This is a genomic window from Gilvimarinus sp. F26214L, from assembly GCF_054401055.1.
This window is the reverse complement of record NZ_JBTIYG010000014.1, coordinates 57,114-102,759: the sequence shown is the minus strand read 5'-3', so window position 1 is coordinate 102,759 and position 45,646 is coordinate 57,114. Positions and strand designations below refer to the sequence as shown.

At 60.1% G+C, this 45,646-nt stretch carries 34 protein-coding genes (1 of these 34 running past the window's edge); 8 read left to right on the top strand and 26 right to left on the bottom strand.

The features are described from left to right. Window positions 1–435 precede the first annotated feature (435 nt). A complete protein-coding gene (locus tag ACURWW_RS14550) occupies window positions 436–2,508 on the bottom strand; it encodes a TonB-dependent receptor (protein ID WP_445618151.1) in 2,073 nt (690 codons plus the stop codon). A gap of 207 nt (window positions 2,509–2,715) precedes the next feature. Between ACURWW_RS14550 and ACURWW_RS14545 the strand changes: the two genes are divergently transcribed. Then, window positions 2,716–4,017, top strand: a complete 1,302-nt coding sequence (locus ACURWW_RS14545) for a hypothetical protein (protein ID WP_445618152.1) — start codon at window positions 2,716–2,718, stop codon at window positions 4,015–4,017. A 295-nt stretch (window positions 4,018–4,312) separates the two neighbouring features. Here ACURWW_RS14545 and ACURWW_RS14540 read toward each other — a convergent pair whose 3' ends face one another. The 5 genes from ACURWW_RS14540 to ACURWW_RS14520 all read right to left on the bottom strand — a co-directional run bounded on the left by ACURWW_RS14540 (window position 4,313) and on the right by ACURWW_RS14520 (window position 15,881). Further along, complete coding sequence (locus ACURWW_RS14540; protein WP_445618153.1) at window positions 4,313–6,991, bottom strand: TonB-dependent receptor plug domain-containing protein; 2,679 nt, start codon at window positions 6,989–6,991, stop codon at window positions 4,313–4,315. Between the two features lie 646 nt (window positions 6,992–7,637). Then, the gene (locus ACURWW_RS14535; protein WP_445618154.1) at window positions 7,638–10,493 is read right to left on the bottom strand and encodes a TonB-dependent receptor; all 2,856 of its coding nucleotides are present in this window, start codon (window positions 10,491–10,493) and stop codon (window positions 7,638–7,640) included. A gap of 274 nt (window positions 10,494–10,767) precedes the next feature. After that, a complete protein-coding gene (locus ACURWW_RS14530) occupies window positions 10,768–11,769 on the bottom strand; it encodes a metal-dependent hydrolase (RefSeq protein ID WP_445618155.1) in 1,002 nt (333 codons plus the stop codon). Between the two features lie 184 nt (window positions 11,770–11,953). Continuing rightward, on the bottom strand, window positions 11,954–14,725 hold the full coding sequence (locus tag ACURWW_RS14525) for a TonB-dependent receptor (protein WP_445618156.1): 2,772 nt from the start codon (window positions 14,723–14,725) through the stop codon (window positions 11,954–11,956). A gap of 451 nt (window positions 14,726–15,176) precedes the next feature. Then, window positions 15,177–15,881 (bottom strand): TetR/AcrR family transcriptional regulator, encoded by a 705-nt coding sequence (locus ACURWW_RS14520; protein ID WP_445618157.1) that lies wholly within the window; start codon window positions 15,879–15,881, stop codon window positions 15,177–15,179. A gap of 203 nt (window positions 15,882–16,084) precedes the next feature. Between ACURWW_RS14520 and ACURWW_RS14515 the strand changes: the two genes are divergently transcribed. The 4 genes from ACURWW_RS14515 (at window position 16,085) to ACURWW_RS14500 (ending at window position 24,403) form a co-directional block, all read left to right on the top strand. Beyond that, entirely contained in the window at window positions 16,085–17,506 is a 1,422-nt protein-coding gene (locus tag ACURWW_RS14515) for a rhomboid family intramembrane serine protease (RefSeq protein WP_445618158.1), read from the top strand. A gap of 37 nt (window positions 17,507–17,543) precedes the next feature. After that, window positions 17,544–19,034, top strand: a complete 1,491-nt coding sequence (locus ACURWW_RS14510; RefSeq protein ID WP_445618159.1) for a hypothetical protein — start codon at window positions 17,544–17,546, stop codon at window positions 19,032–19,034. Window positions 19,035–19,307: 273 nt separating this feature from the next. Next, complete coding sequence (locus ACURWW_RS14505) at window positions 19,308–22,379, top strand: hypothetical protein (protein WP_445618160.1); 3,072 nt, start codon at window positions 19,308–19,310, stop codon at window positions 22,377–22,379. Between the two features lie 197 nt (window positions 22,380–22,576). After that, window positions 22,577–24,403: a DEAD/DEAH box helicase gene (locus tag ACURWW_RS14500; RefSeq protein ID WP_445618161.1), complete on the top strand. Its 1,827-nt coding sequence runs from the start codon at window positions 22,577–22,579 to the stop codon at window positions 24,401–24,403. A gap of 59 nt (window positions 24,404–24,462) precedes the next feature. On the opposite strand, the gene ACURWW_RS14495 is transcribed toward ACURWW_RS14500, so the two are convergent. The 8 genes from ACURWW_RS14495 to ACURWW_RS14460 all read right to left on the bottom strand — a co-directional run bounded on the left by ACURWW_RS14495 (window position 24,463) and on the right by ACURWW_RS14460 (window position 32,039). Beyond that, entirely contained in the window at window positions 24,463–25,287 is an 825-nt protein-coding gene (locus ACURWW_RS14495; RefSeq protein ID WP_445618162.1) for a M90 family metallopeptidase, read from the bottom strand. Between the two features lie 66 nt (window positions 25,288–25,353). Further along, window positions 25,354–26,319 carry a tRNA dihydrouridine synthase gene (locus ACURWW_RS14490; RefSeq protein ID WP_445618163.1) on the bottom strand — a complete coding sequence of 322 codons (966 nt, stop codon included), beginning with the start codon at window positions 26,317–26,319 and terminating at the stop codon, window positions 25,354–25,356. 132 nt (window positions 26,320–26,451) lie between these two features. After that, complete coding sequence (locus ACURWW_RS14485; protein WP_445618164.1) at window positions 26,452–27,030, bottom strand: EF-hand domain-containing protein; 579 nt, start codon at window positions 27,028–27,030, stop codon at window positions 26,452–26,454. Between the two features lie 11 nt (window positions 27,031–27,041). Then, window positions 27,042–27,902, bottom strand: a complete 861-nt coding sequence (locus ACURWW_RS14480) for an SDR family oxidoreductase (RefSeq protein ID WP_445618165.1) — start codon at window positions 27,900–27,902, stop codon at window positions 27,042–27,044. A gap of 70 nt (window positions 27,903–27,972) precedes the next feature. Further along, window positions 27,973–29,499 (bottom strand): dihydrolipoyl dehydrogenase family protein, encoded by a 1,527-nt coding sequence (locus ACURWW_RS14475; RefSeq protein WP_445618166.1) that lies wholly within the window; start codon window positions 29,497–29,499, stop codon window positions 27,973–27,975. 65 nt (window positions 29,500–29,564) lie between these two features. Then, window positions 29,565–30,251, bottom strand: a complete 687-nt coding sequence (locus tag ACURWW_RS14470) for a TVP38/TMEM64 family protein (protein WP_445618167.1) — start codon at window positions 30,249–30,251, stop codon at window positions 29,565–29,567. A gap of 121 nt (window positions 30,252–30,372) precedes the next feature. Next, a complete protein-coding gene (locus ACURWW_RS14465) occupies window positions 30,373–31,236 on the bottom strand; it encodes a DUF3014 domain-containing protein (RefSeq protein WP_445618168.1) in 864 nt (287 codons plus the stop codon). Window positions 31,237–31,406: 170 nt separating this feature from the next. After that, entirely contained in the window at window positions 31,407–32,039 is a 633-nt protein-coding gene (locus tag ACURWW_RS14460) for a class I SAM-dependent methyltransferase (protein ID WP_445618169.1), read from the bottom strand. Between the two features lie 248 nt (window positions 32,040–32,287). On the opposite strand from ACURWW_RS14460, the gene ppk1 reads away from it, so the two are divergent. Together ppk1 and ACURWW_RS14450 are read left to right on the top strand one after the other, a co-directional pair. Next, window positions 32,288–34,456, top strand: coding sequence for a polyphosphate kinase 1 (ppk1, locus tag ACURWW_RS14455; protein ID WP_445618170.1), 2,169 nt, complete (start codon window positions 32,288–32,290; stop codon window positions 34,454–34,456). Between the two features lie 130 nt (window positions 34,457–34,586). Continuing rightward, a complete protein-coding gene (locus tag ACURWW_RS14450) occupies window positions 34,587–34,817 on the top strand; it encodes a peptidase S14 (RefSeq protein WP_445618171.1) in 231 nt (76 codons plus the stop codon). A 5-nt stretch (window positions 34,818–34,822) separates the two neighbouring features. Here the strand turns inward: ACURWW_RS14450 and ACURWW_RS14445 are convergent, their stop codons facing one another. The 12 genes from ACURWW_RS14445 to ACURWW_RS14390 all read right to left on the bottom strand — a co-directional run bounded on the left by ACURWW_RS14445 (window position 34,823) and on the right by ACURWW_RS14390 (window position 45,547). Further along, window positions 34,823–35,866 (bottom strand): hypothetical protein, encoded by a 1,044-nt coding sequence (locus ACURWW_RS14445; RefSeq protein WP_445618172.1) that lies wholly within the window; start codon window positions 35,864–35,866, stop codon window positions 34,823–34,825. Beyond that, window positions 35,863–36,567 (bottom strand): DnaJ domain-containing protein, encoded by a 705-nt coding sequence (locus tag ACURWW_RS14440; RefSeq protein ID WP_445618173.1) that lies wholly within the window; start codon window positions 36,565–36,567, stop codon window positions 35,863–35,865. The genes ACURWW_RS14445 and ACURWW_RS14440 overlap by 4 nt, the downstream gene beginning before the upstream one ends. 186 nt (window positions 36,568–36,753) lie before the next feature. After that, on the bottom strand, window positions 36,754–37,980 hold the full coding sequence (locus ACURWW_RS14435) for an MFS transporter (protein WP_445618174.1): 1,227 nt from the start codon (window positions 37,978–37,980) through the stop codon (window positions 36,754–36,756). An 87-nt stretch (window positions 37,981–38,067) separates the two neighbouring features. After that, window positions 38,068–38,439, bottom strand: coding sequence for a DUF6164 family protein (locus ACURWW_RS14430; protein WP_445618175.1), 372 nt, complete (start codon window positions 38,437–38,439; stop codon window positions 38,068–38,070). A 24-nt stretch (window positions 38,440–38,463) separates the two neighbouring features. Continuing rightward, window positions 38,464–39,225 (bottom strand): ABC transporter permease, encoded by a 762-nt coding sequence (locus ACURWW_RS14425; protein WP_445618176.1) that lies wholly within the window; start codon window positions 39,223–39,225, stop codon window positions 38,464–38,466. A gap of 7 nt (window positions 39,226–39,232) precedes the next feature. Continuing rightward, on the bottom strand, window positions 39,233–40,150 hold the full coding sequence (locus tag ACURWW_RS14420; protein ID WP_445618182.1) for an ABC transporter ATP-binding protein: 918 nt from the start codon (window positions 40,148–40,150) through the stop codon (window positions 39,233–39,235). A 130-nt stretch (window positions 40,151–40,280) separates the two neighbouring features. After that, window positions 40,281–41,558, bottom strand: a complete 1,278-nt coding sequence (locus tag ACURWW_RS14415) for an NAD(P)/FAD-dependent oxidoreductase (protein WP_445618177.1) — start codon at window positions 41,556–41,558, stop codon at window positions 40,281–40,283. Between the two features lie 91 nt (window positions 41,559–41,649). Next, complete coding sequence (locus ACURWW_RS14410; RefSeq protein WP_445618178.1) at window positions 41,650–41,862, bottom strand: hypothetical protein; 213 nt, start codon at window positions 41,860–41,862, stop codon at window positions 41,650–41,652. 16 nt (window positions 41,863–41,878) lie between these two features. Continuing rightward, entirely contained in the window at window positions 41,879–42,652 is a 774-nt protein-coding gene (locus ACURWW_RS14405) for an exodeoxyribonuclease III (protein WP_445618179.1), read from the bottom strand. Window positions 42,653–42,728: 76 nt separating this feature from the next. Further along, window positions 42,729–44,360, bottom strand: a complete 1,632-nt coding sequence (locus tag ACURWW_RS14400) for a sodium:solute symporter (RefSeq protein ID WP_445618180.1) — start codon at window positions 44,358–44,360, stop codon at window positions 42,729–42,731. 45 nt (window positions 44,361–44,405) lie between these two features. Beyond that, a complete protein-coding gene (locus ACURWW_RS14395) occupies window positions 44,406–45,068 on the bottom strand; it encodes an SDR family oxidoreductase (protein ID WP_445618181.1) in 663 nt (220 codons plus the stop codon). A gap of 170 nt (window positions 45,069–45,238) precedes the next feature. Beyond that, on the bottom strand, window positions 45,239–45,547 hold the full coding sequence (locus ACURWW_RS14390) for an antibiotic biosynthesis monooxygenase family protein (protein ID WP_445617974.1): 309 nt from the start codon (window positions 45,545–45,547) through the stop codon (window positions 45,239–45,241). Between the two features lie 77 nt (window positions 45,548–45,624). On the opposite strand from ACURWW_RS14390, the gene ACURWW_RS14385 reads away from it, so the two are divergent. Continuing rightward, window positions 45,625–45,646 carry the 5' portion of a hypothetical protein gene (locus tag ACURWW_RS14385; RefSeq protein ID WP_445617975.1) on the top strand. It continues 632 nt past the right edge of the window, so 22 of the gene's 654 nt are visible here — the first part of the coding sequence; it begins with the start codon at window positions 45,625–45,627; its stop codon lies off the right edge, out of view.

Sequence of the window (45,646 nt, the reverse complement as noted above, 5' to 3'; positions counted from 1 at the left end):
TTTGAAACACCAAACCGCATACGACCCGCATTGGGCAACATAGCCCGTTGCGGGAAGTTAGGGCAGATGGTATCTACATTCACGCGCGCGGCGGGGAGGACGGTGCCGCGGAACCAGTAGGTTGGGTTAGCGCAGCGTAACCCAACAGCGCCATGGCCGCCGAGCAGAGCCTGCGTCCTAGACAAGGTTGGCAATGACAATCAGCAGTATCATCAAACCAATTAACGTGCCGGCCACAATCAGGGCATTGCGCAGGGCGGCTCCTTCCTTTCGCATGGCATTCTCCACAAGCGGTTCATGCCCAATGTAAGCACTCCGACTCGAACCTGTTTGACCCAGGTCAAACAAGGCGGCCGGCGACAAGGTAAAAAAAACCCACGCAAGCGTGGGTGAGTAGAGAGATACGGCCAAAACCAACGGTAGATGAGGGCTGTATCAGAACCGGTATTCCATGGTGAGGTGGTAGGCCCGGGGCTCGAAGATGTGGAAGTGGTAATCCTCCACGGGCGCGGGCTCGCCGGGAAGGCGGGATTCGTAGTAGTACTGAATGTCCCGATCGTCCGAATCCAGCAAATTCAGCACATCAAAGCTGAGGGCCAGGTTTTCCGTCAGGTCATAACCCAGCCGCAGGTTGACGATGGTGCTCGCGTCGGCGGTCATGCCGCCGTCGAGCGGGTACTCGCCAAAGTGGCGCACACGCAGATTGCTGTAGAAATCGGGCGTCCAGCGGGTGTTCACTCCCGCACTGAGCACGTGCTCCAACGCCCCGGGCACTTCGTCGTGGCCGTCCACTTTGTGTTCAAAGCGGGCATGGGACCAGGCGTATTCCAGATCGAAGGTCCAGGCGTCATTGAGATAGTAGTAAGCGGTCGCTTCGATTCCGTAGCGCTCACTGCCAACCCCGGTGTCCTCGGTGCCACCGGCATCGCCCACGAAGATCAGCTCTGAATCGATATCAAGCGCCCAAAGGGCGATGGAGGCATTCAGTGAATCCCAGTAGCCCCGCAGACCCAGTTCGTAACCGAGGGTGTCCACCAGTGGGTCCACCTGGGCCATGGGATCTCCGGAAACCGGATCCATCCGGATGGTGGTGCCCCGGGCATCGTTGCTGTGGAAGCCCTGGCCGACACTGGCATAGGTCTCCAGGCTGTCGCTGAGGGTGTAAATGAAACTGGTGGAGGCAGTCACGATATCGGCGTCACTGTTGCCACCGTTCACGTCCAGAGATGGTGAATGGCTGGCCTCCAGAGGCTTCACGCGGAAGTCGTAGTAGTCGTACCGCAGGCCGGACACGGTACGGAAGCGCTCACTCCAGCTGATTTCGTTTTCCCAGTAAAGGCCCACGCTCCACTCGTCCACCGCGTCGCTGCGAATCGCTCCGCCAATCTCTCGGGCGCGGCTGCCGTAAAGACCCACCTCGGCGATGTCGTCGTAGCGCATCTGGCTGCCGAAGGTGTTGCGCACGTCGAGGCCGCCCCATTCGTCGTTCTGGCTCCAGGCCAGCTCCCAACCGTAAATTCGCCGGTCGTCCAGCTGGGCAAACTGATCGCCGCCCGGCTCCAGAAAGTAGGTAAAGTTGCTGAACAGCTCCATCTCGTAGTCGATGACATAGGCGGTGCTGTGCCACTGGCCTGCCGCGGTGTCCCGGTCCCAGCTCGCCGACAGGCTGTAGCGGCTGGACTCGCCCCCGGTGGTGGTGTCCACGGACCCGAACTCCGTGATCAGCCCCTGGTCCACCGCCCGCTGGGGAATCTGATCGGCGGAGTTCCAGCTATTGTCGTAGCCCATGAAGGTGAGCGCGAAGCGGTCTCCTCCGGTGCCCCATTGCTGCCTGAGCCACAGGTTCTTACGGTCCACATCAGTGTCCACGTCGTCCCAGTGGCCGTCGGTGGTTTCCCACTCCACGCCATACAATAGCGAGCTGTTCGCACTGGTCGGCGTCTGCCCCGTAGCCAGCACACGGCGCCAGTTCTCGCGGCCAAAGTCGCTGCCCACCTTGAGGGTATGGCCGTCGAGCCGATCCAGAACACCCATACGTGCCGTGCCGGTCCCGGAGAAGTCACCCACGGCGGGATAATAGGAGCCCTTCTGGTAGGCAATCTGCCCCACCAGCTCGGGAATGATGAAGTTCAGGTCCGTGTAGCCCTGCCCGTGCCCATGGGTTCGCATGTTCACGGGCATGTCGTCGATGATCGTCGAAAAGTCGGTGCCGTGGTCGAGATTGAATCCGCGCAGGTAGAACTGGTTCGCCTTGCCGGGTCCGCTGTGCTGGGTGGCCACCAGGCCGGGCACCGTTTCCAGCACTTCGCCGGTGCGCAGGAGGGGGCGGATGGCGATCTCCTCCTGGGAAACAACGCCTTCGGAAGCGGATGATGCCTCGCCCACCAGGTTGATTTTATGACCGCGAACCACCACTTCGTCCATGGTCGCGTTGTCTTGACCCAGGGCAAAGGCGGGAACTATGCTGGCCGCCGCTGCCGTCGATATCGCTAACTGCCTGATCTTCAAATCCGCTTCCCCCTGCTGCCGATCCCCGCCGCTACCCCGAGGCTCCGCCGTGCGTGTGTCGTTTGAAGTATTATCGACAGCGAGGGCCTTCAACGCAGCTAACCCTCTGTTTTGTAACTGTTTGTTTAACGTTAACGGTTACGTTAATATTTGCCGTATTGTTTATTTTTTAGCCGCTTCGCCTTCTCAACCGTTGATGACCCGCCTATGACCAGCACCCCCTATGACGCCCCCGAGGCTTTGCAAGCAACAGTTGAAGAGATTATTGCCAGCGGTGTGCTGGGCAGGTCGAAGGTGTACGGAAAGCTACTGCGCTACCTGGCTGATTCCGCTGCCCGTGGCAGTGCCCCCAAGGAGATCGAGATCGCCATCGATGTGCTGGGTCGGGACACGGATTTTGACGTGGCCAAGGACTCAGCCGTTCGTGTCTACATTCACCAACTACGCAAGAAGATCGACAACTATTATGAGGTGCACGCGCCGGATGCCCCTCACCGCCTGACAGTCCCCAAGGGCGAGTACACCGTGGCGCTGGTACCCACAAAAGGCTCGATTCCGGACCCGGCCACGGACAGGGCGAGCCCGCTGCCAGGCAGCGCGGATGATCGCCCTCGCGGAGGCGCAGTACGTTTGTGGGGGCTGGCCATCGGCCTGCTGCTGGCGGCCAACCTGGCAGTTTTGTTGACCGGTGGCTGGGAGCGCAAGAGCGGCAGTGAGTCAGCGGCGGCCGGGCATTCACTCTGGCGCGGCATTCTCGAGGACGAGACGCCGATTCTCGTGGTGACGGGGGACTACTACATCTTCGGTGAGTTGGACGAGGCCGGCAACGTCAAACGCATGGTCCGGGATTTTGGTATCAACTCGCGGCAGGATCTGGACAACCTCTTTGCCGAGAAGCCCGAACTGGGCTGGCAGTATTACGACCTCAACCTCAGCTACCTGCCGGAGGGCACGGCGTTCGCGCTCAACAGCGTGCTGCCACTGCTGCACAGCAGCGGAAAGAGGGTCACGATCAAGATGATGTCCGAACTGACGACCCGCGACCTGCAAAGCGCCCACGTGGTCTATGTAGGCTATGTGAGCGCCCTCGACCGCATTCGCAACATGGTCTTTACCGCTTCCAATCTGCGGATTGGCGAGAACTACGATCAATTAATCAACACTCAAAGCGGCGTGGCCTACACCAGCGACGCCGGTTTGCCTTCCTTCGACGAGCCATTCAATGATTACGGCTGGGTTGCAACCCTGCCCTCCACGGGCAAAACGCGCGTGGTTGTGATTGCGGGAATGCGCGATGCCGGGCTGATTCATGCGGCGCAGGCGGTGAGTGACCGGGACGCCCTGGCGCGCATCGACGAGCGGCTGCCTGCCACCGAGGGGCCGCCGACCGGGGCATTGGAAGCGATTTACCGGGTTCGCGGGCTGGACAGGATGAATTTCAACGCGAAACTCGAATATGCCGGCTACCTCTCTGGTGGGCTTTGGGATGATCGGGCGCCGGGGTTTTGATTTCGATCGAAGAAGAGATGCTAACTGGCTTTACAGCGTCGACAACGAAACATTGTGTACAGATTTCGCGCCTGCCTGGCCGGCCCGGGGCTCCACAACCCGTGAGTTGTGTTGCTCTATTCGCTTCAACCTGTGAGTATTCGGCGCGTGATGACCTTGCCCCGTCCCCAGGACGTTTCTAAGGCTCGGAGCACTCAGTTCCCACCCGTCATAGACTGAGCCACTGAGATTATCGGGCATAAAAAAAAGGGGATGCCAATGGCATCCCCTTTTGCGTCTACCTCAGGTCGACAACTTAGAACTGGTAAGTAGCACCAGCCCAGTAGTAGCGACCCTTGAAGTCGTAGAAGCTGTTCCAGCTGGAGAGACCCATGTCCTGCGGTTCCTCATCGCCGACGTTGTCCAAACCGGCAGTCAGACGGAAGGCATCGTTGACATCCCAGCCACCACGCAGGTTCAGGTAGGTCTTGCTGTCGGCTTCGACGTAGGGCGTTTCACCGCTGTCGAAGTACTCGGTTTCCAAACCAACTTCCCAGTTGCTGCCGAACCACATGGCACTGGCCAGACCACGCCACTCGACGAACATCTCGCTGTTCGTACCGACGTATCCGAGATAGTCGGACTCCTGGCCGGTCTGCTCGTTGAACTCGGTGTAGTCGAGCAGACGAGATGCTTTCAGGTTCAGAGCCAGGTTGCCGGCGTCGAAGCGCATATTCTTGGCGACAGCGAGATCCACACCGCGGGTATCCACCTGCCCGATGTTCATCTTCGCACCTTCCAGATTAGTAATCTGGCCGTTTCCGGAGGTTCCGCCCCGAGTGATTGATGAACAGGCGCTTGCGAGGCCATTGCGATAGCAATCATCCAGGATCATCTGCAGGTCCGGAGAGGTGATGGCGCTTTCAACCTCGATGTCATAGTAGTCGAGAGTCACCGACAGATCTTCAGTGAAGGCCGGAGTCCATACCAGACCGAAGGTAAAGGTATCGGCTTCCTCGGGCCCCAGATCCGGATTGCCGCCGATGTTGGTCGGAACCTGTGAACCGGCCTGCACGAAAGCTGGGCCGGTGGGACAATGGTCGCCCCGGCCTTCAGGGTTATTAACGGCGGTGGTGTCACAGGGATCAACCAGATACTCGTAGCTTTGGGCGGTTCCACTGTACAGTTCGTAGATACCGGGTGCACGGAACGAAGTGGACATGGTGGTGCGGAAGCGCAGGTCTTGCACCGGCGCGTAAACGAGACCGATCTTGCCCGTGCTTTCGCCACCGAAGGTATCGAAGTCCGAGTAGCGGAGTGCGACGTCAGCGGTCAGCTCCTCGGCAAATGCCGCTCCTGCGAAAATGGGCAGGCTGAATTCCGCAAAAGTCTCCGTCACGGAGTAGTCACCGGAGGTTGCTTCCTGCTGGTTACCGAAGGTCGCACCGCTCTGGGTTTCGGGGCTGGGATTGAACTCGCCGGATTCCTTGCGGTATTCGATACCGGCGGCAAAACCTAAGGCGCCGCCCTGCATCTGCACAGCGTCGATGTCGCCAGTCAGTGATACGCCGTAGTTCTGCAGCTCGTACTCGTTGTCTTCACGGTCCACATAACGCATGTGGTTGATGACTTCGTCGCTCCAGCCACCCGCAAATACGGGGGCAATGCCCGCGGAGCCGTCGAGAATCTCCTCCATCGCGGTTTTGCTGTAGTTGCCGTCGTTGGTGTTTTCACCTTCGTTCTTGCCATAGTTTGCAAAGGCATCCCAGCTCCAACCGTTGGCGAGATCGCCGCGGAGGCCGGCCACGAAACGGAAGGTATCGGTCTCCTGCTCGGAGGCACGAGGACCACCCGCTACCGGTCGGGTGTACAGACCCCCAGCATGGTAGCCTTCGATCCAGTCTGCTCCCGGGTAGGGGTTTTCTGAATCTTCCGGGTCACTGCCAGCGGCAACCCAGTCGTCGTAAGCGTCCTGCCAGGCGTCCTGCAGTTGCGACTGAATTTCCGGCTGAAGGTGCAATGTCGGGTCCAGTTCCAGACCATTGGCCGCATACATCGGCTGCGCCGCCAATTGCTGATTGGTGGCTTTGGTGGTGTAGGCCGCCTCACCGTAGAATTCCACGTCGTCGGTCAGAGCATAGTTGCCGGAGAATGTGAGGCTGGTTCGCTCCATGGCGCCCGAAAGCCACATATACTGACCGATGTCGTGGCTAGTGGCAGCGCCCAGTGATAGATCGTCTGGATCGACGCCAAAACTGCCGTAGTTGGTGAAAATGTTCCCCTCGGGAGTCAAGGAGCTGGTAAGACCCGCCCAATCGCGATCGTCATACTTGATTTCGTCGCGCTGGCTATGGGTGATGTTGCCGGTGAAATGGCCGCGCTCACCGCCGGTACCAAAGCTCAGGGACAGCTCGCCGTTCTCGCCACCACCCTCGGAGGTTGTGCCAGCCCGTGCGTTGATGCGGACGCCTTCGAAGGAGTCTTTCATCACCACGTTGATCACGCCGGCTACCGCGTCGGAGCCGTAGATCGCGGAGGCCCCATCGGTCAGGACTTCAATGCGCTCGATCATGTCCACCGGGATGTTGTTCATGTCCACAGCGGAGCTGACGCCAGAAGCAGAGGATACGAAACGACGGCCGTTAACCAGTACCAGGGTACGTGCCGAGCCGAGGTTGCGCAGGTCGACGAATGACAGGCCGACGCCGCCGTTGTTGTCGTTGGCGTTGATGCCGGTGGTACCCATGGACGGCAGCTGGTTCAGCAGCTCATCGATGGTGCCAACACCGGAGCGGCTGATGGCTGCCGAGTCAACGATGGTGATAGGGCCGGTAGTGGACAGCGGATCACGGGCAATACGCGAACCGGTCACAATAACTTCGTCGAGAATCTCGCTATCGGATTGCGCGAACGCAACGGGAACCCCGGTGGCGGCCAGGGCAGTAGCCAGGGTCGCCGAGCGGATCGCACTTGCTAACGGGTTGGTCTTGAACATTTCTGTTTCCCCAAATGGTTGGACAGGATGAATGGTTATCTCGATTACTTCTAATAAGTCGTAAAGACAAAACCAAACTATTACATACTCGCAAGCCGCGATTCCAAACGAATCATCCAGCTGGGCGTGTTGTAGGGAGATATCGCGCCGCCGCCAGCGGATCGTCCATCGGGAACAGCAAATACTCGCGCGCACATCGAAGTGCGAAGCTGTCCACGCTTTGCTTTTTATTAAAAGGTGGTGGCCAAGTATGCGTTAGTTGTGCTTTTTATACTGCAACTGAAGTGGCGTCAAGGATGGGCTTGTGTCCTATTTCATTTTTATTCGGAGGGCGACGCGACGGAATGTCAATTTAGCCGTATTTTGAAAGGGTTTTTCTCGATTTTGGGCGCCAATGATCCATTATTAGGATAAGCAGTTCTGACTTTTCGGTCTAAATATTTTAATCGCCATGTCCAGGGACTTTTTCCGGGCGGGGTGATTGTCGAAATTTCGAAGTCGTTCAAAATTTCCACGAAATCTTTGCGGGACTTTGCAGTTCCGAGAGGTGCTCCGCAATGGCGCAAGCGGTCCGGGGATCCGGGCCGCCTGGGCCATTCTGAAGCACCAGGCGGGACTCGCCTGGCGGACGGTTGTCGACAGGCTGCTAGAAAGAGACGTTGACCCCCACAAAGTAAGCGCGACCCAGCACGTCGTAGGTGGACGGGTAGGTATTGCCGCTGTTCTCCGCGGTGCCACCGTAGTCCGTTCCCACCACGGGTGGCTCTTCGTCGAGGACGTTGTCCACGCCGGCCCGGATGGTCCAGTTGTCGTTCAGGGCGTACCGGCCGGACAGATCGAAGTAGCTGTAGTCGTCAATGACAGGTTCCGCCCAGTCCGCGGCGGTGGAACCACCCAGCTCGATGGAGTCCTGCGTCAACTCATCCAGATAGCGCCAGGTGAGGTCGAGGCGCAGACCGCCCATCTCCCAGGTGGTGGTCTGAGTCCAGCGCCATTCCGGGTCCGGGCGCACACAGGTCGTGCCCACCAGTCCCGCGCAGTCGTATTTGACCGAACCGGGGGCGGACTGAAACTCATGTTCCGCGGTGTAGGTGGCCACCAGACCCAGGGTCAGGCTGCCCATGTCACCCAGCTCGAAGCCGTAGCGGGCATTGAGGTCCCAGCCTTTGGCTGTTTCTTCCGCGGAGTTCAGCAGAGACACATCCACCCCCACTGTGCTACCCGCGTTCAGGCCGCCGGTGGTCGGGCTGCGGACGATCCGCTGGCAAAAATCGCTGTTGGGATCAGCCGATGTGTAGCAGCCGGTCACGATTTCCTGCTCCGAGAGCTGAGTAATCACGTCCTCGATGGTGATGTCGTAGTAGTCGAGGGAAAGCTCCAGGCCGGGAAGCGCGCTCGGGGTGTACACCAGGCCCACAGTGACGGTGTCCGCCTCTTCCGGGTCCAGTTCCGGGTTGCCGCCCAGGAAGTTGCCGATCTGGCCGGAGATGATGCTGGTCACGGAACCCAGGTTGGCGGCGGGTACGCCGGTGGCCAGACACAGGGCCTCCAGCTCCGGGTTGCCGATCGGGTTATCCCCTTCACAGGGGTCCACGTCCAGGTCGCCGATACTCGGCGTGCGGGGCAGGCCGATCTCCGCGAGATTGGGGGCGCGTACGGCGCGCTGGAACATGGCACGCGCCCGCAGATCTTCGATGATCTGCCAGTCCAGTCCGACCTTGTAGCTGGTATTGGTAAAGTCGTTACTGGCTTCGGGCTCGCCGGCGAAAGTCGCGCTGTTTTCATACCACGAATAGCGCGCGCCCAGTTCGAGGGTGACGGGCTCCAGCACCGGGACCAGAGCTTCGGCGAAGATCTCTTCGATGTCGATCTCCGCTTCCACGGGCGAACTGCTGCCGAAGCCCATGGCGTCGCCGCTGGCATAGGCCGCGTCCGGCTCGGCGGTACCGTCATCCTGACGGATCTCGAAACCCAGCGCATAGGAAATGTCGGTATCGGCAGTGGGCAATGTAAAACCAGTGGCACCGCTGATCGAACCACCGAACACCAACTGCTCGGTCTCGTTGACTTCCTCCAGATCGATCCGGATGTAGGAAGCTGCTTCCGGGCTTAAATTGCCCGGCCCGAACAGGTTGGCCGGCGCGCAGGCCGGGTTGCCGCTGGAACATACGACCTCCCCGCCAGACAACTCGGCAAGCAGAGCCTCCTGGGTTCGCTCGAACGAGGCGTCATTGACAAAGTTCTGGCTGCGGTCGGTCTCGCCGTATTGTGCAAACACCTCCCACTGCATCGCCTCACTGAACTCGCCGTTGAGGCCAAACACATATTGCAGGGTCTCGTTTTCGAAGATCGAATCCCGGGTACCCAGTTCCACAAGGCGACGACCCAGGTTGATGTCCACCAAACCGTCTCCCGCTCCTTCCCCCTCTTCCGCCGCGTCAACGGCCGCGAAGCGTGCTACCGCGTCGGGACCGAGAAAGGGGTTGGTGGCGTAGTTCAACGTGAAGGGGAAAAAGAAGGTGCCCGTGGGCGCAATAATCGTGTCCACTTCGTTCTTGGCGTAGGAGATCCGGGTATAAGCCGTCACCGCGTCGGTGAAGTCGAAGTGCCCGAGAAGGGTGCCGGTGGTTTTTTTCTGGGGTGTCTGGAAGAGGTTGAAGGGATTGAAGTTGAAGGAGCTGGTGAGTGGCACCACATTGCCGTCCGCGTCGAACTGTGCCGCCCCGCCATCCGGGTCACCCTCGAAGGGCGTGTAAAGGACGCTGCCCTCGGCATTGGTTGCGCTTCCGAAGGGCGAAAGGTCTTCGGCGCTGAGCGCTTCGAAGCCGAAGTCCCGCTCCTCCTGAAATAACTCATCCTGATCGGTGTACCCGACGTTCAAAACAATGTTGCCGCGCTCGTCGGCGAAGTTTCTGCCCAACGTAACGCTGTAGTCCTGCCGTTTGGCGTCACCTTCGGAGGTTTGAAAGGCGGAGACATCCACCTCGATCCCTTCGAACTGATCATCCATGATGAAGTTGACCACCCCGGCGATGGCGTCGGTGCCGTACACGGCGGATGCGCCACCGGTGATCACCTCCACCCGGGATATCAGGCTGGGGGGAATCATGGAAAGGTCGACCGCGCCGTAATAGTCGAAGGGAGTGAATCGTTTCCCGTTGACGAGAACGAGCGTGCGTTCCTCACCCAGGTTGCGCAGATCCACGGTTGCGGCACCCGGGTTACCGTTGTTGGTGCTGGCGCCGAGGGCCTGAGTGAATTGCGGGCGTTCCCGGAGAAATTCTTCCAGGTTAGTGGTATTCGCAACGCGGATTTCGTCCTGGCCGATGATCTCGATTGGAGAGTTTGCGGTCAGATCCTCCCGTTGGATACGGGAGCCGGTGACGACTACCTCCTCGATTTCCTCGTCCTGTGCGAATGCGGGCGGCGCGCTCAAGGCGGAGAGCGCGGTGGCCCAGGTGACTACATGAATTGCATGAACCAAGGGGCGTGTGGTGAACATTTCCTTGTCCCCCATCATATTGGAAGGGTTTGGGTTACGCGTGGCGCCGGGTGTGGAGAACATGAACACGAGGCGAACGCGAGTTCGGCTTGCCCGATTAGAGTGGGAGTTTTATCGTCTGTTCGTTTCCCTGAAGAAATTGTCGCGCTGGATTGAGTACGCAAACACAAGATGAGTTCGTGCGCGTACGGAACGAATGCAAATGCAAAAGAATTGTGAAAGGGAAGGCGCGAAGTTGAGTTGTCTGCTTGCAGGAAATGAGTGCGCGCAGCGCTTAACGGACCAGCATCGACCAGAGTTTGCTGGCTGCTTCGCGGCTGTTCTCGCGCTGGGTATAGTAGTCGACGTGCTGGTTCGGCCCGGCGTCCGGATTCAGCTCGATGCCCCACAGGGCATCGATCCGGTGGGGCAGGAGTGAGTACCGAACATCGATGACCCGCAACGGGTCCTCCGGATCCAGGGCCGTGTATCCAGCGGAAAACCAATCGAAACGTTCAAGATCCCGGCGCTGCTGGGAATTCGGATCGAGCCACGGCAGGTCGCGGTCCGGGTTGAGCTTGGCAAGGCTTTCCCCTTCCCACACCTGTCCGCCGAAGATTCCCGGGCGCACTGCATCCACGTAATAGCGCCCGCCGCTTTCGTAGATTACCTTCCAGACCACGATGTTGGCGAAACTCGGTTTTGCTTCCAGGCGCACGGGTTCATGTTGTCTCGCTTTGGCAAGATCCCGGCCCATTGCCAGTGCGCGCTCGTGCTGAAAATAGCCCAGCAACAGATACAAGCCCGCCCAGGTGAGTCCGGCGAGCGCGAGATGGCGCGCCTGCCGGGAAGCGGCACCGATAACCAGTACAACCAGTGGCACAGTGAAAAGCGGGTCCACCACCGAGATCAGATCCCAGGCGAAGCGCGCGTCGCTCAGCGGCCACAACAGCTGGGTGCCGTAGCTGGTACAGCCATCCAGCAGGCCATGGGTTGCATAGCCCAAAGTGCTCCAGAGAACGGATTCGCGCAGTCGAAGCCCCCAGCGTCTGCGAAACACCCCATACGCCAGAAGGCCACAGAGCAAGCCGCCAATGGGTATGAAAAAAAGCGAATGGGTGAACTGCCGGTGGTACTCCAGAAAGAGCAGCGGGTCCTCCGCGGAGCGAATGAACACATCCAGGTCGGCCGCCATGCCCGCGAGACCGCCCAGCACCGCCGCTCCAAGCAGGCGGGCTTTTTTTGTCGCAGCCTGCGCAGCGGCAGCGCCCAATGCGGCCTGGGAAATTGGGTCCATGAGAGTCACTTCGGGTGGGTGAGAGCGGGGAGAGTCTAGCGAATGGCGCCGGGCATTGAAACTGTAAAAAAACGGCCTCATTGCGAGGCCGTGCAAAGGAGGCAGCAACCCGAAAGCGAAGGGTTGCACCCCTGAAGGTTGCCAGGCCCCATGCCGGTGAGGACCTGACAGCCTTATTACCCGATTAGAAGTGATAGCGCAGGTTGACGCCGTAAATGCGCGGGTCCAGCAGAGAGATGTTGCGCACCAGGCCCACTCCGTCGGAGCCGGTGCCGTAGTTCACGATGGTGTCGTCGTCGAAGATGTTCTTCACGAACACCTGCACATCCACCCCCAGGCCCAGATTGGAGAAGTTCAGGCTGGCGTTGGCGTTCTCCCAGGAGCGGAGCTCGTAGTTCTCGCCGTTGAACACAGAGGCATAGGAGTCATCCTTCCAGCTGTAGTCGAACAGGAAGCTGGAGTCCCAGGCGCCCATCTGCCAGCCGTATTGCAACAGCAGGGATGCGGACAGCTCCGGAGCATTGGGCAGCTCGTTGCCACCCAGGTCCTGGGCAATGCCGCTCGGCAGTGAACCCAGGTTGCCGCCGGAGCAGGGATTGAAGAACAGACTTGGCGGATAAACGTCGGCGGCCACTTGCTGAACGAGGCTTTCCACCAGAGCCACCGGCGCGATGCAGCCCGAGTCGTAATCCTTCAGCACCATGTAGTCGGGGTTGCCGGCCGTGCGATCCAGAGGATCGATGGACTCCCCGCTCTCGATTTCCGTCTTGAGCCAGCCCAGATTGGCACCCACGCGCAGACGGTCGAGGGGTTCGAAGGAGGCTTCCAGTTCCAGGCCCCAGACGGTGGCGTCGATGTTTTCGTTCCGCGCCGAAAATCCTTCGATTTTCGAGATCTGGTAATCCTGGTAGTCGTAGTAGAACAGGCTGGCGTTGACCTGGGCACGCGCAGCCGTGAACTGGTTTTTGGTCCCGATTTCATAGGCATTCACGAATTCCGGCTTGTAGGGCTGGAAGGTATCGATGCCCTCTTTTTCCGGAGAGTTGAAGCCGCCGGACTTGTAGCCCCGGGAGTAGGATGCGTAGACCAGCGTGCTTTCGCTGAAGGATGTGTCGGGCATCCAGTCCAGCACCACGCGACCGGTGTACTCCTGAAATTCCACTTCGTCGTCGCGAATTGCCGATTCCGGATACCCGCCGGTCCCGATACCACCCGCACCGAGAGGGCTTAAGAGTTGTACCGAGTACGCGGTGCGCTCCTTCTGGTCGTCCGTATAGCGCAGCCCTGCAGTCAGTTTCAGCGTATCACTCAGATCGGCGTACACTTCGCCGAACAGCGCCTGAGAGTCCAGTTGGTAGGGCGTCCAGGTGTCGAAGTACTGGTGGCCCGAGTAGTCCGGTACCGGATTGTTGTCGAAGTACACGCAACCCGGAGGCAGAGGCAAGCCGTCCACAACAGTTGCACACCAGCCTGCATCGTCCGCAGTCAGGTAAAGGCTGGTGGCGTTGGTGGAAACCCAGGTGTGCTGGTCCCGCTCCACGTCGAAGCTCAGATACCCCAGATTGAAGTTGAGCGGACCTGCAAAGTCGGACTGCAGGCGCAACTCCCAGGATTGCTGCTCCGTGTGAAAGTCGAAAATGTTCAGGGTGCGGATGCTGGTCGCGGCACCGCTCTGGGGATCCGTGAATACGCCACCGGGGGTAACCGCCGTGTCCAGAAAACCAATACTGCCTTCATAGCTTCCGTCCATGCGATAACTGCTGTCTTCCGAGGAGTGGCCGAGCAGGCTCATGGTCAGCTCTTCCGTCAGGGCAATATTCACTTCCAACTCGACGATGTCGTGCTCCACGTCGAGGCTTGGGTCCATGAATGCCGCTGTCTTGCGCAGATCGTATGGCTGGCTTTGCCCCGCGTAGAGGTCGCCGGAAAAGGGCAGCACCTGAGGAGGCGGGTTCGGGTTGCCCGGGTCCAGCGCCTTCAAGGTCAACAGTTGCGCGAAGCGGCCGCCGAAGGTGCCGACACTGTTCGGGTGAGAGTAGGCGGAGCGGTCGTAAATGGAGCCGCCGACACAGCCCTGACTCAGGAAGGCCTGTACAAAGGGCCCTGGAACCGGTGTATCGCCCACCTGAGTCGGGCCCGGGTCAGAAATACACAGGGACCGGGCGCCCGCGCTGCGCGAATCATTTTCCTCGAACTTTTCGTACAGGACCCAGCCGTCGAGCCAGTCAGTGGGTTGGAACGCGAAGGTGGCGCGGGCGGACCACAAATCCCGATCGTCGATGTCGTTGCCGGTGGTGACGTTCTCAGTGTAGCCGTCGCGGTTCAACCAGTTGGCAGCGAGCCGGAAGGCGTAATCTTCACCAAGGGGAATGTTGACCATGCCCCGCACCTTCTTGCTGTCGTAGCTTGCGAACTCCGTGGACACGGTGGCGCTCACCGTATCGAACTGGGGCTTGGCAGTGATGTAGTTGATCACCCCACCCGTGGCATTACGGCCGTAGAGCGTGCCCTGAGGCCCACGCAGAATTTCCACTCGCTCTACGTCAAAAGCTTCGGCGGCGGCAATACGGCTCTGCACCTGGGGCGCGTTGTTATGGTGGATGCCCACGCCCACATCACCGGTGGTGCCGCCCACCGCGTTGCCCACACCCCGTATCTGGAACCCTTCACCACCGGCAACCCCGGTGCCGGTGTAGTTGAGGTTGGGAACCGCGGTCTGCAGGTCCCGCGCGTCGTCGAGTCGGCGCAATTCCATGTCATCCCCGCTGAACGCGCTCACGGCAATCGGCACATCCTGAATGGATTCCGCCTTGCGTTGGGCGGTGACCACGATCTCTTCCAGGACCGCTCCCTCCTGCGCGATTGTGGGCAGGGCGGCGACGCCCATGCAGGAAAGAATGGCCATATGCAATGGGGAACGGGACACACGGGAATGGGAAGGTTGTTGGACGGACATAGGCTTGCACTCCAGTTTTGATTCTTGTGATTAATCAGGAGTCCCGGGCAGGGCTCACGGCCCGTTAAGCCCGGGGCGGGCTTGCCCGCGCTGGCGCACGAGCTCACGAATGCCTGGATTATATTCACGCCAGATTTCTACGGTCAACGCTGCCTGTCGACTTGCAACCGTTAATGGCCCCAAAATACGACGAAAGCATGGGCTTTTCTCATCAATACACTGCTTGACGGCAACACAGCTCGAACAGATGCGATCTATCTGCAATCACGCGTGCTTGCTGATTCGTACAAATAGCACAAAGGTCGGGGGTGCAGATGATGTGTAAGTCGGCGGATGTGGGACACGGCTAAGAGAGATGTGGGACCGGCTAAGATGTGGGACTGACTAAGATGTGGGATTGGCTAATGAAGAGGGTTGGTCGGCAAAGAACGGCGGGAGCTTAGGCAGGCAGTCAGGTATGCTCGTCCACGAAACGGTCGCGGTTGACCTTCAGCAGCTCGAATGCATCGTTGATATCATCTTCGTCCCACAGGTCGAGGCGAAGAATGGACAGCCCCCAGATGCTCGCCACCGTCAGGGTCGACAGCGCCATGATTGCGCGGCGGTCCTCGATTCCGGCCTTCACGCCCATGTGCACGGTTTTCTGGCGTTCCGCGTCCAGCAGCGTCTTGATCCGCCAGCCCATGCCCTCCGCCAGTTCCGGATTGCTGCGGGATGCCATGTGGATCTCGATCAGCGCCAGTGTGTCGGGAGACTCCCAGAGGGATTCCGTAAGGGCCTTGAACTGTGCCACGCCGGGTTCGATGTTCGAAAGCTGCCGGGCGGTGCGCTGCTGGTTCTTGTAGATCACGTACTCGGCAATCGCCAGCAACATCTCAGTGTGGGTGGGAAACTGGTGCAGCAGCGCCCCGCGACTGACCCCCGCCGTTTTCGCCACATGGGTGGTGGTTGCGGCGTGGTAGCCTTCCTCGTGAAGAATCCGAATCCCCGCTTCGAGCACCTTGACCCGAGTCGCCGCACGGCGTACCTGATGGCTGCCCCGGGGGGCACCGGGCCGGTCCGCCGAATCGAACCGGGCGCCCTGCTCGTCGCCGGCCGCAGGGGCGGACGTGCGGCTCTCGGATTTTTTTGCAGGACGATCGTTGGAACGGCTCAAGAAGACTCCACAGGCACTCGGAAACAGGGGGCTTTTTAACACAGAAGCGACGGGACCGACCAGCGCACTACCCTTGTGGCGTCTCTTTCCTTTGACGCGGTAATCCGCTAGAGTTTTGCCGAGGTCACCCGCCAGAGACGGGCCGCCAGGGCAATGCCCGCCACCGAGGGAAGGGCGAAGAACAACATCAGGGAGAACCCGGGATGGTTATCGTACCCACCGAGAAGCGCTTCGACTGGCAGCACAGTCCGCTGGTCCTCTTCGGCCTTGTCCTTTTAAATGTTCTTGTCTTCTTCGTCTACCAGTCCGGCGACGGCATGCGCCTGGAGCGGGCCTTTGCCGTTTACCATCAGCAGAACCTGCTGGAACTGGAATGGCCCCTATACCGGGATTATCTGACTGCCCGGGACCAACAGGCCCTGGTCAGTGATTACCAGTCCGCACTGGACGAAGGCTATGCCGTGGACGTGGCCCGGGCGCTGCTGCTGGACTTCGAGTTCAAACACTATCTGGCCCAGGAAGGGCGCGCTCTGTTCACCAACATCCGTTACGAAGACTGGGACCTCAAGCGGAGCATGGTCAATGACCACCTGGACTCCATGAGCTTTCTCAGCGGCGGGCTCATCCCCAGTGAGATGAATCTGCTTTCCCTGATCAGTTATCAGTTCCTCCACGGGGACATCATGCACCTGCTGGGGAACATGTTCTTCCTGGTGGTGTGTGGCTTTGCCGTGGAGGCCGCCATCGGCCATCTGCGCTTTTTACTGTTCTACCTGATCACAGGGGCTGTCGGAGGGGTGGCCCACGCATTCCTGGACACCACCAGCACCATGCCTCTGGTGGGCGCCTCGGGCGCAGTATCGGGAGTGATGGCCATGTACCTGGGCGTGTTCCGCCTGAAAAAGATCGAGTTCTTCTACTGGTTCTTCATTTTCGTGGGTTATTTTCGCGCGCCGGCACTGCTCATCCTGCCGGTCTATATGGGCAAGGAGGTGTTCGATTACTTCAACAGTCAGGGCTCAAACGTGGCCTTCATGGCCCACGCAGGGGGATTTGGGGCAGGCGCGCTATTGATGGGGCTGTCCCTTCTTGCCAACCCCAAACTGCTGAACAGCGATTATGTGGAGCAGGATCAGGAAAGCGACCCCTACCGGGAGGCCCTGGCAAAGGTCTACGAACACCTGGGCAGTTTTCAGTTCAGGCCGGCATTGCAGGCTGTGAACCGCATGATCAAGCAGTACGGATTGCGATCGGAGCTTGCCGTATTGCGCAGCCAGATCCTGAAGATCGACGGGGGCGAGTCGTTCAGAAAATCGCTCGCACAGGCCCTGTCGGTCAAGGACCAAAGCCCCCGCAGCCTGAACCAGCAGGCGAACCTGTGGCGCGAACACCCTGAATGCGGTGATCTGCTCAACGAACAGACGCTGGTTGGGCTCGCTTTCCGCTTCGCCACCCGCGAGCATCTCAACACCGCGGAAACCGTGCTTGCAGCCTTGCTGAAGAGGAACACCGCCAACCCCGAGGTGCCGACGCTCGCGCGCAAGCTGGCCAGGATTGCCGCCGAGGCGAAGGACTCGGGGAAGCAGCAGTACTTCCTGCGGCTGGCGCAACGCCCTGCGGGTTGACCCATCAATAGGAAATGCAAATGGACCGCCAACGCTAATGGACTATTGTAGCTACCATCCGCTGACACCGGCGACCTTTTCCTGCCTCGGCTGCCACACCCACAACTGTGATCGTTGCGTGAACGAAGGGGATCCGGGGCAGGACCCGACCTGCTTCAGCTGCGAGCAGGCGATGGAATCCCTGGGCGCGGTCAACCAGGCCACGCCCTTCTGGCGTCGCCTCGAGGAAAGTTTCCGCTACCCGCTGAACATGAACACGATGGTCCTGATCATCGGTGTGTCCTTTCTCTCAATCGTGTTTGCCAAGGTGCCATTTTCCTTCCTGTGGCTGCTCATTCTCAACGGCGCTTTTCTGAAATACTCCTTCAGCTGCCTGGAGAACACCGCTGGCGGAACGCTGGTGGCCCCCGACATCACCGAAGCCTATAGCGGCGGCCTGCGAATCATCCTGCACCTGTTCCTCATGACGGTCTTCGCCGGCGTGGTAATCGCCGGCGCGGCCCGGTTCCTGGGCATGCAGTTCGCGGGAGCTGTCGCGATTTTTCTGGTGGTGGCCACGCCGGCCATTCTTATCCTCTACGCACTGTCGGATTCCGTTGTGGAGGCCCTCAACCCCGCCAGCATCATTCGTCTTATCAGTGCAATCGGTCTGCCCTATGGCCTGCTGCTCGCTTTTATCATGATCATGACGGCCTCGGTCGGAGTGATTAACCAGCTGTTTGTTTCGTCCAGCTATTCGGCCTTGTCCACAGCCCTGCAATCCATGGTGGGCAACTACTACTCGGTGGTGATGTTCCACCTGATGGGCTACGTGATATTCCAATATCAGGGGGAACTGGGCTTTGTCGCACGGGAAGATTTTGGTGAGGACACGGAGCCCCGCTCCCAGCGCGACCGGCTGGCCGCCAAACTGGATATTCTGGTAAAAGAGGGCGATTACAACGGAGTTGTTACGCTGCTGGATACGGCCGCCAGGCACTTCCCGGACGATCGGGAGTTGAACCGCATGGCCTTCGAATTTTTCTACGCCACCCGGCGCAGAGTGGAAGCCGCCGCTTCGAGCTACCTGGACTACCTGATCCGCAGCGGACAGGATCACCAACTCGTGCTGATCTACAAACGGGTCCTGCATCTGGCGCCCGGCTACCGTCCGCCGTCTCCCGATACACGCTACCGGCTGGCGCAGGCCTGCAGGGACGGTGGCGATTCCCTCTCGGCCGCCAAACTGCTGAAGGGAATGCATCTCGAATTCCCGGACTATCCCCGCCTGGTACAAGCCTACGAGTTGCTGACCGAAGCCCTTGAAGACCTGCCTCACCAGGGCGAACAAGCCCGCAAGTGTCGTGAATTCACACGCAAACTGGCCCGTGTGACCGCACAGAAGCTGACCGCAAGCAAGGGCCGCGCGGTGTTTGGCACAGGAACATCGCATAACGGCAGCAGTTCGACGGACACTGGGGAGCCGAAAACTCCCGCAAAACAAGACAACGACAGCAAATCGGATTTGCCACCCATTGATTTCAAATAGCCCGGCGTGAATTGTCGACACTGTCGCGTGAAAATGTGACCCGCCTCTAAAACCTTCGATCGCCCCTTTCCTCGTCAACATCAGCTGACGCTCGGACCGCAATAGCGGAAACTCCGGCTATAGTGTGCGCCGCCACCCGCGTACTAAGATCCCGGTCGCCCAGAGGTGACGATTCGATAATTTCCATAACAACGAATCGGGTTCATTCACCGCAGTTTCTGATCTCTTCCCATGTCTTCTCCACCGGGACAATCCATTTACAGGAGGTTCTCCATGCTCACGAGACTGACCATATTGAAGGTTGTGCTGCTATTGATAGTCGGCGCTGCGAGCCCTCCGCTGCTCGCGCAGAGTGGCGTTGTTTTTGAAGAAGGTTTCGACAGCGGGACCGGGCTATTCACCGAGAGCGGGCGAGTCTACACCGGCTCCTACGGGGTCCGTATGCGAGGCGGCGCGGGTACCGCCACCATCACCTCCCCGGAGATCAGCACCCAGGGCTACACCGACCTGGTGCTTCGCTTCGAGCGCAGCACGTCCGGTCTCGACAGCGGCGAACAAGGCAGTGCGGCCATCTCCATCAACGGCGGGCCCTTCAGCACGGTCGAAGCGGTGAGAAATGCCTCCGGCAGCACCAGCATCGCACTCGATCCGTCTGCGGAAAACGCCAGTGTCCGGCTTCGATTCAGCCTGAGCGCCAGCTCGTTTTTCGAAACCTTTGAAGTCGATGAGGTCCGTTTGGAAGGAACTTCTGGCGGAGGCGGAGGCGGTGGCGACCTGCCTCCCGCGGGAGATTTCGCGACCTTCGAATCGGGCCAGGTGCGGCCGCTCGCCCTGTCCAGCGACGGCCAGCGGCTTTACGCCGTGAACACACCCGACAATCGAGTAGAAGTCTTCGATGTGAGCGGAGATACGCCGCAAGCCCTGGGGTCCATTCGGGTGGGACTGGAACCCGTGGCGCTTACCCTGCGCAATGACAACGAGCTCTGGGTCGTGAACCACCTGTCCGACAGCGTCAGTATCGTGGATGTGGGCACGTCCCCTGCGCGGGTGATCAATACCCTGCTGGTGGGCGACGAACCCCGGGACATTGTCTTCGGCGGCACCAACAACCAGTGGGCCTTCATTACAGCGGCCCACCGGGGCCAGAACGCGCCCTTCGATCCGCAACTCACCACCGAGGGCATCGGCCGCGCGGATGTGTGGGTGTTCTCCAGCAACAATCCCGGCTCCCGATTGGGTGGCGACCCCGCAACCATTCTGAATCTGTTTGGAGACACGCCCCGGGCCCTGGCCCGAAACGCCAGCGGCAGTCGCGTGTATGCGGCGGTGTTGCACTCGGGAAACCGGAGCACGGTACTGACCGATGACATCGGCGAAGGCGGCATCGACAAGCCACCGCCCTACGAGAGCGCCGACGGTGAGGAGCAGCCCGGGACGGGCCTCATTGTGCAGTACGACGGCGCAAACTGGATGGATAACGGCGACCCGGTTAGCGGCGTGTCTGCACGCAGCTGGGACGACCGGGTGCACTTGAGCCTGCCGGACTACGACGTGTTCACCATTGACACCACCGGCACCCTGCCCCAGGTAATTGGTGAGAGTTCAGGAGTCGGCACTACCTTGTTCAACATGGCCGTCAATCCCGCGAACGGCAAAGTCTACGTCAGCAATCAGGAAGCTTTGAATCTGACCCGGTTTGAAGGTCCCGGCAGCCGTTCCACGACGGTGCGCGGACACTTCGCGGAAAGCCGCATCACCGTCATCGACGGCGGCGCCGTGTTGCCTCGCCATCTGAACAAGCACATAGACTACAACCGCAATCTCGGCACTGCCTCCGAGCGCGAACGCGCTCTGGCCATTCCCCTGCAGATGGCCGTGAGCAGCGACGGAGATGAACTTTTTCTCGTGGCCATGGGTTCCGACAAGCTGGCCCGCTTCGACACCGGGAGCCTGGAGAACGACAGCTTCACACCGTCCGCGGCCAATCACCTGCTGCTGAGCGGGGGAGGCCCCACCGGGCTGGTGCTCGATGAGACGCGGGACAAAGCTTACGTCCTCACTCGTTTCGATAACGGTATCTCCGTTGTGAACACCAGCGGAACGCTCGCCGAAGTGTCCCATCTGAGCATGTTCAATCCGGAACCGGCTGTGGTGAAAAACGGACGGCGCTTCCTTTACGACGCCACCTACACCTCCAGCCGCGGCGATTCATCCTGTGCCGGCTGCCACATCTTCGGCGACATGGATCACCTGGCCTGGGATCTGGGCAACCCCGACGAAACCGTGGTGCGCAACCCTGGCACCTACAACGAGAACATCCCCCTGTTCGGGCGCAACCGCGACCTTCACCCCATGAAGGGCCCCATGACCACCCAGAGCCTCCGTGGCCTCAGGGGAAATGGCCCGATGCATTGGCGGGGCGACCGGACCGGCCAGAGCGCCGACACCAACGAGAGTCTGGAAGAGCAATCCTTCGAAGACTTCATTGTCGCCTTTGAAGGTTTACTCGGTCGGGCCGCGCCCCTGAGTGAGGCGGAAATGGATGCGTTCGCCCACTTCGCCCTGGAGCTCACCTATCCCCCGAACCCGATCCGCAACCTCGATAACAGCCTGACCTCGCAGCAAGCCCAGGGGCAGCAGATCTACAACACCGTCACCTCCGACACCATTACCACTTGCAACGGGTGTCACCGGCTGGATCCGGGCCAGGGGCAATTTGGCACCGACGGAACTCAGGCGATCGAAGGACCGGGCGTTGCGGAGGATATGAAAATCCCCCACTTGCGGAATCTGTATCAGAAGGTGGGCATGTTCGCCGAAAACACCCAGCTCAGCGAGCCCTTCCTGGGCCCGCAGGTTCGCGGCTTCGGTTTCGATAACGCCGGCGCCTCGGGTTCGGTATTTCGATTCCTAAGCGCGGCTGTATTCAGCCTCAACGACGCCGACACGCGGCTGGTGGAGCAGTTCGTTCTGGCTTTTCCGTCGGAGATGAATCCGATTGTCGGGCAACAGGTCACTGTAACCCCGGCCAACCGCAGCCGCAGCGACGTGAGTAATAGGCTGAACCTGCTGGTGCAGCGGGCGATGGTTACAACGCCCGTTCCGGAGTGCGACCTGGTGGCGTCCACAGTTCTGAACGGCGAGGATGTGGGCTGGGTGATGAGCGGCAGCCAATCCTTCATTCCGAGCGATTCGGCGCGCAACGCGCTTACTCTGACTCAATTGCTGGATGCTGCCGAAAGTGAACAGGTCCCAGTGACCTTTACCTGCACGCCGCCCGGCAACGGCACACGCGTCGGTGTGGATCGGGACCTCGACGGTGTCCTGGACAACAACGATGTGTGACAGGGTTTAAGCTCCTTAAGCAGGGTCAAGCCCGGGCAATCACCGGGCTTTTTTGTGTCCGGGTTGCAAACCGTTGAAGGCCATTCGGAAGGAGGCGGCGGAACAAAAAACAAGCAAGCCGCTCCCGCAGTCTGTATACTCGCCAGCCCTCTCCTGAGAGGGCCCCGATTATTCTTCCGCTTCAGGTTCCCGCCTTCATGACGATCCCCGAAACCCCGGCCCCCGCAATCGAATTTGCGGAACTGGGTCTGCCCGAATCCCTGCTCCAGACCGTAAAACAACTGGGTTATGAAACGCCCTCCCCCATCCAGGCCCAAAGTATTCCGGTGCTGCTGCAGGGCAAGGACCTGCTGGGACAGGCGCAGACGGGCACGGGCAAAACCGCCGCCTTCGCCCTGCCCCTGCTCGCCAACCTGAACCTGAAAGATCGCCGCACCCAGGCCCTGGTTCTGGCGCCCACGCGCGAGCTGGCCATTCAGGTTGCGGAGGCCTGCCAGAGCTACGCCCGCAACCTGCCTGGCTTTCATGTGGTTCCCATATATGGCGGCGCGGGCTACAGCCTGCAGCTCAAGCATTTGCGCAGTGGCGCGCAACTGGTGGTGGGTACGCCAGGCCGGGTGATGGACCACATTCGCAAAGGCACGCTCAAGCTCGACAGTTTGCAAACCCTGGTGCTGGACGAAGCTGACGAAATGCTGCGCATGGGTTTCATCGACGATGTGCAGTGGATTCTCGAGCACACGCCCGCGCAACGACAGATCGCACTGTTCTCCGCGACCATGCCCAAGGAAATTCAGCAGGTGGCCAATCGCCATCTGCGCGATCCCGAGCTCATCAAAATCGCCAGCAAGACCACCACCGCCACCGCGATTCGCCAGCGTTACTGGCCAGTGGCGGGATTGCACAAGCTGGATGCGCTGACCCGCATTCTGGAGGTGGAGGAAACCGAAGGCGCGATCATTTTCGTGCGGACCAAGGTGGCCACTGTAGAGCTGGCCGAGAAGCTGGTGGCCCGCGGGTTCGCCGCAGAGGCTTTGAACGGCGATATGGCCCAGGCCCAGCGCGAAAAGACCATCGACCGGATGCGCCAGGGAAAGCTCGACATACTGGTGGCGACTGATGTGGCCGCACGCGGAATCGACATTCCCCGCATCAGCCACGTCATCAACTACGACATCCCCTTCGATACCGAAGCCTACGTCCACCGCATTGGGCGAACCGGGCGCGCAGGCCGCAAGGGCGAAGCCATTCTCTTTGTTGCCAACCGCGAACGGCGCATGCTCAAAGCCATCGAGCGTGCAACCCGCCAGCCCATCGAGGTCATGAACCTGCCCAGCGAGAAGGACATCAACGAGCAACGCGTCCTCCGGTTCAAGCAGCAGATTCAGAGCACCCTGGAACAGAACCAGCTGGATGTGTACCGACAACTGGTGCTGGAATTACAGGAGGAGAGTGAGACGCCAGCCATCGAGATTGCGGCAGCGCTCGCGAAGCTGTTGCAGGGCGACGGCGAACTCCTGCTGCGGGAAGACAAAGTACGCCGGGAGCCGCGTCGCGAATCCGACCGCGAGCGGGCTCCGGCGGAAGACCGCTTCGCCGCACAGGGCAAACAGAAGAAAAAACGCGAAAGCCTGCAGGATCACCGGGCGAAGCCCTTGAAGGACTTCCCGGATGTGAAGATGCAGCGCTTTCGCCTCGCGGTGGGCTATGCCGACGGTGTTCGCCCCGGCCACATTGTGGGCGCGATCGCCAATGAGGCCGAGCTGGAAAGCCGCTACATCGGCCACATCGAAATTTTCGACGACTTCAGCACGGTCGATTTGCCGGCTGACATGCCCCGGGAGACCTTCCAGCACCTCAAGAAGGTCTGGGTGTGTCAGAAAATGCTGAACATCCGCCGAATGGATGATCGGGGAGAAGGTGGGGCGCGGCCCTCCCGGCCCGGGAAGCCCGCCCGCAACGAGGGGAACAAGAAGCCCGGCCCTCGTAAAAGCTTCGAGAAAAAGAAGCGCTCCAAGGCCTAACGGTTAACGAAACGTCCGGCCCCACGGGCCGGAGCCCGGCTGACGGGGCGGCTTTTTCGTCAGCCGCCCTGGGCCCAGTCCCGTGGGTCCAGTTGATAATAGTCGTTCAGTTGGTCGAACAGCTCCCGATGATGCTTGTGGAGCTTGAAAGGTTCTTCAAAAAACGTTTCCGTGGCCACGGCGAAGAATTCCGCCGGATCCGTCGCCCCGTATTCGTCGATAATGCCGCTCCCCTGCTCTTCCTGCATCCGCTCGAATTCCCGCCCCATCACATAGGCCCAGCTTTTGTAAGCCGCTCTGGTCAGAAGCAGGGGGGCGCCATTGGCCGATCCCGACTCGTGGTCCAGCTGATGGGCGAACTCGTGCAGCACAACGTTATACCCATCGCTGAAGTTACTCACCCCGTGTTCCACATTGTCCCAGGCGAGAATCACCTTGCCCGTGTTCCAGGACTCGCCCAGCAAGTCCCGCGTTTCGGTGGAAACCAGGCCAAGTTCGTCGCGCAGTTCATGAACCGCGCGGAATGCAGAAGGATAGATATAGATTGCCCGCAACTCCGGGTATTCGAAACTCGGGCGGTTGAGTATCAGCAGACAGGCCTGGGCGGCGATCAGAATCCGCATGTCGTCGGTGACCTGGAGCCCCGCACACCCCACAAACTCCTTGTTGCGAAGGAAGACTTTGATGAGATCCTTCAGTCTGTCCTGGAGGTGCGCGGGAAGGTGGGAATAGATCGAGAGGCGCTCTTGAAGTACCGCTTCCCATTGCGGGGGAAACTGCTCGCGCAAAATCCGCTGGCGGCGGTAGCGGGGCCAGAAGAACAAGTAAATGGCGCTACCCGTCACCAGCAGGAACAGGCCAAGGTAGATAAGTTCTGTGTTCATGAATCGTCCCGACGAGTGAAGCGGCGAGCTGTAACTCTATTGAGGTCAAACATTTCCCATCGCGCGCTAAGCGCATTGGCGGCGGGCGGCGTCCGTTTGCTGCTGCTGGAGCACTGCGATGATCTCCTCCGGGCAGCGCAACCGTTTGATGGCTTCGAACAGGGGCGCGGCCACCGCATACTGTCGGCGCAAATAGCCCAGCCACTGTTTAATGCGATTGCCCACGTGGCGGGGCTCGTACATCTGCTCGGTGATGCGGGCAAAGCGCACCAGCAACCCGAGGACCTCGACCCAGGCCATGGGCTGACTGCACCCGACGGAGGCTTGCGCTTTGAGCTGCCGGGCCAGGTCGGGGCAGGCCAACAGTCCGCGGCCGAGCATGACGTCGGCGCAGCCGCTTTGCCTGCGGCAGTCCTCGTAATGGGAGGGCGTCCACACTTCGCCGTTAGCGATCAGGGGAATTGGTAGATTTGCGGACACGGCGCTCAGTTCCGACCAGTAGGCGGGCGGCTTGTAACCGTCCACCTTGGTGCGAGCGTGCACGGTCAGCTCCGATGCGCCCGCATCCACCACGGCAGCCACCACATCCCGGAACAGGGAGCGATCCTCGTAGCCGAGACGAATCTTGGCGGTCACCGGGATTTGCGGGGGCACAGCCTCGCGGACTGCGCGGGTGATGGCATGAACCCGCTCCGGCTCGCGGAGAATGACCGATCCACCATCGTTGCGGTTGACCTGCTTTGCCGGGCAGCCGAAATTGATATCGATACCGGGGGCGCCCAGCTCCGCCGCCCGCTGGGCATTGAGCCCCATCACCCCGGGCCGCCCACCCAGCAACTGGAGGTACACGGGAACGCCGCTCGGAGTGCGGCCCCCCTCACGCAATTCCGGGCAGAAACGATAGAACACCCGCGGCGGTAGCCGCTGATCGGTGACCCGGACGAATTCGGTCACGCAGCGGTCGATTCCGCCGATCTGTGTCAGCAAGGCGCGCATGGTGAAGTCCACCACGCCTTCCATGGGGGCGAGCATTATTCTCACGGAACAGGACTATTCTCGAATTGCGGGAGGTTCTGGTGATTATACGGGCGCGGTCCGGGATCCGCCATGTCCGGACCCGCTGCCCGCCAAAAGCCGTTTTGACAGATTCAGGAACGGCTGAGATCAACGGCTCGCGCCGGTTTCCTCCATGAGTTCCTGAGTTGCTACCTGAGTCCCGTACTTGTACAGGTAGTTGTTGTATTCGCTGATACTGATCCGGCCATCGTTATCCGTGTCCATGTGGCTGAAGTGCTCATGGAGTTCCTCTCCATCCGATTCCTCACGGGTGATGTAGCGGTTTCCATCTTCGTCCACATCCTCGAAGGGGCTGTCGATTTTGGGCAGCAGCTCCGGATTGGTGACCACGTCGGGGTCTTGATCAAGGCGCTCGCGCAGTTCGGCCTGGGGCAACTCTTCGGTTGGGATCGGCTCGCCCAGCAACGGGTCTTCTTCGGCAATGTAGCGGACGAACTCCTCGCGGCTGAGCGCTTCGTCCTTGTCCTTGTCGATGGCGTCGAAGTGATACTCGACGTTTTCGTGCTCGGCTTCAGCCCGGGTAATGTGCCCGTCTCCATCTTTATCAAGGCTTTCAAAGTCCCGGGTGAGGGGTTGGCGAGGCGTTTGGGGCTGCGGCTCCGGCTGCTGGGCCGCAACGCCCCCGGCTGCAAGAATCGCAGTGGCTAGAATACAGTACCGTCTCATTGCAATCTCCTTCACCCGTTAACGATTGCCCCACCATTGGGGTGCAGCACCTGCCCCGAGATGTAACTGCTGTCTCTGCTGGCCAGGAACACATAGCAGGGCGCTACTTCCACGGGTTGTCCGGGGCGGTCGATGGGTTTGCTCTGGCCGAAGTTTTCCACCTGCTCGGCCGGGAAGGACGCGGGTATGAGAGGCGTCCAGATGGGCCCGGGCGCTACCGCGTTCACACGAATACCATCTGCCAGCAAGCGCATGGAAAGTGACCGCGTAAAGGACACAATGGCGCCTTTGGTGGTCGAGTAATCCAGTAGCGCGGGGTTGCCCTTGTACGCGGTAATGGACGTGGTGTTAATGATGGAGCCCCCATGCTGCATGTAGGGCACGGCGGCCTGAACCATGTAAAACATGGAGAAGATATTGGTTTTGAAAACGCGCTCGAGTGCCTGAGGGGTAATGTCGTCAAGGGAGTCGCGGATGTGCTGTTCACCGGCATTGTTGACCAGCACGTCCAACTGTCCAAATCGCTCCAGACATGCTTTCACCGACTGATGGCAGAACTTCGAATCACCCACGTCCCCTGCCAGCGGTTCGCATTCCTTCCCGTAGCCGCGCACAGCGCGCTGCGTCTCCGCAGCGTCTTCGTGTTCTTCCAGATAGGTAATGAAAACGTTGGCACCCTCCTTGGCGAACGCGACTGCCGTTGCACGGCCAATACCGCTGTCGCCGCCGGTAATGAGAGCCACCTTGCCCTCCAGCCTGCCGCATCCCTTGACGTCCGGGTCGTCATAGATGGGCCTGGGCTCCATCTCGCCTTCTTTACCGGGCTGCCTCTCCTGATGCTGGGGCGGAATATCCTTGTCGTACTCGCTCATGCCTGGGCCCTTCAGTAATTCGAGTGCTCAAGCTGGTTGGTGCAAGTTCTCTGCCAGCGCCCCCTGCAGGTCAGCGGCCCCGCTTCCAGTCATGGTAGCGCTTCAGCCACCGCAGCACGGTTTGCGGTGCATGGGCCCGCTTCCAGGCCCCCGCCACAAACTTGTTGGCCTCGGCGAAGGTGGGGTAGCTATGGATGGTTCCGAGCATCTTGTTCAACCCGATGCCGTGCTTCATGGCCAGCACGAACTCAGCCATCAGATCGCCTGCGCGCTCGCCCACGATGGTTGCTCCCAGGATCCGGTCTTTTCCCGGCACGGTAAGAACCTTGATGAATCCTTCCGTCGCGCTGTCGGTCACGGCCCGATCGAGTTCGCTGATTTCAAAGCGGGTGAGTTCATAGGCGCGCCCCTGATGTTTCGCTTCCTGTTCATTCAAACCCACCTGCGCCACTTCCGGGTCGGTAAAGGTGCAGCGGGGAATGACGGTGTAGTCCGCGCGGAATTTGTTGAATTCACCGAACAGGGCGTTGACTGCCGCATACCACGCCTGGTGGGCGGCAGTGTGGGTGAACTGAAAGGGGCCAGCCACATCGCCGGCCGCATAGATGTTCGGAAACAGCGTCTGCAGGTAGTCGTTGGTGAGGATTGTGGATTCCGTATTGACTCCGAGCTCTTCCAGCCCATAGCCACTGAGCCGCGCCTTTCGCCCCACCGCGCAGAGCAGCGCGTCGAAGGCAATCGACTCTTCGCCACGGCCGCGGTCCACAATCAGGAACCTGTCATCCCCGCGCCGCTCGCAGCGCAATACGGTGCAGCGGGTGATCAGGTCTACGCCGTCCCGTTCCATGGCGTGAGTCACCTGTTCGGCCACGTCCTCATCCTCACGGGGCAGAATGCGGGCGGACCGCTCCAACTGAATAACGCGGCTACCGAGCTGACTGAAGGCCTGGGCCAACTCGCAGCCCACAGGGCCGCCCCCGAGCACCACCAAACGTCGCGGCGCTTCCTCCAGAGCGGCGAAGGCGTCCCACACCGTGTCGGTGGTGACGTAGTCCCCTTCTTCCATGCCGGGAATTTCCGGTACCACTGGCGCCGCCCCGGCCGCCACGATGATGGCGCGGGTGGTGAGGCGCTGCTCCTCGCCGTCCGGCAATGTCACCTGGACGGTCCAGGGATCAACAATGCGCGCATGCCCCTGCAGCACGTCCACCCCCATGGCGGTGTAACGCTCCACGCTGTCATTGGGCTCGATCCGGGCGATGCTGTCACGGATGCGCGACATGACCCGCGCAAAGTCGATAGCGGGCTCCACGGGCTCCAAACCATAGCGCCGGGCGTGACGCATTTGCCGGGCGACTGTCGCAGTCTTGATCAGTGCTTTGCTGGGCACGCAACCGTAATTCAGGCAGTCGCCTCCCATTTTGTGGGCTTCCACCAGAGTAACCTTGGCCTTCACGGTGGCGGCAATGTAAGCACTCACAAGGCCGGCAGCGCCCGCGCCGATCACGATGAGATTTCGATCAAAGCGCGAGGGCCGACGCCAGGCCCCATAGACTCCGCGTTGGAAAAAAGCGTCGAAAAGTCCACCAGCGAGCATTTTTGGGTCCTTGGTTCGTTATGCGAAAGCCTGAGAAACGGCGGTAAAAAGGAACGCGCCGGCCGTCAGCCGGGTCGTATCTTGCGGCGCTCAAGATGGGCGATCACCCTCTTGCTTAACAGGGGTAACAATCCAATCAATGCAAAACTGGCAATCAGGCCCGGCGAGAGTATGTCGCCAGGGCTCTGGACCTGGGCCAACCGGGTGCCGGCATTCACGTACACCGCGGTGGCCGGCAGCATGCCCACCTGGCTGACCCAGTAGAATGTGCCGGCGCGGATCGGAGTGAGGGCCATGACCAGATTGATCAGGAAAAAGGGGAAGACCGGCACCAGGCGCAATGTGAAAAGGTAGAACGCCCCTTCTTTCTCGATGCCCCGGTTGACGGTTTGCAGCCGATCCGAAAACCGGTGCTGAACCCAATCGTGAAACAGAAAACGAGCCACCAGGAAGGCGAGCGCCGCTCCCAGACTGGAGGCGAACGACACCAGCAAGGTTCCCCACCAGAGGCCGAAAAGGGCGCCGCCAGCGAGAGTCATCACCGTGGCGCCAGGCAGAGACAAGGTGGCGATCAGCACATACAGTGCAAAGTATCCCAGGCTGACCAGCCACGGGTTGCTTTGGACCCAGCTCTCGAGCTGAGCCTGTCCCTGCTGCAAGCGCGCGAAACTGAGCCAATGGTCAAGATCAAAGACAAAGAACAGTACAAGAGCAGCCGCGACCAGCGCGACCAGGATCAGGCGTTTTTTCATTTGAACTTATGCCGTTACTACTGCCGCAGCAGCCCGCAGGTGAGAGGGTTCGCCGCAGCGGCGCGGTGAGCGCCGCTGCAGTGATCAACAGGAGGGATTATAAAGAGGAGAGGCTGAAAGGTCAGGGTAGATCTTCGGCTTCAATCGCGGCCCGCACCTCCCGGAGTACACGCTGGATCTTGCGGGTGTTTTCCGGGCCCATGCGAATCAGCAGCTTCTGACTCCCAGGCAATTCTTCCAACTCGGGATCCGCAAACTGGTAGTGCACTTTCGGCTGCACCAGAATGGGCTCGTCCTCGAGCACGGGCGCCGCCAGCATGGAATCAATTGCTCTGAGGGTAACATCCTTGAAGCTGCCGCTGGCCACCCCGTGCTGGGCATAGGCTTCCTCCAGCAAGGGATAAAAGCGCTTGTAGGTGGCCGCCAGGTTGCGCGGATCCACCGCTTCAATCACGCTGACGTACTTGTCATAGCGCGCATAATTCTCGGGAGACAGGCGGTAGCGCTGCCCCTGGTCTTCTGTGGGCGGCTCGTCCAGTTTTTCCGCCACGAAGGGAGTATCCGGCGAATCCACCGGCCGATACTCGTGCACCACGTCCCCACCCGCGAGGGCAATCAGCGCACGAACGGACTTGGGAATCACGTTATCCGGCACCATGATCTCGCGGAGTTCCGTGGACGGTGCCAGTTGTTCTGCAGCGGCAATGGCCACCTCGTCGCTTTGCGCAAGTTCCGGAAGAGGTTCCGGCTCGGGTTCCGGTTCTGGCGCAGGGCTTGGTTGCGCGGGCTCCGGCTCCGGCTGTGGCTCCGGTTCAGGCGCCACCGGCGGCGGTGTCTCGGGTTGTGACAGCGCGGGAGGCGCTTCCTCCGGCGGCTCGTCGGAGGCCATTTGCCAGAGGAGCACAATCGCCACCACCACCGCCGCTGCCAGAAGGAGGAGCTTGATCAGATAGGGACTGTTCTTGCCAGAATCTTCATTCGCCATGGGAATCTGCCCCTTTTTAATTTGAGAATTGTCCGAAGTCCGGTGGGTCCATAGCCTTCCATGAGACAGATCACTGTGACTTCACGAAAGGCACGCAGTTCACTGTGACGACAGAATAACCTTTGCTGGCTCGGCCCCGAAGCTCCTGTGCCCCGCCGGCACGGGCCCGGTCAGTTCTCGATCACCAGCAGATAGCCTTCACTGGCGCGCGGCTGGTCCACGGACCAATCCAGGAGTTTGGCACCGAACTTTTTCCGGCAGCGCTTGGCCAGTTTGAGAAAGGGGCCGCGGCCGGGGTCTGCGATGACAATGGTGGACACGCCCTCCTCGCACGCCTTGCGGATCACTTTGTACAGCGGGTCGATCAGCTCGTCCCAGAAGCAGATGTCGCCCCCGGCGATCAAGTCCTGCTTGGCGAGGGTCTTGCGCTTGATGTCTTCGAAGCGTTTCTCCCGGGTCTTGATCTTCACTTCGTTGAGCGCGGCGTGAACCTTGAGATAGGGGAACACATTCTTGTCCGCATCCACCGCGGTTACTTTTGCACCGAAGCGAGAGGCGCAGTAAATGCTCAGCAACCCCCAGCCGCAACCGATTTCCATTACCCGCGCTTTTTCGGGGAGGGGGTGCTTCTCCAGGTAGTCGATGATGAAATAACTGGAGGGCCAGACCTTGTCACCGTGAATCTCGGGACTGGGAATTCCCTTCCGCAGGCGCTTCATGATGGGATGTTTCTTTTTGAAGAGATAGACGCCGTTGGTTTCCCGAATGTGCTCCAGTGTTGTGGTCGCAGCAACTTCTGTCATGGAATCAGCCTTGGGGAATTTGTCGAAAGAAGTATTGTGATCAGAGCCAGGTGATTATCACCGGCTGACTTTTACAAATCAACCAGCGAGTTGCCGCGTTGATCACAAGATGTATTTCATCCAACAGGTTCATCATGTTTCCGGTACGGCACCAACATCCCGGGATGCTCATTGAGCCGATGATGCGGTACCATGTGCAGCGCCTCCAAGGGCCACTCCATTCGATTGCACCTGTGTGAATGAACCCCATGCTTGAAAAGAGTCCGGCTCTCGACCTTCCGCTCCCGTCTGCGAGCGCCCGCAGTGGCAATCGACCGATCACGCCGAAGGAACTCAGCTGGCTTTCCTTCAACGAGCGGGTGCTGCAGGAAGCCGCCAACCCGGAGGTGCCACTGATTCAGCGCCTGCGCTACCTGGGCATCTTTTCCAACAATCTGGACGAGTTCTTCCGCGTGCGGGTTGCGGACGTGAGCAGACTGGCGGACTTTACCCGCGAGCCTCACCGGAAGAAGTATTACCAGACACTTCTGCGCGAGATTCAGAGCGAAACCCTGCGCATCCAGCACAAGTTCGATCGTTGTTACCGAGGTGTGCTGCGGGCGTTGGCTCGGAAACATATTTACCTGATCAACGAACGGCAGCTAACCCGGGAACAGGGGCAGTTCGTTGCCGATTTCTTCACAAACCGGGTACTGCCGGAGCTCGATCCGGTGCTGCTCGATGTCCGGCGCTCGATTCCACCTCTAGCGGACGGCAGCCTGTATCTTGCGGTCAGAATCCGATCCGGCGAAGCAGTGCGTTACGGCCTGGTCGAGGTGCCGACGGATCGCGTCGAGCGCTTCATCGAGATCCCGCAACGGGAAGGTTGCGAGGGGAGAGTGTTCATCGTCCTGGAAAACGTCATTCGCCACTGCATCGGGCAGATGTTTCGCGGCGTCATTTCCATCGACCGCATCGATGCCCATGCGTTCAAACTGACCCTGGACGCCGAGCTGGAACTGGGCGAGGAGATCAACCAAAGCCTGATCAACCGGGTCGCTGCGTCGCTACGAAAGCGCGAACGCAACGCCAAGCCGGAGCGCTTCGTTTATGACCGCGACATGCCCGAGGACCTGCTCAGCTTCCTGATACGCAAACTGAAACTCGGGAAGTACGACAGCATCATGCCGGGCGGACGCTACCACAACGCCAAGGATTTCATGGACTTCCCGCGCCTGGGGCCCGCGCGTCTGGAGTACAGGGCGATGCCGCCGCTGCCGGTCCCGGAACTGAGCGGTGAGGGGGAAAACATCCTCGAGCGGATTCGCAACCGCGACATACTGCTCTACTACCCTTACCACTCCTTCGATAGCACGCTCGATCTGCTCAAAACCGCGGCCGTTGATCCAGCGGTACTGAGCATTCACATCAGCCTGTATCGCGTTGCCAGGCACTCCCGCGTGGTGGACGCGCTACTCAACGCGCGACGAAATCACAAGGTAGTCACCGCGGTTGTGGAACTGCAGGCCCGCTTCGACGAGGCGGCCAACATCAACTGGGCGCGACAGCTCGAAGAGGGCGGCGTGAATGTCATCTTTGGCGTGCCGGGTTTGAAAGTACACAGCAAGCTCATCCTCATCCGTCGCAAGGAGAAGGGGACTGTTCGCCTTTACAGCCACATTGGCACCGGAAACTTCAATGAAAAAACCGCGGCCCTTTACACGGACCTGAGCCTGCTCACCTATGACCAAGCCATTGGCCGAGATACGCAAAAAGTTTTTGACTTGATCTCATCCCATGGCAATCGACGCCATTACGAGCGCCTGCTGGTGTCGCCGCACACGACCCGAAGCGGATTACAGGAGCTGATCTCCGCCGAGACAAGGGCGGCGCACGCCGGCCACCCCGCGGCCATCACCCTCAAATGCAACAATCTGGTGGACTCCAGGATTATCGAGCTGCTGTATCGAGCGAGCGGGGCCGGAGTTCGCATCCGCATCATCTGCCGCGGCATGTGCTCACTGGTTCCGGGCGTGCCGGGCGCTTCGGAAAACATCGAAGTGATCAGTATCGTGGATCGCCTTCTCGAGCACGCGCGAGTTTACATCTTTCACAACCGTGGCGATCCGCTTTATTACATCTCCTCGGCGGACCTGATGACCCGCAACCTGGATTATCGGGTTGAAGTCACCGCGCCCATCCGCGACCCGGCCCTGAAACAGCGGATCCAGGACATCGTCGACATTCAGTGGTGCGACAACAGAAAAGCGCGCCAGGTCGACCGCGGCCTTCGCAACCGCATTCACGATTCGGGGATCGCGGGATCGCTCCGCTCACAGGAAGCCATACACAAGTACCTCCGCAGGGGCAAAGTACCCCCGACGGTTGAGCGACAAAGAAGGCGCTGGTCGAGCACGCTCGCGAATTGCAAACAATAGCGAAGAGAGGACTTGCAGGCACGGGCCGCGCTCTTTACCCTCCCGGATCATGCCTGGTCGAAAATTGGTACCGGGCACAACCAGACAGCCCACACGCCGCGGATCACATTCGGGCGGCAGGAGGCAGGCCATGAAAGCATCGGAATTTCTCAAAAAGCACGAAGAACGCAAAGCTCGGGAAGAGGCAGGGGAGCAGGGGGAAACTCGCGATCACTCGCTTCAGGAGAACGCCCGTGACCGTGCGCGTCATCCGGACCACCTTAACGCCGGAACACCCTATGACTGGGAGGACCTGGAAGCGTACCAGCGCGAGCTCAAACGCCTGGATGAGGAAGGGCCCGGGACGAGAGAGGAGGACTGAGCGGCTCAGAAGAGCCGGTTTTCCACCGAACTCAGTTTGTACATTCCGCTCTTCAACGTGCGGGTCAGTACCGGTCCGGAACCCCCCTCGCCCACTCCACCAAAAGTGATGAAGCGCGACTCCATGACAGCCTGCATTTCGTCGAGAAAGCGGCCGCAGGCGGGGCTGTAATTCTCACCCAGGGCGTAGTGAAGCTGGTACCGTCCCTCGGGAACATTCCCCAAGGTAACGGTCTCGCCTCCCCGCACGTAAAAGAATACCTGGGTGCGGCCTTCATGATCCTTCAGCTTGACCAGTGCATCCGTACCCGGCGGATTAACCACTACGAACCGGTGATTGCCGCTCTTGCCCGCCCCCAGGTGCTGGCCGCTTTCCGGTCGCCAGCTGCCGTAGGGACGGCACTTCGCCACCTGGGCCTCATCTCCGCTGCCGGGCGCAATTGCCTCGCTGCGTACGTAGCCGGCCAGTTGCGCGTTCACCCGCACATGAGCCCACCGTCCACCTGAATATTCCGGGTTCGCGGCCAGATCCTGGAACTCGTCCAATTTTGCCAGAACCGCCGATTGTCGATCCGCCCTGACATGAAGGGCCGCCTGATCCAGCACCACAAACACGGGCCGGGAGAAACTCGGCCTGACCGCACGCTCGGGGTGTTCCGCCGTCGGCCAGGCCAGGTATACCAGCGGCGCCACCGCCATCACCACAAGCACCAGCCAAACCATTGGGCGCAGTCGCCGGGCGCGACGAGGGGCCTTGGGGGTGACCGTTCTCCGCGGCTTGCGGCGACGCACCGAGGGAGGCTCGGGCGGGTCGAGAAAGTCGCTGTGGTGGATTCTCCAGCCGGACTTGCCCCCGAGGCCCAGGTGGCGGCGCAGGTAGCCGATGTGGCTCAAGGTGGCGTGGGCCCGGTCGTATTCGGCTTTTTTTCGCGGATTCAACAGAATTGTAAAAGCCGCTTCCTTGTCCTCTTCGCTGCCTTCCGAATTGTGAATCCGGATTCGGTCGCTCTCCCGCGGGGCCAGTTTGTTGCGACGGTACAGGTCCTTCATCGGCACAGGTCCTCGTAGGCCTGCCGAACCCGAAGGAAATTCAGCTCCGCCTCTTGCCGTGCGTCGGGGCCCAGAGCTTCAAAACGGTCCGGGTGGTAATTCTGGACCAGCCTGCGGTAGGCGCGCTTGATTTCCGTCTTCGGAGCTTCCCGATCCACCCCCAGAATGGCATAGGCTTCCGCGCGGCTGAGGCGATTGACTGACGGGGGGTCGGTCCCATGTTCGCGACCCGGGCGCCCTTCGCGCATCTCCCACCAGAGCACGGAGCCGGGGTCGCCGGGTTCGGGCAGGCCGGAGCCGCAGTACTCCCGATGCAGCGCCTGCAGCCGCTGCTGCTCGATTCCAAATAGATCCGCTACAAAGCGGAGAATGTGATTGGCACAGGTACCGGGCTTGTGATCGGCTGTTGCAGTGGCAACCGCCATTTCCAGCAGCGCATGCTTCTCCTCATTATCCAGATCCTTTTGAAGCAGGCGACAAACTTCCAGAAAGGTCGGGGAGTCGGCTTCGGCGAGGATGGCCAGCAGCAAGTCGGATTGCTCGAATCCGCCCGGAATCGATTGGCCGCAGCTGTCGAGGTAGGCGCGTGTCTTCTCCTCGGCACCACCGTCGGCGGATGCGACCCACAACAAGGCGAACGCCGCGCAAACGTTCACGCGCCGGTCCGCTCGTGCAAGCAGTTCCCTCAGTCGTGGATCCATAGCCTCGTGCCCGCGTCGGGTGACATTGATTTCAGGCGTCCGACTTGCCCTGGATCGGAGCGTCGGGACCTCGGATTGAGATATTGGGTGTCGGGCAATGTTCCCAGGCTCAGCCATAGCCGGCGCCGCCCACGCCGAAAAGGGCCAAGCCGTTCGCAACCGTGGGCGCCAAAAACTGAACGAGCGCTAGCGGGCGCGCCGCTCGCTGGCGGGGTAGGAGAAGGCCATCAGAATACAGGCGAGCACAACGTACACACCAAAGGCGGCCATCATGGGAGTGATGGCCACTCCCTGATCGATGAGAAAGCCGAACAGGACCGGGGACAGCGCCGTTGCCAACACCATGATGGAGACGGTCAGCGAACGAATCGCCCCAAGGTTTTCGCTTCCATACACTTCCGGCCAAAGAGAGTTGCTGATGGGCGGACTGCTGCCCACGCTCACCGCAAGCAGAGCCATCATGACAAACAGTATCCAGGTGCCCGAGGCAAAGGCGAGCACGAACAGCGCCAGCGCCAGTGGCAGAGGAAAATACGGCAGTAGCCGGATGGGGCCGTAACGGTCCACCAGCATCCCCGACACCATGGAACTTACCCAGTGGATTACGCCGTAGAGCACGAAGCTCGATGCCAGCAGTTCCAGCGTCCAGCCCTTGCTGTCCACCACAAAAGCCTGATGGACAAAGATGCCTGTAAACAGGAAAGGACCGGCCATGTATCCCGGCAGCATGAGCCAGAATCGGGAATCACTGAGAAGAACCTTGCGGGCACTGGAAGTATGCTGGGCACGAGCCGGTGCGGCGTGGAGTTCCCGGCCCAGTTCCGAACGCCCGAAACGTCCCAGGCAGAACAGCAGGATGGGAACCAGCAACAAGGGGACGCTGGCGCTGAGCACCAGAAAGCTGTGCTGCCATCCGATCCAGGCGATCAACGATACGCCGAGCAAGGGCAGCACCACTTCCCCCGCCGGCACGCCTGAAGTGGCAATGCTCACCGCGATACCGCGCCGGGCCTGGAAGGCCCGCGCCATGGTCGTGACTCCGGTGTGGGGCAACAGCGCCTGCCCAAACAGGCGCAGTAGGAAAAAGGAGGCCAGCAGAGAATAGAACCCCTGTGCCTGGGACATGGCGAACATGGCGACGAAAAGGCCGGCGCTGACCATGAGCGCATAGGTTTTCAGGCGAAACCGATCAATCAGCCCCCCGAGCCAGCTCACCGTGATGGCGCTCGCGATCGTGGCAAACGAATAGGCGTTGCCGTACTCGGTGGCGCTCAGTTGCAGCCCTTCCTGTATGCTTTTGCCAAACACACCGACGAAGAACGACTGGCCGAAGTTGCCCCAGAACACGGCGGTAAAACCGAATAGAAGAATGGAACCGTGCTGGGCCAGCAGGTTGGCATAAGCTTTTACCATGGTACTTGCATCACCGAGTGTGCCCCGCAACGGCGTTGCGGCGCGGATGATCTGTGCTGCCGCAGCAGCCCGGCCGCGGCCGGGATATCAAGGAGTGTCCCAGGCGCTGAGCCACGGAACAATGGAGACGTAAAGAATCACGCCCACGGCAATCAACAGAAGAACGACCTTCAAGGGCTCCCGTCGCAACCGCCTGAGAAAATTGTCCGCCTGTCCCTGGGCCAGATCGTCCTGCCAGCGACGCCGGCTTTCGTCCCGGTGCCGGGCCTGGAAGTCGGCAAGCAGATGTCGCGCGCGCTCTACATCCTCACCGTCGGGAAGCCAGATTGCGGCCACGCCGATTCCGAATGCCCCCGCGTGCGTCTCATAGAACTCGATGCCTTCACTGAGCAACAGGTCGCGCACGGCGACCGCTTCTTCTTCCGGTACATTGTTGAGGCGAAACAGTAGAGTGCTCACAAATATGCCTTTGATTGGCGTGAATCAGCTTTTCAGCCGCCAACCGCTTTTGAAAATCCACCACACCACCGACAGGCAGATGGTGAGAAAGACCACGATCATGAGCAAGCTGACCATGGGGCTCACGTCCGCGATTTCATAGAAGCTGTAACGAAACCCGCTTACCAGATAAAGCACCGGGTTGAACAGGGTTACGGTCTGCCAGGCCGGCGGCAGCATATCGATCGAGTAAAAGCTGCCACCGAGGAACACCAGGGGTGTCACGATCAGCATGGGAATGAGCTGCAGCTTTTCGAAGTTGTCCGCCCAGATACCGATAATGAAACCGAACAGGCTGAACGAGACCGCAGTCAGCACCAGGAAAAACAGCATCATGAAGGGGTGGCGAACCTCCAGCGGCACAAAGAGCGTCGCGGTGGCAAGAATGATCAACCCGAGCATCATGGATTTGGTGGCCGCGGCACCCACGTAGCCGAGCAGAATCTCCGGCATTGAGACCGGCGCCGACAGCACCTCGTAGATGGTACCGGTAAATTTGGGGAAGTAGATCCCGAACGACGCGTTGGAAATACTCTGGGTGAGCAGGGACAGCATGATCAAACCAGGCACCAGAAACGCACCGTAGCTGATACCACCCACCTGGTCGATGCGCGAGCCGATGGCCGCACCGAATACCACAAAGTACAGGGATGTGGACAGCACCGGAGACACAACGCTCTGCAACAGCGTTCGGAAGGTTCGGGCCATCTCAAAGAAATAAATCGCTTTGACTGCGTGAAAATTCATGGGAGTCCTAGTTTCTGACCAGCTCGACAAAAATCTCTTCCAGGGATGTTTCCCGTGTATGCAGATCCCGCACATTGATCTGGGCCTTGCGCAGGTCTTCCAGTAACCCTGTAATGGTGGAATCGGCCTGGGAGTTGTAGGTGTACACCAGCCGGCGTCCTTCGTCCGCCATTTCCAGGTTGTGTGCATGCAGGGAAGGCGGCAGTGATTGGACCGGATGATCCAGTTCAAGAGTGAGCTGGCGTTTGCCCAACTGATCCATCAGCTGTGTTTTCTCTTCCACCAGAATCAGCTGGCCCTTGTTGATCACCCCGATCCGGTCCGCGATTTCTTCCGCCTCTTCGATGTAGTGCGTCGTGAGGATGATGGTCACTCCGTTCTGTCGCAGACGTTCAACCAGGTTCCACATATCCTTGCGCAGCTCAACGTCCACGCCCGCAGTGGGTTCATCGAGAAACAATACCGAGGGTTCATGGGCGAGGGCCTTGGCGATCAGCACCCTACGCTTCATGCCGCCGGACAGCATCATGATCATGCTGTCCTTCTTCTCCCACAGGGAGAGATCGCGCAGCACCTGCTCGATGTAGGCCGGGTTCGGCGGCTTGCCGTACAAACCGCGGCTGAAGCTGACAGTGGACCACACGGATTCGAAGGCTTCGGTGGTTAACTCCTGGGGTACCAGGCCGATCATGGAGCGCGTGATCCGGAAGTTCCTGATGATATCGTGGCCGGCGACTGTCACCGATCCACCGGTGGGATTCACGATGCCGCAGATAATGGAAATCATCGTGGTCTTGCCCGCGCCATTGGGGCCGAGCAAGGCGAGGATCTCTCCTTTGCGGATGTCCAGACTCACATCCTGCAGGGCCTGAAACCCTCCTGCATATTTCTTGCTCAGGTTCTTGATCGAAACAATTGCATCCATAAGTTCATACTCGGGCATGACAATTCTGCGGCGGGCCATCATAACAGGCGCTTGTCGCCTCTCTCCAGTGCGGCCTTCACTCGTTGATGGGGCTGCGCCCTGCACCGGCACCGAACAACATCGCGAAGACTCAGTGCAACTTGAGCTGTGGACGCAACAGGCGATTGAACCGGCCCGCAAGAAGGAGGAGGACAGTGCGCGGCCAGCCATAAAGGGCCGCCTGGTGTAGCCGGTAAAGGCTGACATAGGTCATCCGTGCAAACCAGCCTTCGATAAAAATATCGCCGCGGCCCAGGCTACCCATGAGCACACCCACGGAGGAATACTCGGACAGGGAGATAAGCGAACCCTGGTCGCGATAGCGGAACTCGCCCGCACTTCTCCCCCGCATTCGGGCCGGCAAGGCCTTCGCCAGATACTTGGCCATTTGCAACGCGGCCTGGGCGCGGGGCGGCACGGATTTGTCTCCCTGCAAAACCGCGGCGCAATCACCGATGGCGTAGATGCGGTCGTCCTCTGTCAGCAGTTGAGGGCTCACCTGCAACTGGTTGATGCGGTTCACCGGCAGGCCAAACTCCCGCAGAAACTCGGGCGCCTTGACCCCGGCGGCCCAGACCAGCAAATCCGCGGCAATCTCTTCGTCCTGCCTGGTGAGAAACGCGTCCTGGCGGGCCGACTTGATCATGGTGCCCACGCGAACTTCCACGCCGAGACGCTCCAGATGACGGGTGGCCGAGCGGGCGATGCGCTCGCTGAGCGCGGGCAGGATGCGTGGACCGGCTTCGATCAGCACCACCTCCAGTTTGTCCCGGTTCAGCTTGCGGTAACCGTAGTTGTGCAACAGGCTCACCGCGTGGTGTAACTCCGCCGCCAGTTCCACGCCGGTCGCGCCGCCCCCCACGATGGCGACCCGCATTGTTCTGTCGTGGTAGTCCACCGCCTGAGACAGTTTCAGAAAATGCTGTTGAAAGCGTTCGGCCTGCTCGCGCCGATCCAGCGAATAACAGTAATCCTGCACGCCGGGCGTATGGAAGTCATTGCCCTGACTCCCCACTGCAAGAACCAGATAGTCGTACTGCAATTCGCGCTCGGGAAGGATGTCCTGACCGTCCTCCCGGATGGCAGCGAGTCGCACCGTCCGGCGCTCGCGATCGATGCCGATGAGCTGCCCCTGGTGGAAGTTGTAGTGATTGGTGTGGGCGTGGGCGCGATAGTCAATTGCGTCCAGGTTGGAGTCGATGGCCCCGGTGGCCACTTCATGATAGCGCGGCTTCCAGATGTGCGTGAGGCTGCTGTCCACGAGCGTAACCTCCGCCCTGCCCTTTTTCCCGAACTTCCTGCCCAGGGCTGTAACCAGGGGCATGCCCCCGGCGCCGCCGCCAACAACGATTACGCGGGGAGTCTCCATCTTAATCACGGTCTCCTTGTGGTGGGAGGGAACGGCGCCCCACAGGCAGATGCACGAGCCGGGTGAGAGCCCTGGCCCGGCAGCAGTGCACTCAGTGGCTGGACGGCGGCATTGACGCGCCTTTCTGGGTGCTCGCACATTGGGGGCAGAGTATCTGCCCGTCGGCCACCACCCAGCCGGCCTTGTGGGCTTCCAGCGCTGCGGGCAGGGAGGCGGCGTCACCTTTCAATTCGGGACTGATCGCACGACTGAAGCGCTTGCCGCACAGCGCGTTCTGACAAATCAGCAGAGTCTTCTCTTCCACTTCTTGCTCCCGCCGCTCAGGATGCGGCGTCGTCCAAGTCCAGCATCACGGGACAGTGATCCGACCCCATGATTTCGTTGCAGATCCCCGCGTTCCTGATGCGGTCTTCAAGCACCTGGGAGACCAGAAAGTAATCGATCCGCCAGCCCACGTTCCGGGCCCGGGCGCCGGCACGGAAGCTCCACCAACTGTACTTTACCTCCTCCGGGTACAGGTAGCGGAACGTGTCCACGAAGCCCGCCGCAATCAGGTTATCCATGCCGTCGATCTCCTCCTGCATGAAACCTGCACTCTTGTTGTAGTTCGCTTTGGGGCGCGCGATGTCGATGTCCCGGTGCGCCACGTTCAAATCGCCGCAAACCACCACTGGTTTCGATTCTTCCAGTTTTTTCAGGTAGGCGAGAAAGTCCGCATCCCAGCGCTGGCGATATTCCAGGCGTTTCAATTCACTTCCGGAGTTGGGCACGTAGACAGTCACGAGGTGGAATGCCGGAAACTCCAATGCAATCACCCGGCCTTCCTGGTCGTGCTCCTCCACGCCCATGTCGTACTGAACGGCCAGGGGCTCGTCGCGGGTGAAGACCGCCGTGCCGGAGTAACCCTTCTTTTCGGCTGAATTGCAATAAACGTGAAAATGTTCGATATCCGCCACCGCTTCCAGAACCTGCTCGTCCTGGGCCTTGGTTTCCTGCAGGCAGAGCACATCCGGATTCATGGCTTCGAAGGAGCCGATGAAATCCTTCTTCATAACAGCGCGGACGCCGTTCACATTCCAGGAAAATAGTCGCATGGCTGGGGCTCGTCATGGCGGAAAACGGGGACTGCCAACTATAGAGAGGGGCGTCAGCCAATTCAAGGCGACACGTTCAAGGAAACAGGCGCGGAAGGTCGGACACCAGGAACAGGACTAATAACATTGCGGGCGACCACAGGGCCAGCAGACTGTAGCGTGTACGCCAACTGGCTGATGGGAGTTGGGCGGAAGCCTGAGCGCCGCGGTAAATCAGGTGTTCCGCCACCGCAAGCTGCGGCTGGAGCATGCTGAAAAGGTAGCCGCCCCCGAAGGTGATCACAAACCCGAATACGTTCCACCACAACCAGGAGACCTTTGGCAATGCGACCCAGCAGAACACGTTGACGAGAAACCCGGCCAGCAGTCCCACAATGGCCCCGGCACCAGTGGCCCGCCGGGTCAGAAGGCCGAGGGCGAACACCCCCAGCACCGGCCCGTTGATCAGCGAGCCGATCATGTTGATCGCTTCCAGCACCGTATCGGCGATGGAGCCCACATAGAAGGAAAACGCCAGAGCCAGGCTACCCCAGGCCAGGGTCAAAAGGCGCGAAATAAAAAGCTCTTTTGATTCGCTCCAGGGCCCCTTGTGGAAACGACGCACGAAATCTTCCATGGTCACCGCGCTGAGGGAGTTGATCACCGAATCCAGGGAGGACATGGCGGCTGCAAAAAGAGCGATCAGTCCCAGGCCCAGCACACCGGCCGGTAGGGACGAGAGCATGTACAAGGGAACGGCCACGTTGTAGTTCGGCGCCCCGTTCTCCAGAGGCAGGCCCGCCACAAAGTCGGGATTGGCCAAGGCATGAGCGCCGATCCCCACCCCCACGAAACAGTACAGCAGCACCAGAGGGAAGCGCAGCATTCCATTGAGAAGAAGCGACAACTTGCCGTGGTCCACGTCCTTCGCACAGAGTTCCCGCTGAACCTGACTCTGGTCGCAACCGTAATAGGAAACGTACAGAAAGAAGCCGCCGAACAGCATGGGCCAGAACGCAAAGGTGGCGCCATCTCCGAGCCCATGATTGGCAAAGTCCAGAGTCTGCAGGCGTTCGGCGGGGAAGGCCGCGACCATGGCGCCGAAACCGCCATTGTCCCCCAGCAAGAGCGCGAACAGCATCACCAGCACAAAGAACAGCACCACCATCTGGATCACGTCGCTGTAGATCACGGCGCGAACACCACCGAACACGTCGTAAACGAGTGTTACGGCACCGAGCAGCATTACGGACCAGAAGAAGGACAGGCCGGTAATCAACTGGATTACCAGCCCGATGCTGTAGACCGTGACCGCAGTCGCGAAGACGCGGACCAGTTGGAAAATTGCACTGAGGGAAAGACGGGTGGCGAGGTCGAAACGGCGCTCCAGATATTCATAAACCGAGATGAGCCGCAGACTGTGGAACATGGGCAGCAGGAACACCATGATGGCCAACATGGCCAGGGGCAATGCCAGTTCGTACTGCAACCATACCAGCCCGCCGCCGGACGCGAAGGCTACAAAGGCGGGGGCCCCGAGAATGCTGTTGGTGGACACCTGGGTCGCCATGGTGGAAATGGCGATAGGCAGCGCCCCCACCTTGTGGGAGCCCAGGTAGTAATCCGCGCGACTGTGCTGGGTGCGGGACAGGTACACACTGTAGGCGATGAGGCCCGCCAGATATGTCCCGATCACCAGCCAGTCTACAAGCCGAATATCGCTGTTCACGCTTGCTCAGAACCCCGGGGCCGGGCCTGAGTTCAACGGCCCCGCCTACCAGGGCAGCAGGTCCCCGTTGGCGTGCCAGAAGGTCCCGCTGTTCTGCAAGGTGAGCTGGTCGATGCGCGCCGCCAGACGCTGCGCGGCATCCTCCGGACTGATGTCCCCGTGGCCGCCAATCATGTCCGTGGAGACCATACCCGGGTGCAGAATGGCCACGGCGATGCCCCGACCCTTCAAGTCGATCGCGAGCGACTTGGATGCGGCGTTCAGGGCCGCCTTGGACATGCGGTAGCCATAGTAGCCCCCGCTGGTGTTGTCCTCCACGGACCCCATGCGGCTGGTGATCATGGCCACCTTTGCGCCCTCACCCAGGTGATCCGCCAGGGCTTCCGTAAGCATCAGCGGCGCCAGGGCATTGGTCTCGAATTGAGACCGGACAGTGTCCCGATCGATGCCCCCCAGAGATTCGGTGCGCAGGATTCCGGCATTATTGATCAGGAGGTCGAGCTTTACCGTTCCCAGCTTTTCGCGCAAGCGGTTCACACCGTCCTCGGTGGTGACATCCACCTGGGCAATCACTTCCGCGCCGCAGGCCTGCAGTTCATCGGATGGCGTGCGGCAAACGCCATAAACGGTGTCGCCACGTTCGCGGTAAAGCCGCGCCAGCGCGAGACCAATGCCGCGATTGGCGCCGGTAATCAAAACAGTGCTCATTGTGCTTCTCCTCTCGTACAGTCAGGTTTTTCAGAAGATGTGTTTACGAGGCAACGTGTTTGCCGTAGGTTGGGTTAGCGAAGCGTAACCCAACATGGGTTCATACGAATCCGCAATTCACCGCTTTGGGAATCCGCTATGTTGGGTTACGGCCTTTGGCCTAACCCAACCTACTCGGGAACCACTTCCCATTCCGCCTCGTCGTATTCACCGATGACGGTGATTTCGCAGTTCCTGGCGTGTTTTTCCATGATGGCCTTGACCGTGGCATCGCGCGAATCATCTTTGGCGTCGCGCGCGGCCTTGGAATCCCAATGGGCAATGGCCAGGACCGTATCGGGAGCACCGATTTTCCGGTGCAGGAATGTGCCGCGGGCGCCCGGGGTACGCTGAATGATTTCGCTGGCCCGCAGCCACCCTTCTGCGTATTCTTCCACCGTGAAGCCCGGCTTCATGCGTACTTCGAAAATAAATTTCATTGGCTTGCCCCCTGGATTAACGGGATAACTTCACTGACTCCATTCAAAACACAGAAAATATAACCCCGGAGGATTGTATGAAAGTTTTTACCGCGTGTG

Coding starts and splice junctions, on each gene's coding strand:
- ACURWW_RS14545 (WP_445618152.1), top strand. CDS start 2,716: ATGACCAGCACCCCCTATGACGCCCCCGAGGCTTTGCAAGCAACAGTT.
- ACURWW_RS14540 (WP_445618153.1), bottom strand. CDS start 6,991: ATGTTCAAGACCAACCCGTTAGCAAGTGCGATCCGCTCGGCGACCCTG.
- ACURWW_RS14535 (WP_445618154.1), bottom strand. CDS start 10,493: ATGTTCACCACACGCCCCTTGGTTCATGCAATTCATGTAGTCACCTGG.
- ACURWW_RS14530 (WP_445618155.1), bottom strand. CDS start 11,769: ATGGACCCAATTTCCCAGGCCGCATTGGGCGCTGCCGCTGCGCAGGCT.
- ACURWW_RS14525 (WP_445618156.1), bottom strand. CDS start 14,725: ATGTCCGTCCAACAACCTTCCCATTCCCGTGTGTCCCGTTCCCCATTG.
- ACURWW_RS14515 (WP_445618158.1), top strand. CDS start 16,085: ATGGTTATCGTACCCACCGAGAAGCGCTTCGACTGGCAGCACAGTCCG.
- ACURWW_RS14510 (WP_445618159.1), top strand. CDS start 17,544: ATGGACTATTGTAGCTACCATCCGCTGACACCGGCGACCTTTTCCTGC.
- ACURWW_RS14505 (WP_445618160.1), top strand. CDS start 19,308: ATGCTCACGAGACTGACCATATTGAAGGTTGTGCTGCTATTGATAGTC.
- ACURWW_RS14500 (WP_445618161.1), top strand. CDS start 22,577: ATGACGATCCCCGAAACCCCGGCCCCCGCAATCGAATTTGCGGAACTG.
- ACURWW_RS14495 (WP_445618162.1), bottom strand. CDS start 25,287: ATGAACACAGAACTTATCTACCTTGGCCTGTTCCTGCTGGTGACGGGT.
- ACURWW_RS14490 (WP_445618163.1), bottom strand. CDS start 26,319: ATGCTCGCCCCCATGGAAGGCGTGGTGGACTTCACCATGCGCGCCTTG.
- ACURWW_RS14485 (WP_445618164.1), bottom strand. CDS start 27,030: ATGAGACGGTACTGTATTCTAGCCACTGCGATTCTTGCAGCCGGGGGC.
- ACURWW_RS14480 (WP_445618165.1), bottom strand. CDS start 27,902: ATGAGCGAGTACGACAAGGATATTCCGCCCCAGCATCAGGAGAGGCAG.
- ACURWW_RS14475 (WP_445618166.1), bottom strand. CDS start 29,499: ATGCTCGCTGGTGGACTTTTCGACGCTTTTTTCCAACGCGGAGTCTAT.
- ACURWW_RS14470 (WP_445618167.1), bottom strand. CDS start 30,251: ATGAAAAAACGCCTGATCCTGGTCGCGCTGGTCGCGGCTGCTCTTGTA.
- ACURWW_RS14465 (WP_445618168.1), bottom strand. CDS start 31,236: ATGGCGAATGAAGATTCTGGCAAGAACAGTCCCTATCTGATCAAGCTC.
- ACURWW_RS14460 (WP_445618169.1), bottom strand. CDS start 32,039: ATGACAGAAGTTGCTGCGACCACAACACTGGAGCACATTCGGGAAACC.
- ppk1 (WP_445618170.1), top strand. CDS start 32,288: ATGCTTGAAAAGAGTCCGGCTCTCGACCTTCCGCTCCCGTCTGCGAGC.
- ACURWW_RS14450 (WP_445618171.1), top strand. CDS start 34,587: ATGAAAGCATCGGAATTTCTCAAAAAGCACGAAGAACGCAAAGCTCGG.
- ACURWW_RS14445 (WP_445618172.1), bottom strand. CDS start 35,866: ATGAAGGACCTGTACCGTCGCAACAAACTGGCCCCGCGGGAGAGCGAC.
- ACURWW_RS14440 (WP_445618173.1), bottom strand. CDS start 36,567: ATGGATCCACGACTGAGGGAACTGCTTGCACGAGCGGACCGGCGCGTG.
- ACURWW_RS14435 (WP_445618174.1), bottom strand. CDS start 37,980: ATGGTAAAAGCTTATGCCAACCTGCTGGCCCAGCACGGTTCCATTCTT.
- ACURWW_RS14425 (WP_445618176.1), bottom strand. CDS start 39,225: ATGAATTTTCACGCAGTCAAAGCGATTTATTTCTTTGAGATGGCCCGA.
- ACURWW_RS14420 (WP_445618182.1), bottom strand. CDS start 40,150: ATGGATGCAATTGTTTCGATCAAGAACCTGAGCAAGAAATATGCAGGA.
- ACURWW_RS14415 (WP_445618177.1), bottom strand. CDS start 41,558: ATGGAGACTCCCCGCGTAATCGTTGTTGGCGGCGGCGCCGGGGGCATG.
- ACURWW_RS14405 (WP_445618179.1), bottom strand. CDS start 42,652: ATGCGACTATTTTCCTGGAATGTGAACGGCGTCCGCGCTGTTATGAAG.
- ACURWW_RS14395 (WP_445618181.1), bottom strand. CDS start 45,068: ATGAGCACTGTTTTGATTACCGGCGCCAATCGCGGCATTGGTCTCGCG.
- ACURWW_RS14390 (WP_445617974.1), bottom strand. CDS start 45,547: ATGAAATTTATTTTCGAAGTACGCATGAAGCCGGGCTTCACGGTGGAA.